This is a genomic window from Streptomyces sp. NPDC002104 (assembly GCF_053593795.1).
Genome location: NZ_JBSFDF010000016.1, coordinates 32294 through 89964 on the forward strand (window position 1 = coordinate 32294; position 57671 = coordinate 89964).

The following is a 57671-nucleotide window of genomic DNA, read 5'->3' on the forward strand; positions in this document are numbered from 1 at the left end:
CCAGGTCGGGGCCGGAGCCCAGCCGGAACCCGGAGCCCGGGCCGGAGGCCAGAAGGTCGGCCAGAGGCCAGGTCGGGGCCGGAGCCCAGCCGGAAGCCGGAGCCCGGACCGGAGGCCAGAAGGTGGGCCAGAAGCCAGGTCGGGGCCGGAGCCCAGCCGGAACCCGGAGCCCGGGCCGGAGGCCAGAAGGTCGGCCAGAGGCCAGGTCGGGGCCGGAGCCCAGCCGGAACCCGGAGCCCGGGCCGGAGGCCAGAAGGTGGGCCGGGGGCCCGGCCATGGGCGAGATCGGGTCGGGGATCCGGGGGCCGGGTCGCGGTTGGGGCTCGGGGCCGGGCCCTGGGGATCAGGGGTGGTCGGGGTGGTGGCTCAGGACGGGACGCGCCACGTGCTCAGGCGGCGTTCGATCGTGACGAGGATCTGGTTGAAGGCGAGGCCGATCGCGGAGATCGTGACGATGCCCGCGTACATCTGCGGGATCGCGAAGTTGAACTGCGAGGCGTTGATCAGGTAGCCGAGTCCCGCCTTCGCACCGATCATCTCGGCCGCGACCAGGACCAGGATGGAGACCGCCCCCGCCAGCCGGATGCCGGTGAAGATGACCGGCACGGACGCGGGCAGGATCACCTTCTGGAACAGCTTCGGCGTGGACAGGTCCATCGAGCGCGCCAGTTTCACCAGCGTGGGATCGGCGTTGCCCACGGCGCTGATGGTGTTCAGCAGGATCGGCCAGACGCACGCGTACACGACGATCGAGACCTTCGAGGTCTCCCCGATGCCCAGCAGCAGGACGAACACCGGCAGCAGCGCGAGCGCCGCCGTGTTGCGGAACACCTCCAGCAGCGGCCCGAGCAGCGCCGCCACCGGCCGGTACCAGCCGATCAGCAGCCCGAGCGGGACCGCGACCGCCACCGCGATGCCGAATCCGCCGAAGGAGCGCGCCAGGCTCGCCTTGCTGTGCTCGGCGAGCTGCCCGTTGCCCAGCAGCTCCCACCAGGCCTTGGCGACCTCGCTCACCGGCGGCAGGAACGTCGCGTCGACCAGCCCGAGCCGCGGCGCCGTCTCCCACAGGGCCAGCAGTGCGATGATCGCCGCCGAGCGCAGGGCCACCGCCCGCACGACGCGCAAGGCGCGCAGGGCCGCGGCTGTGAACGGTTTCCCGGGGGGCCGCGCGGGGGACGGTTGCGCCGCGGGCGCGAGGGCCCGTACCGCCGGCGGTCCGGCCTCTGCCTCCCTGTCCGCGTCCGTCTGCGCGTCCGTCTGCGCGTCCGTCTCCGCGTCCGCGTCCGTCTTGATCTCGACCGTGGTGCTCATACGGCCACCTCCTCCTTCTCCAGTTGCTGGGCGCGGGCCACCTCGTCGTGGAGCAGGGTCCAGATCTCGTGGCGGTAGCGGGCGAACTCCGGGCTGGAGCGCAGGTCCTCACCCGTGGCGCCGGTGGCCCGGTCGCCGAACGACACCGGTACGACCTGCTTGACCCGGCCGGGGCGGGAGGTGATGACGGCCACCCGCTGCCCGAGGTAGACGGCCTCTTCGATGCCGTGCGTGATGAACACGATCGTCTTGCCCGTGCTCTGCCAGATCCGCCGCAGCTCGTCCTGGAGGGACTCGCGGGTCTGCGCGTCGAGCGCCGCGAACGGCTCGTCCATCAGCAGCACGTCCGGGTCGTACGCGAGCGAGCGCGCGATGGCGACCCGCTGGCGCATGCCGCCGGACAGTTCGTGCGGATGCCGGTCCTCGAAGCCGGTGAGTCCGACGAGGTCCAGGAACTCCCGCGCCTTCGCCGCGCGTTGGCGGCGCGGAACACCGGTGGCCTCCAGGCCGAACTCGATGTTGCCCAGCGCGGTGCGCCACGGCAGCAGCGCGTACTGCTGGAAGACGATGCCCCGGTCGAGCCCCGGCCCGGTGACCGGCTTGCCGTCGAGCAGGATGCGGCCGGAGGTGGGCGGGGTCAGCCCGCCGAGCAGGTCCAGGAGCGTGGACTTGCCGCAGCCGCTGGGGCCCACGACGACCACGAACTCCCCCGACCCGATCTCCAGGTCGATCCCGTCGAGGGCGGTGAACTCCTCCTTGGCCCCGTTCCTGCTCCTGCTCCTGCTCTTCGTCGGGAAGGTCTTCGTCACGGACTCGAACACGATTTTCGCCATGGCGCCGGTCAGCCCTTCCCTTGTCCGTTGAACTCGTTGGTGTAGAGGTCGGTCGCCTTGAGCTGGCCCTTCTTGATCTCCCCGCGCTCGCCCAGCCAGTCGATCCACAGCTGGAACTCCTTGTCGGCGATCCGGCCGCCGGTCTCGCCGACCCCGTAGGAGTGCCAGTACTTGAGCGTCGAGGTGTCCTCGTTGCGGCCGCGCTTCTTGACGATCTCCGTCATCCGCGCGATGACCTCCTCGCGGGGGGTGGTGCGGGACCATTCGATGGCCTTGGCCACGCCGGTGGTGAAGGCGCGGACGGTGTCCGGGTTCTCCTTGATGAACTTCCGCGTCATCACGTACGAGCCGGCGCTGAACGGGCCGAGCAGCTCGAAGTCCTTGAACAGCGGCCGGATGCCGCCCGTGGCCAGGGCCTTGTCGCGGAGCACGCCGCTGAGGACGCCGACCTCGATCTGCTTCTGCCGCAGCGCCTGCTCGGTGTTGACGGGGGGCACCACGAGCGCTTCGACCTTCGCCGAGTCCGCCTTGGACACGCCGTTGCGCTCCAGGTAGATGTCGAGCAGGGCCTGGGCGTGCGCGCCCAGGGTGTTCATGCCGACCTTCTTGCCGATCAGGTCGCGGGGGGACCGGATCGGGCTGTCCTCCAGGACGTAGTAGCCGAGGTACGTGTCCTTGTCGGAGCCGTAGTAGGAGATCACGGACTGGATCTGGGCCTTGCTCGCCGCCAGTTTGACGATCGCGCCGTTGAAGGCGCCGCCGAAGTGGGTCTGGCCGGTGGCCGCGGACTGGATGTCCTGGGGGCCGCTGATGGTGTTGCCGACCCAGTCCAGGGTCACGTCGCCGAGGTAACCGAGGTCGGCGGCGAGCTCGGGGAGCGTGACCGCGCCGACGGCTCCCTGGTACTTCAGGGAAGTGACCTGGCCGCCGCTGCGGGAGCCGGTGGCGGTCGCCGTCCCGCAGCTCACCGCGGCCGCCGAGATGCCGAGCAGGGTGAGGAACTGGCGTCGGGAGGTGCGGGTGGTGGTGAAAGCTGCGGACATCGCGATTCCTTGTCGATCCGGATCGGGCGGGTCGGGCGGGTCGGGCGGGTCGGGCAGGTAGGACGGGTCGGGCGGGTGGTTCCGTACGGAGGTCAGTGCGTGGGGGCGAGCGCGGCGGCCCGGGCGGCGCGCAGGGCCTCGGCGAACTCGTCGACGGCCTGGTACAGGTCCAGCTCCGCCTCGGGCCGCAGCCGGTCCGGGCCGGCCCCGCGCTCGACGGTGGAGTCCAGGACGAAGCGGCCGGCGGTGACGTGCCGGGCGCCGAGCGCGGCGAGGACCGGACGCAGGGCGTAGTCGATGGTCAGGACGTGGGCGAGGCTGCCGCCAGTGGCCAGCGGGAAGACCGTCTTCCCGGCGAGCCCGTCCTGCGGGAGCAGATCGAGGAAGGCCTTGAGGAGTCCGGTGTACGAGGCCTTGTAGACGGGCGTCGCGATGACGATCCCGTCGGCTTCGGCGACGGCTTCCAGGGCCCGGCGGATCTCCGGCTCGCCGCGGCGCGCGGCGAGCAGATCGGCGGCGGGGAGGTCCCGGACGGCGAGCTGCGCCGTCTCGTACCCGGCGTGGTGCAGGCGGCGCAGCACGTGGTCGGCGACCACGTCGGTACGGGAGTGGAGGGACGGGCTGCCGGTGAGGGCGAGCAGCTTGGGCACGGAGCGCTCCTTGGCTGACGGGGCTGGCGATGGGGTGGGGTGGGGTGGGACGACGGACCGGGGTGGGCCGGCGTTGGCCGTTCGGGGCCGGCCGGTGCCTCGCGGCACCGGCCGGTACCCGTTGAGGTCTCTCGGATCAGGCTTCGGTGGCGCCGGCGGTGGAGGTGGAGGCTCCGGACGCGATGCCGAAGGCCGGGTCCGGGACGTTCTCCGGGCTGATCAGCCGGGACGGGACCCCGTCGGGCCCGACCGGGACGTCACCGTCGACCGTCACGCGGCGCAGGGTGCGCTCGTGGTCGTCGGAGTCGTCGACGCCGTAGTGCTGGGTGGCGCGGTTGTCCCAGATCGCGACGTCACCGGCCTGCCACTGCCAGCGGACGGTGTTCTCGGGGAGCTCGATGTGGGCCTGGAAGAGGTCCTGGAGGAGGCGCGAGTCGCGGCCGGTGAGACCGTTGATCCGCTGGACGAAGTTGCCGAGCAGCAGGGTGCGTTCGCCGGTCTCGGGGTGGACCCGGACCACCGGGTGCTCGGTGAGGAACGTGGTGGAGGTGAACACCTCGCGGTACTGGGCGAGCGCCTCGGGCAGGGCATCGGGCCGCAGGGCCGCGTAGTCGTACTCGTTGGAGTGCACGGCGCGCAGGCTGTCGGCGAGGACGCGCAGCGGCTCGGGCAGGCCGGCGTAGGCGGTGGCCGTGTTGGCCCACAGCGTGTTGCCCCCGTACGGCGGGATGGTGACGGCGCGCAGGATGGAGAAGGCCGGGTAGGCGGGGACGAAGGTGACGTCCGTGTGCCACTGGTTGGCGCGGGCTCCGTGGTGGGAGTCGATGCCGAGCGCGTAACGCCCGTCGGCGGAGGGCACGGTGGGGTGGGCGACGGGCGCGCCGAGCAGCTCGGCGAAGGCCTCGTGGCCGTCTTCGTCGAGGTGGTCCTGACCGCGGAAGAAGACGACCTTGTGGGCGAGCAGCGCGGCCCGGATCCCGGCGACGGCCTCGGCTTCGAGCTCGCCGCCGAGCCGGACTCCACCGATCTCGGCGCCTATGCGGCCACCGATCCTGGTGACGGTGAGGTCGGTGCGGAGGGCAGTGGACATGAGAGGCTCCTTGTTTATTTCCGCAGGGGAAGAAATGAAGGGAAGCGAGGACGGGGATCCGGCCGGGGGAAGACGGCTACGGACGAAGGGAGCGGAACGGGACGGCGTTCGACGGGCGGGCGGACGACCGGGCTCGGTCGGCCGGCAACGGGATGCGGCGGGCAACGAGGTGCGGCGGGCAGCCGCCGGTCGGCGACGGGGGCGAGCGGGCGGCGCATGGAGACGATCGGCCGGAACCGCGAAGTCCCGCCCCTGCGCACACCCCGGACGACGGGGTACGACCGCCCGGCCACCGGGACTCCGCGAGGCGAGGTCTCAGGGACTCGAGGCCTCGAGGCCTCAGGGACTCAGGGACTCAGGGACTCGGCGTCAGCGGCACGAGCACGGGAACAGGCACGAGCGCGGGAACAGGCACTGGCACTCACGAGCCCCGGCGCTCAGGGCACTGACGCTCAGGTCACCGGCGCTCAGGGCACTGACGCTCAGGAACAGCGCGGGGCCGTACAACGGCGGCCCTGACACTCGCCCGGCGCGGTACAGAGGCCGGGGGTGCGGAGCCGCGGGGCGAGGAACTCGGTCGCGGACATGTCCCGGAGACTGCCAGCGCCCCCACCCCCGGTCAACCCCGCGGAGCACCGCCGGCCGCCCCCTCCGACCTCCCCCACACACCCCTCATGACCTGCTCTTTCACGGATTTCCGCCACCTCCCGAACGGCCGAAACCCATGGCCTGATTTCACGCCCTCGCAACGCACCCGCCACGTACTGGAAGGCGGCACCCGGCCCCGCTCGCCCCGGCGGGGTCCCGGCGTCCGGCGGGAGACCGGCCCCGCTCCCGCCGGGCGGGGCGACACGGCATGATCGGGGCCACACCCCACCCCCCGGAGGAGCCCGCCCGTGCCCCCCACCCCCGGTGACAGCCGGGCCGCCGCCAACGCCGCCAGCGTGCTCCGCGCCGTCCTGGCCCACGGCCCCCTCGCGCGCAGCGACATCCCGAAGCTCTGCGGTCTCAGCCCGGCCGCCGTGTCCCGGCAGACCACGGCCCTGCTCCGGGCCGGCCTCCTGCACGAGCGCCACGAGCCCGGGCCGACGGCCGCGACGACCGGCCCCGGCCGCCCCCGCATCCCCCTCGACCTGCACACCGGTGCACTCGGCGGCCCCCTCGTCGCCGGGCTGCACATCGGTGTGCCCGCCTCCACCTTCAGCCTGGTGGACCTCCGCGGCCGCGTCCTGGCCCGCCGGGCCTTCCCGCACGCGGGCCGCTCCCCCCTCCCCGCCGGCATCGCCGCCGAGCTCGCCCGGTTCCTCCGGGACTCCCACCCCGCCGGCCGCCCCCTGCTCGGCGTCGGCGCGGCCCTCGGCGGCTGGGTCCGCCCCGCCGACGGGACCGTCGTGCGCCACGACGCCCTCGGCTGGCACGGGCTCCCGCTCGCCGCCGAGCTCTCCGACCGCCTCGGCCTGCGCGTCCGCGTGGACAACCACGCCCGCGCCGTCGCCCACGCCGAGATCCTCTTCGGCCGTCCCGAAGCCCGCTCCAGCATCCTGCACCTGTTCATCGGCAACGTCGTCGACGCCGCCTTCGGCATCGAGGGCACCGTGCACCAGGGCCCCGGAGCCGCCGCCGGGGACGTCGCACACCTTCCGGTGCCCGGTTCGCGGACCCCCTGCGCGTGCGGCCGTACGGGCTGTCTCCAGGCGACCGTCTCCGACGGGGTCCTCGGCGCCGAGGCCGTGCGCCGCGGCGTCGTCCCGGATCCCGCCGACCACGCGGTGAACCTGCTGGTCGACGCCGCCGCCACCGGCGACCCCCGCGCCGACCGGCTGCTGCGCGAACGCGCCCGTACCGTCGGCCGGGCCGCGGCCCTGCTCCTCGACGTGTTCAACCCGGCCGTCATGGTGGTCGCCGAGCTGGCCAGCATCCTGCACGACGGCTACCTCGACGAGATCCGCGACGCGGCCGGCGACCACGACCGCTACGGCCGGCGGATCGTCGCCCCGCACGCGGGTCCCGCCGTACTCCCGGTGGCCTCCGCGACCGTCCTCCTCGACCCGCTCTTCCGTGACCCCTCCCGACTCACATGAGAGGGCGAGATCACATCCGGTGGTTATAGGTCGTTCACAAGGACCCCCCTAACATTCGAGCCATGACGGTCCTGCCTGATGACGGGCTCTCCTTGGCCGCCGAATTCCCTGACGCGACGCATGAGCAGTGGCAGCGCCTGGTAGAGGGCGTACTGCGCAAGTCGGGCAAGGAAGTTTCCGGCGAGGCAGCGGAAGACGCGTTGTCCACGAAGCTTGAAGACGGGCTCACCACCCGCCCGCTGTACACCGCGCCCGAAAGCGTGCCCGACACCGGTTTCCCCGGTTTCGCGCCCTTCGTGCGGGGCGGCCGGGCCGAGGGGAGTGCCGCCTCGGGCTGGGACGTACGCCAGCGGATCGCGGGCACCGACCCCGTACGGGTGAACGACGCGGCCCTGGCCGATCTGGAGAACGGCACCACCTCGCTGTGGCTGGCCGTCGGCGACGCCGGCCTGCCGGCGGACGGCCTGGGCCGTGCGCTGGAGGGGGTCTACCTCGACCTCGCGCCCGTCTCCCTGGACCCCGGCGCCCAATACGCCGAGGCCGGCCGCGCCCTGCTCGCGCTGTACGCCGAACGGGCCGTGGCCCCCGAGGCCGCGCACGCCTCGCTCGGCGCCGACCCGCTGGGCCACGAGGCCCGGACGGGTGAGGCGCTCGACCTGGCGGAGGCCGCCGCGCTCGCCGTGGAAACGGCCGCCTGGCCCCACGTCCGCGCCCTGACCGTGGACGCCCTGCCGTACCACGAGGCGGGCGGCAGCGCCGCCGAGGAGCTGGGGCTGTCCCTGGCCACCGGGGTCGCCTACCTGCGCGCCCTCACCGAGGCGGGCCTGAGCACCGAAGCGGCCCTCGGCGAGCTGGAGTTCCGCTACGCCGCCACCGCCGACCAGTTCCTCACCATCGCCAAGCTGCGCGCCGCCCGCCGTCTGTGGGCCCGGGTCGCCGGGGCCTGCGGGGCTCCGGGGGCCGGCGCCCAGCGCCAGCACGCCGTGACCTCCCCGGTGATGATGACCCGCCGCGACCCGTGGGTGAACATGCTGCGCACCACCGTCGCCTGCATGGCGGCGGGCGTGGGCGGCGCCGACGCGGTCACCGTGCTCCCGTTCGACCAGGAACTCGGCCTGCCCGACGCGTTCGCGCGCCGCATCTCCCGCAACACCTCCACGATCCTGCTGGAGGAGTCCCACCTGGCCCGCGTGATCGACCCGGCGGGCGGCTCGTACTACGTCGAGCAGCTCACCGATGAACTGGCGCACTCCGCCTGGGAGTTCTTCCAGACCCTCGAAAAGGCGGGCGGCCAGGCCGCCGCCCTCCGCTCCGGGCTGGTCGCCGAGCGCCTCGCCGCCACCTGGGCCGCGCGCTCGAAGAAGCTGGCCACGCGCCGCGAACCCATCACCGGAGTCAGCGAGTTCCCGCACCTCTCCGAGAAGCCGGTCGTACGGGATCCCGCGCCGGCCCCGCTCACCGGCGGACTGCCGCGCGTGCGGCGGGACGATGCGTACGAGGCCCTGCGCGCGCGCAGCGACGTACACCTGGAGGCGACGGGGGCCCGGCCCACCGTGTTCCTGGCGGCCCTGGGCCCGGCGGCCGCGCACACCGCCCGCGCCACCTTCGCCTCGAACCTGTTCCAGGCGGGCGGCATCACCCCGGTCCACGACCCGGTGTCGGTGACCCCGCAGACGGCGGCCGCGGCCTACGCGGCGAGCGGCGCCGACGGCATGGCCGTGCTGTGCTCCAGCGACGCGCTGTACGAGGAGCAGGCCGAGGCGGTGGCCGCGGCCCTGCGCTCGGCGGGCGCGACGACCGTGTTCCTCGCGGGCAGGCCCGGCACCGCCGCGGCGGCCGTGGACGAGTACGTCTTCGCCGGCTGCGACGCGGTCGCCGTGCTGTCCTCCGTACTCGACCGGATGGGAGTCGCGCAGTGAGCACCCCCCGCATCCCCGATTTCTCCGAACTCCCGCTGGACGGCGGGGCCCCGGCCGCCGGGTCCGAGGACCAGTGGCGCACCGCGCTGAAGGAGTCCACCGGCTCGGGAGCCGCCGAGCTCCTGTGGGAGACCCCCGAGGGGATCGGCGTACAGCCCCTGTACACGGGCCGCGATCTGGAGGGTCTGGACTTCCTCCACACCTATCCGGGTGTGGCCCCGTACCTGCGCGGCCCGTACCCGACGATGTACGTCAACCAGCCCTGGACGATCCGGCAGTACGCGGGTTTCTCCACGGCCGAGGAGTCCAACGCCTTCTACCGGCGGAACCTCGCCTCCGGCCAGAAGGGCCTGTCGATCGCCTTCGACCTGCCCACGCACCGCGGGTACGACAGCGACCACCCGCGCGTGACGGGCGACGTCGGCATGGCGGGCGTGGCCATCGACTCGATCTACGACATGCGCCAGCTCTTCGACGGCATCCCGCTGGACAGGATGACGGTGTCGATGACGATGAACGGCGCGGTGCTGCCGGTCCTCGCCCTCTACATCGTGGCGGCGGAGGAGCAGGGAGTCTCCCCCGACAAGCTCGCCGGGACCATCCAGAACGACATCCTCAAAGAGTTCATGGTCCGCAACACCTACATCTATCCGCCGAAGCCCTCGATGCGGATCATCTCCGACATCTTCGCCTTCACCTCGCAGAAGATGCCCCGCTACAACTCCATCTCGATCTCCGGCTACCACATCCAGGAGGCCGGGGCCACGGCCGACCTGGAGCTGGCGTACACCCTGGCCGACGGCGTGGAGTACCTGCGGGCGGGCCAGGCGGTCGGCCTGGACGTGGACGCCTTCGCGCCGCGCCTGTCGTTCTTCTGGGCGATCGGCATGAACTTCTTCATGGAGGTGGCCAAGCTGCGCGCGGCCCGCCTCCTGTGGGCGAAGCTGGTCAAGCAGTTCGACCCGAAGAACGCCAAGTCCCTTTCCCTGCGCACCCATTCGCAGACCTCGGGCTGGTCCCTCACGGCGCAGGACGTCTTCAACAACGTCACCCGCACCTGCATCGAGGCGATGGCGGCCACCCAGGGCCACACCCAGTCGCTGCACACCAACGCGCTGGACGAGGCCCTCGCCCTGCCCACCGACTTCTCGGCGCGCATCGCCCGCAACACCCAGCTCCTGCTCCAGCAGGAGTCGGGCACCTGCCGCTCCATCGACCCCTGGGGCGGCAGCGCGTACGTGGAGAAGCTGACGTACGACCTCGCCCGGCGCGCCTGGCAGCACATCCAGGAGGTCGAGGCGGCCGGCGGCATGGCGCAGGCCATCGACGCGGGTATCCCCAAGCTCCGCGTGGAGGAGGCGGCGGCCCGCACGCAGGCCCGTATCGACTCGGGACGCCAGCCGGTGATCGGCGTCAACAAGTACCGGGTCGAGACCGACGAGCAGATCGACGTCCTCAAGGTCGACAACTCCTCCGTGCGCACCCAGCAGATCGAGAAGCTGCGGCGGCTGAGGGCGGAGCGGGACGAGGCGGTCACCCAGGACACCCTGCGGGCGCTGACGAACGCGGCCGAGCGCGGGGAGGGCAACCTCCTCGCCCTGGCGGTGGACGCGGCGCGCGCGAAGGCCACGGTCGGCGAGATCTCGGACGCCCTGGAGAAGGTGTACGGGCGCCACGCGAGCCAGATCCGTACGATCTCCGGTGTGTACCGCACCGAAGCAGGCGAGTCCCCGTCCCTGGAGCGCACCCGCGCGCTCGTCGACCGGTTCGAGGAGGCGGAGGGCCGCCGGCCGCGCATCCTGGTCTGCAAGATGGGCCAGGACGGGCACGACCGCGGCCAGAAGGTGATCGCCACCGCCTTCGCCGACCTCGGCTTCGACGTCGACGTCGGCCCGCTGTTCCAGACCCCGGAGGAGGTCGCCCGGCAGGCCGTCGAGGCGGACGTCCACGTGGTCGGGGTCTCCTCGCTGGCCGCCGGACACCTGACCCTCGTACCGGCGCTGCGGGAGGCCCTCGCCGAGGAGGGCCGCGAGGACATCATGATCGTGGTCGGCGGGGTCATCCCGCCGGCGGACGTCCCCACGCTCCTCGAGATGGGCGCGACGGCGGTGTTCCCGCCCGGCACGGTCATCCCGGACGCGGCGCACGACCTGGTGACGCGGCTCGCCGCGGACCTGGGCCACGAGCTGTAGGCGCCGCCGTGCCGCCCAGGATCGACATCACCGCCTACACGAAGGGCGTGCTCGACGGGAAGCGCGCGTTCATCGCGCGCGCGATCACCCTCGTGGAGTCCACCCTGCCCGCGCACCGGGCCCTCGCCCAGAGCCTGTTGACGGAGCTCCTGCCCCACGCGGGGCGGGCGCGCCGGATCGGCATCAGCGGGGTCCCGGGCGTGGGGAAGTCCACTTTCATCGACGCCTTCGGCACGATGCTGACGGGTCTGGGCCACCGGGTGGCGGTCTTGGCCGTCGACCCGTCCTCCACCCGGACGGGCGGCTCCATCCTGGGCGACAAGACCCGCATGGAACGGCTCTCCGTGGATCCCGCGGCCTTCGTCCGGCCGTCCCCCTCGGCGGGGACGCTCGGCGGGGTGGCGAAGGCCACCCGGGAGTCGATCATCGTGATGGAGGCGGCGGGCTACGACGTGGTCCTCGTCGAGACGGTGGGCGTGGGCCAGTCGGAGACCACGGTCGCCGGCATGGTCGACTCCTTCCTCCTGCTCTCCCTCGCCCGCACGGGCGACGGCCTCCAGGGCATCAAGAAGGGCGTCCTGGAACTGGCCGACGTCCTCGCCGTCAACAAGGCGGACGGCCCGCACGAGCGCGACGCGAAGTCCGCGGCGCGCGAACTGTCGAGCGCGCTGCGCCTGATGCACCCGGCCGACGCCGCGTGGACCCCGCCGGTCCTGACGTGCAGCGCCCGGGAGTCCACGGGCCTGGAGGAGGTCTGGAACCGCCTGGAACAGCACCGCCGGCTCCTGGAGGCGGGCGGCCGCCTGGCGTCGAAGCGCGCGGCCCAGCAGGTGGAGTGGACCTGGTCGATGGTCCGCGAGGAACTCCTGGAACGCCTCCGCTCGAACCCGGCGGTACGGGACCTGGCCCCGGCCCTGGAATCGGAGGTCCGGGCGGGCACCCTGACCCCCACCCTGGCGGCGGACCGCCTGCTGTCGGCGTTCACGGACTCCTGAGGGACGGCTCCCCTGGCCTGGCCTGGCCCGGTCGGGCCGGGCCAGGGGGCAGGCGACCAGGGCGCAGGCGTCCAGGGCGCAGGCCGTCAGGCCGTCAGGCGGGAACCAGTACGGACCCGCCGCTGGCGAGCACGCGCCGCAGCACCTGCAGCCGCTCCTCAGCGCTCCCCTCGGAGAGCAGCGCCGCGAGCACCGCGATCCGCGCCTGGGGCGCCCGCAGCGTGCCCGTCGGCACGGCCCCGGCCGCGACCAGGTCCACCGCACCCCCGTGGGTGTAGATCTCCGTCACCGGCCCGGCCGCGACCCGCGTGGTCAGCGCCACCAGCACACCGTCCGCGACGGCCGCCTTCACCGCGTCCACGACCTCCGGCGTCGCGTTCCCCGCGCCCGTCCCGACCAGCACGATCCCCCGCGCCCCCGCCGCCACCGCGGCGTTCAGCAGCACCGCGTCACCGCTCACGTGGTGCACGACGACATCCACCCGGGGCGGCCCTTCCGGGTCCTGCGGCATCGCCGGCAACGGCAGCGGTTCCGGCCGCACCGGCGTCCGCAGCACGGTGACCTTGCCGAAGCCGACCTTCCCCAGCAGCTCCTTCGACGGGTCGGCGAACGCGTCGAGCGCCACCGCCTGCGCCTTGACGGTCCCCCGGGCCGCGTGCACCCGCCCGGCGAACGTGATCAGGACACCGAGCCCGCGCGTCTTCGACGCGGTCAGCAGGGCGTCGTAGAGGTTCCCGGGACCGTCCCCGTCCGCCGCGCCCATGGGCCGCTGCGAGCCGGTGAACACCACGGACCGCGCATCGTGGTGATGGAGATCGACCAGGAACGCCGACTCCTCCAGCGTGTCCGTGCCGTGCGTGACCACGACCCCGTCCACACCCGGGTCGGCGAGCACCTCGTGCACGGTCCGCAGCAGGGTCAGCTGGTGCGCGGTGGTCAGCCGGGGGCTGTTCACGCTGAACAGATCGACGACCTCGACGCTCACCCCCTCGGGCAGCGGCGCGGTGGCCATGACCTCGGCCCCGTCGGCATCGGCCGCGAAACCGGAACCCTGCCAGCGGCTGGCTATCGTCCCGCCCGTACTGATGACGACGATGCGCCCCATGGTCCCGACCCTTCCCTTACACAGCCCGAAACGGCCCGCACACATTTTCTACAAACGGCAATGGTAGGCCGATCTACGCGCAACACGATTGCGATTTCACCCCGCTCCGCAATAAAACCTGAGTGATAATTGCGCGATGGATGCGATCGACAAAGAAATCTTGCGCGAGCTTCAGGCGGACGGCCGGCTCAGCAACCAGGAGCTGGCCCAGCGCGTGGGCCTCACCCCCTCCCCCTGCATGCGCCGGGTCCGCCAGCTCGAAGAGGAAGGGATCATCCAGGGCTACCGCGCGGTGATCTCCCCCGAAGCGGTGGGCCGCGGCTTCGAGGTCCTGGTCTCCGTGGAGGTACGCCGCGACCGCGAGGCCGTCGAAGCCTTCGAGGCCGCCCTCCAGGACATCCCGGACGTGATCGAGGCCTACCGCCTCTTCGGCAGCCCCGGCTGCCTCCTGCGCATCGCGGTGGCGGACCTCCGCGCCTACGAACGCCTCTGGATCGAACAGCTCACGGCCCTCTCGGGCGTCACGGAGGTCAACTCCCAGATCATCATGAAACGCATCAAGGAACCGACGGGTCTCCCGGTCTGACGGCCCGCCGCCCGCATTGACCGGCCGGCGAATGTACGGTTAGGGTCACCTAAGTCGATGTGGTGCGGCCCTTGGCCCCCGTCCCGATTCTTTTGCACACGCGGTGCCGCCAGGGGGAGTCGTCCTACCCATGCTGTGTACGAGGCTGACGAACGCGAACATCCTCACCATGGACCCCGGCCGTCCCTTCGCCCGGGAGCTGGGGATCTGGCGGGGGCGGATCGTGGGGCTCGACGAGGACGTGGCTTCGCTGCCCGCCCGGGAGGTCGTGGATCTGCAGGGGGCGACCGTGCTGCCCGGGTTCATCGACAGCCATGTGCACCTGGCCTGGGCCGGTCTGAAGCAGAGCACCCCGAGCGTCGCCCCGTGCGAGCGGGTCGAGGACGTGCTGGCGGTGGTGGCCGGGGCCGTGGCGCGGTCGGCGGGCGGGGACGGGGCCTGGGTCGATGTCATGGGGTACGACCAGCGGGCCCTCGGGCGGCATCTGACCGCCGCCGAGCTGGACACGGTCAGCCGCGGGCGCAAGGTGTTCCTGATGCACGACTCCGGGCACGGGTGCGTCGTGAACAGCGCGGTGCTGCGCCTGCTGCCCGCCGGCGTTCCGCACCAGGACGGCTTTCTGGCCGAGGGCGCGATGACCGCCGCCCGGCGGCTCCGGCTGCCGTACGGGCAGGAGGAGATCGCCGATGCCGTCGAGCGTGCGGCCCGGACCTGCCTGGCCGAAGGCGTGACCGCCGTCGCCGAGGCGGGCATCGGGGGCGGGCTGCTCGGGCACAGCCCGGTGGAACTCGGCGCCTATCAACTGCTGCGGGACCGCGGAAGGCTGCCCCTGCGGGTCCAGCTGATGCCCGCGGGCGATACGTTGCGTCCGCGCGAGGCACACCGGGAGGACGGGATCCCCCGCGCCCTGGACCTGGGCATGCGCACCGGGTTCGGGGACGACTGGCTGTCGCTGGGCGCGCTCAAGATCTACACCGACGGCGGGATGATGGCCCGTACGGCCGCGCTCACGGCCCCGTACGCGGGCACGGACCACACCGGTCAGCTGCAGGACGACCCCGACGTCCTCACCCGGCTGATCGTGGACGGCCATCTCGGTGGCTGGCAGCTCGCCGTGCACGCCATCGGGGACCGCGCCGCCGACCTCGCGCTCGACGCGCTGGAGCGGGCGCAGCGGCTGCGGCCCCGGCCGGACGCGCGGCACCGGATCGAGCACGCCGGGCTGATCCGCCCCGACCAGCTCCCGCGCTTCGCGCGCCTGGGCGTCAGCGCGGTCGTCCAGCCCGCCTTCCTGCACTCCTTCGGCGACGACTACGCGGACGTGATGGGCGAGGAGCGGGCTCCCTGGATGTACCGGGGGCGCGGGTTCCTGGACCACGGGGTGACCCTCGTGGGGAGTTCGGACCGGCCCGTCACGGACGGGGCCCCGCTCCGGGCCATCCAGTTCATGGTCGAGCGTGCCTCCGCCTCCGGCCGGGCGATCGGGCCGGACGAGGCGGTCACCGTCGAGGAGGCGCTGCGCGCCTACACGGTCGCCGGTGCGTACGCCTGCCGGTGGGACGACGGCGCCGGCAGCCTCGCCCCGGGGAAGCGCGCCGATCTGGTGGTCCTGGGGGACGACCCGCGGTCCGTGGATCCCTCCCGGATCGCCGGCATCGAGGTCGTGTCGACATGGGTCGACGGAAACGAAGCGACGGACGAAGGAAAGCTGTGAGCAGTCAGGTGAACGTACTGGAACGGTTCTCCCCCCTGTGGGAGGTGCCCGAGATGCCGCCGCGCTGGGTGATCTGGCACGCGGGCGCGGGCGACTCCTTCGTCTTCGACCGGGAGTACAACATGCCCGTCGACGTGGACGACACTCTCCTGGGGGAGGTCCTGTGCCGGATGCGCGAAGCCGGGGCCCCGGAAGGCGCCGATTACCCCGGCCGCCCGTGCGGATGACGGCCCCGGAGCACCCCGACACCGGCAGCGGCAGCGGCACCGGCACCGGCGTCCCGGCCGGGCACTGGCTCTCCTCCCCCGGGCCGGGGCTGTGGGCCGTGCGCGTGAGCCTGTACGCGGACCGGGCGCGGGAGTCGGAGGGACTGCTCGACGGCGGCGAACGGGCCCGGCTCCAGGGGTTCAGGCGCGCCGCCGACCGTGACCAGTACCGGGTCGCCCACGTCGTGCTGCGGCAGTTGCTGGGCGAGCGGCTCGGCCTGGATCCGGCGCGGGTGCGGTTCTTCCGCGAGCCGTGCCCCGGCTGCGGCGGGCCGCACGGCCGGCCGGCGGTGGCCGGCACACCGCTGCACTTCTCGCTGTCCCACGCGGGGGACGCCGTCCTGGTGGCCTTCGCGGACAGCCCCGTCGGCGTCGACGTCGAGCGTCGGCCGGACCCGGCGCTGGCGGTCCAGGTCGCCTCCGAACTGTCGGAGGTGCTCCATCCCGCCGAGCGCGCCGAGGTGGCGGCGCTGCCGGCCGGTGAACGTCCCGCCGCGGTGGCCCGCTGCTGGTCCCGGAAGGAGGCCTACCTCAAGGGAGTCGGGATCGGCCTCGGCGGGAACCCGGCCCTGGCGTACGTGGGGACCGGCGCCGCCCCCTCGGCCCCGCCGGGATGGACCGTCGCCGATGTGCCCGCCTTTCCCGGATATGTGGCGGCACGCGCCGTGCGTACGGGGCGACTTGGCCCCAATGGCTAAGTAAGGCTAACCTTACTTAGATCGTTCCGCCGGGAGGCCCCGCCCCCGTACCCGCACACGGCGGAACCGAGGAAGGAACACCTTGACCACGGCCACGCTGCACCCTGCCGCCGCGCACGCCACTCCGAGGCCCCGCGACCACGCCCCGGCACCCGCCCCCGTCCCCGTCCCCGGGTTCACAGTGCGTCCGGCCCGCCGGGACGACGGGCCGGCGCTCGCCGCCCTCTCCCGGCCGTTCGTCCAGGCCGGGGCGCTCCGCGAACGCCCCCTCGCGCTCTACCTCTCCCGCGCGAGCGACTTCCTCGTCGCCCAGGCACCCGACGGAACCCTCGAAGGCTGCCTCGGCCTGCGCGAACACCCCGGCGCCGGCGTGCTGTACAACTTCTGCGTCGCGGCCCACCGGCAGGGCACGGGCACGGGCGCCCGCCTGCTGCACGCGGCGGTCGCCAGGGCCCGTACCCGCTCCCTGGCCACGCTGTTCACGGCGACGACCGGCAGCGGCCGCCTCTTCCTCGGCCACGGGTTCCGCCCCGCCTCACCGAGCCTGGCACCGGCCGACTGGGCGCGGTCCCTGGACCCCGCCCGGGGGGCGCGCGTCCTGGCCCGCGCCCTGTAGGGGGCCACGGCGGGGACGGCGGAGGGGCAGGGACGGCGACGGGGGCGGGCGTGGCGCCGGGGTTTGTGCGGGCTGCCGGGTCATGATGACGCCGTGCGACTTGATCATGTGTCCTATGCGGTGGCCCGCGACAGCTTCGTCTCCACCGTCCAGTGGATCGGATCGGCGCTCGGCGCCGGGTTCGTCGACGGGGGTGTGCACCCACGGTTCGGCACCCGCAATTTCATCCTCCCGCTGAGCGGCGGCACCTACGTCGAGGTGGTCACCACGCTCGACCACCCCGCCGCCGACCGCGCGCCCTTCGGCCAGGCGGTCGCCCGCCGCGCCGCCGAGGGCGGCGGCTGGCTCGGCTGGGTGGTCTCCGTCGATGACATCGCCCCGGTCGAGGCCCGCCTCGGCCGCACCTCGGACGAGGGGCACCGGGTCCGCCCCGACGGGTTCGACCTGAGGTGGAAGCAGATCGGCGTGCGGGAACTGATGGAGGACCCGCAACTGCCCTTCTTCCTGGAGTGGGCGGTCCCCCTCGAGGAGCGCCCGAGCGCCGACCCTCGGACCTCCACCACCATCCAGGGGGTCTCCATCGCCGGCGACGCCGCCTCCATCGCCGCGTTCCTCGGCGAACCGGCCGACCACCCCCTCGACCAGATCGACGTCACCTGGGTCGAGGAGGAGGAGCCGGGCCTGGTCTCGGTCGAGTTCGCCACCGCCCACGGCCCGGTCACCATCTGACCTCTGGCCCACGGGTCCTACGGGACCTGCGCGCTACGGACCTGCGCGCCACGCGGCCCGCCCGCGCTACGGGGCCCGCGCGCTAAGGAGCCCGCCCGCTACGCCGCGTCGAGGATCCCCGGCAGCGCCGCGAGCAGGGCGTCGGCCCGCTCCCGCGGCAGCGTCAGGGCGGGGGCCAGCCGTACGACGCCCGCGCCCGCCGCGTTGACGAGGAACCCGGCGTCCTGCGCGGCCCGCTGGACCCGCGCGGCGACCGGCTCGGCGAGGGCGATGCCCAGGAGCAGACCGGCGCCCCGGACGTCGCGGACCAGGGGGTGGTCCAGTGCCTCGATGCCGAGCCTCAGCCGCTCCCCCAACCTCGCGGCATGCGCGAGCAGCCCTTCCTTCCCGATGGTCTCCAGGACGGCGAGCCCGGCCGCGCACGCGACCGGATTGCCGCCGAAGGTGGAGCCGTGTTGACCGGGGGTCAGCAGCTCGGCGGCGGCGCCGAAGGCGACCGTGGCACCGATCGGCAGGCCGCCGCCCAGCCCCTTGGCGAGGGTGATCACGTCCGGCTCGGCTCCCGGCTCCGCCTGGTGCGCGAACCAGTGGCCGGTGCGGCCGATCCCGGTCTGCACTTCGTCCAGGACGAGCAGGGTGCCGGTGGCGCGGGTGATCTCGCGGGCCGCCCGCAGGTAGCCCGGCGGCGCCGGGACGACCCCGGCCTCGCCCTGCAGGGGTTCGAGCACGACCGCGGCCGTGTGCTCCGTGACGGCCGCGCGCAGCGCCCGCGCGTCCCCGTAGGGCACGTGCGTGACCTCCCCGGGCAGGGGCAGGAAGGGGGCGCGCTTGGGCGGCTGGCCGGTGAGGGCCAGGGCTCCCAGGGTGCGCCCGTGGAACCCGCCCTCCGTCGCGACGAGGTGCGGGCGGCCGGTCCGGCGGGCGATCTTGAAGGCGGCTTCGACCGCCTCCGCGCCCGAGTTGGCGAAGAACACCCGGCCCGGCCGCTCCAGCAGGTCCAGGAGCCGTTCCGCCAGCGCGACGGCCGGCTCCGAGACGAACAGGTTCGACACGTGGCCGAGCCGGGCGATCTGCTCCTGGACGGCCGCGACCAGGGCCGGGTGGGCGTGCCCGAGGGCGTTGACGGCGATCCCGCCGGTGAAGTCCGTGTACGCGCGGCCGTCCTCGTCCCAGACCGTGCTGCCCTCACCCCTGACGAGGGCCAGCGCGGGGGTTCCGTAGGTGTCCATCATCACCGTGCGCCAGCGGTCGGCGAGCGGTGGCATCGTGCTCCCGGCCGGCGGCGGCGCACTGCTCTCGGCGGTCACGCGCCGTCCCCCTCCTCGCCCGGGTCGCGCGGACCGGGCTCGTCGTCCGGCACCACCGTGGTGCCGGGTCCGTCCTCGGTGAGGACTCCGCGCAGCAGCGCGTGCGGCGCCCGGCCGTCGATGACCTGGGCCCGGGCGACTCCGGCCCGTACGGCGCGCAGGCAGCCCTCCATCTTGGGGAGCATGCCGCTCGCCAGCTCCGGCAGCAGGGCGTCCAGTTCGCGGGCCGTCAGGCGGCCGATCACCTCGGTGCTGTGCGGCCAGTCCGCGTACAGTCCCTCGACGTCGGTCATCACCACGAGCCGGTCCGCCCCGAGGGCCACGGCCAGGGCGGAGGCCGCGAGGTCGGCGTTGACGTTGTAGACCTGGCCGTCCTCGCCGCGGGCGACGGGGGAGACCACGGGGATGCGGCCCTGCTCCAGGAGCGCGGCGATCGCGCTGCCGTCCACGTCGACGATGTCGCCGACCTGGCCGATGTCCACCGGCCGGCCGTCCACCCAGGCCGGGCGGCGCACGGCGGTCATCGTGTGGGCGTCCTCGCCCGACAGGCCCACGGCGAAGGGCCCGTGGGCGTTGATGGCGCCGACCAGTTCGCGCTGGACCTGTCCGGTGAGCACCATGCGCACGACGTCCATCGTCTCCGGCGTGGTCACCCGCAGCCCGGCCTCGAAGCGGACCTCCAGGCCGAGCCGGTCGAGGAGCGCGCTGATCTGGGGCCCGCCGCCGTGGACGACGACGGGCCGCAGGCCCGCGTGCCACAGCTCCACGACGTCCTGGGCGAACGACCGCTGCGCGGACGGGTCCACCATGGCGTTGCCGCCGAACTTGACGACGACCGTCCGGCCCTGGAGCTGCTCCAGCCAGGGCAGGTCCCGGGGGGCCGGCCCGGCGGCCCGCGCCGGCGTGTGCGTCCGCGTCGTCCGCACGGTCTGCGCCGTCTGCACTGTCTGCACCGTCCGCATCGTCGTCCCGGTCCCGTTCACGAGCTGTAGGCGCTGTTCTCGTGCACGTACTCGGCCGTCAGGTCGTTGGTCCAGATCACGGCCGAGGCGTCACCGGAGCGCAGGTCCACGGTGAGGGCGATCCGGCGGCCGGACAGGTCGACCTTGTCCCGCGACTCCCCCGCGGCGCCGTCCCGGCACACCCGGACGCCGTTGATCGCCACGTCCAGCCGGTCCGCGTCGAAGACGGCCGAGGTGGTGCCGATCGCGGACAGCACCCGGCCCCAGTTGGGGTCCTCGCCGTGCAGGGCGCACTTGAGGAGGTTGTTGCGGGCCACCGAGCGGCCCACCTCCACGGCGTCCGCCTCCGAGGCGGCGCCGACGACGGCCACCTCGATCTCCTTGGACGCGCCTTCGGCGTCCGCCACCAGCTGGAGCGCCAGGTCCCGGCACACGGCGTGCACGGCCGCGGTGAGCTCCGCGGGTGCGGGCGTGATGCCCGAGCTGCCCGAGGCGAGCAGCAGCACGGTGTCGTTGGTGGACATGCAGCCGTCCGAGTCCACCCGGTCGAAGGTGGTGCGCACGGCCTCGCGCAGCGCCGCGTCGAGCACGTCGGCGCTCGCGTCGGCGTCGGTGGTCAGGACGACCAGCATGGTGGCGAGCCCCGGGGCGAGCATCCCGGCGCCCTTCGCCATGCCTCCCACCGTCCAGCCGGGGCCGGCGGCCACGGCCGTCTTGTGGACGGAGTCCGTGGTCTTGATCGCGACGGCGGCCTCCTCGCCGCCCTCGGGCGACAGCCGGTCCGCGGCGGCGGCGATGCCGGCCGTCACCCGGTCCATCGGGAGCCGGACCCCGATGAGGCCGGTGGAGCACACCGCGACCTCGTCGGCGGCGGTTTCCACGGCCAGCGCGGTGCGCTCCGCCATCACCCGGGTGTCCTCCGCGCCCGCGGGTCCCGTACAGGCGTTCGCGCCGCCGGAGTTGAGGACGACGGCGGAGATCCGCCCGTCGGCGAGCACGCGGCGGGACCAGCGTACGGGCGCGGCCTGCACGCGGTTCGAGGTGAAGACACCGGCGGCGGCGCGCGACGGCCCCCGGTTCACCACCAGGGCCAGGTCCGGGTCGCCGGACTCCTTGATGCCGGCGCGCACGGCGCCGGCAAGGAATCCGCGGGCGGCGGTCACACTCACGGAGCCACTCCATTCATGGGCAGGCCCTGCCGTTCCGGCAGGCCGAGGGCTATGTTCATGCTCTGCACCGCGCCACCGGCGGTGCCCTTCGTCAGGTTGTCGATGGCGCTCACGCAGATCAGCCTGCGGGCGTCCGGGTCCACGGCGATCTGCACCTGGGCGGCGTTCGAGCCGAGGACGGCCGCCGTGGTGGGCCACTGGCCGGGCGGCAGCAGCCGTACGAACGGCTGGTCGGCGTACGCGGCTTCGAACACGGCGCGCACCTCGTCCTCGGCGAGCGCCTGCGCGGCCGGGCGCAGCCGGGCCGAGCAGGTGGCGAGGATGCCCCGGGGCATGGGGGCCAGGGTGGGCGTGAAGGAGACGGTGACGTGTTCGCCGGCCGCGCGGGACAGGTTCTGGGCGATCTCCGGGGTGTGCCGGTGGCCGCCGCCGACTCCGTACGGGCTCATGGAGCCCATGACTTCGGCGCCGAGGAGGTGGGTCTTGAGCGCGCGTCCGGCGCCGGAGGTTCCGCTGGCGGCGACGATGACGGCCTCGGGCTCGACCAGGTGCGCCGCGTGGGCGGGGTACAGGGCCAGGGTGACCGCCGTGGGGTAGCAGCCGGGAACGGCGATCCGGGTGGCTCCCTTCAACTCGGCCCGTGCTCCCGGAAGTTCCGGCAGTCCGTACGGCCAGGTGCCGGCGTGGGCGCTGCCGTAGAACCGCCCCCAGGCCGACGGGTCCCGCAGCCGGAAGTCGGCTCCGCAGTCCACCACCAGCGTGCCGGGCTCCAACTCGGCTGCCAGTGCGCCCGATTGGCCGTGGGGCAGGGCGAGGAAGACCACGTCGTGGCCGCGCAGGGAGGCGGCGGAGGTGTCCAGGAGGATCCGGTCGGCGAACTCCGGAAGCTGGGGCTGTACGGAACCCAGCGGGCGCCCCGCGCTGCTGTGCGCGGTCAACGCGCCGATCTCCACGCCGGGATGCGAGCTCAGCAGGCGGAGCAGTTCCCCGCCCGCGTAGCCGCTGGCACCGGCCACCGCGACCCGTACGGTCATGTTCTCGCGCTCTCTCTCGGGCCGCGGAGGAAGCCCGTGCGGCCACTCCCCTGATGCCGTGCGTGCGGTCCCGCGCACCATCCACGACTACTTAGCTTAGCCTAACCTAATTCGACCGGCTCCATGCTCGCATCCGCCAACGACCGGCCGGCCAACCGGACATGAAACGGCCCTGAACACGACGCGGCCCCGGACACAGCACGGCCCCGGACGCGGCGCGAGCGCGGCGCGTCCGGGGCCGTTCCGGTCAGGCTTCGACGGCCGCCGCGAGGGACCGGGGGCGCAGGTCGGTCCAGTTCGACTCGATGAACTCCAGGCACGCGTCGCGCGTGGTCTCGGCGAGGGCGACGGTCCATCCGCCGGGAGCGTCGGCGAAGGACGGCCAGAGGGAGTGCTGACCCTCGTCGTTCACCAGGACCAGGAAACGGCCGTCGGCATCGTCGAACGGGTTGGTGCTCATACTGGGGTTCCTCCAGGAGCCCGATGGGACCGGCGGCGGCGTCGGCGTGCGGCGCGCGGTGCGCGCAGTCCGGCCGCGGGCGCCGTGCCCGTGGGGAAGGTCGATCGTGAACGAAGCGAGCCCATCACTTAGGTTAGGCTCGCCTAATTATAGAGCTTAACGTTTCCCCTTCCCCCTCACAAGGAGGCACCGATGCGTGCACGCGAACGGATTCTGGCCGAGGACGGCTCGGAGAGCCCCTTCGCCGCGTTCGGCCTGCCCGGCACGCCCGGCACCGATGAGTTCTGGGCGGCCGCGGCTCCCGCGTCCGCGCCTTCCGGCGACGGCGGTTGGGTCACCCTGTTCCTGTGGCGCGGCAGCCCGACGGTCATCGATTTCGAGAGCTGGTCGGATCCGGTGGCGCTGCTCCGCTGGCGCGACACGGACTGCTGGTACGCCGAAGTGCGCATGCCCGCGCGGCTCCGGGTGACCTACCGGTTCCTCGCCGACGACGGGTCCTCCTACCCCGATCCCCTCAACCCGCTCCGGGCCGGCGGCGAACGGTCCATCGCCGCCACCCCGGACGCACCGCCCCAGCCGTACTGGCCCGCCGTGGACGCGGACGACGTACTGCCCCTGCCGCGCACCCGGATCCGCTGGGCGAGCGACCGGCTCGGCGGCAAGCGCACCGTACGGGTCCACCCGGTGGGCGGCGGCGGCCCGGTGGTCCTGCTGCTCGACGGGGACGACTGGCTCTACCTCCACCCGGCCATGACGGCCTTCGACGCGGCCTTCGAGGCCGGCGACATGCCCGCGGCCACGCTGGTGTTCCTGCCCACCAAGGACCGGCAGGCGGAGTTCGGCTGCGGGCCCGGGCTGTGGGAGGCGGTACGGGACGAACTGCTGCCGCTGGTCGCGGAGTGCGGGGTCCCCGCGGACCTGGGCCGGCTGGTGGTCGCCGGGCAGAGCCTCGCCGGTCTGAGCGCGATGTACGCGGCGCTGGAGTTCCCGGAGCTGGTGTCCCGGGTCGCCTGTCAGTCGGGGTCGTTCTGGTGGACCCCCGGGGCCTCCGGCCTGCCGGACCCGCTGGGCGGTCCGCGCGGCGGCGCCATCGCCGCGCGTCTGCGCGAGCACCCCGCCCCGGCGGGACTGCGGATCGCCTTCGACCTGGGCGAGCACGAGACGCGCATGCGCCCCCACTGCGAGCTGGTCGAGGCCCTGACGGAACAGGCCGGTGCGACCGTACGGGTCTCCCGCTCGGCATCGGGCCACGACCGCGCGGGCTGGCGGCAGGCCCTGCTCAGGGACGTGGCCTGGGCACTGGCCTGACCGCCCGGCGCAAACGGCGCACAAGGCGAAGGGGGCCCGGCGGATCGCCGGGCCCCCTTCGCCGTTCACCGCTCACGCGGTCCCGCTCACGCGGTCCCGTTCACCGCTCACGCGGTCAGCGCGTGACCGCCGCGCAGTACGCCGGGTCACTGGCCAGCAGGTGCCGGTGCGTGCCCTCGGCCGTGACCACCCCGTCGTCCATGACCAGGACCCGGTCGGCCGCGTCCAGCAGGGCCGGGCTGCTGGTGAAGACCACGGTGGTGCGGCCCCGGCGCAGCTGCGCGACCTTGCGCGCCACGAGCTGCTCGGTGACCGCGTCCACCGCCGTGGTCGGGTCGCGCAGCACCAGCACGTCGGAGTCCGCGGCCAGCGCCCGCGCCAGCGAGAGCCGCTGGCGCTGCCCGCCGGAGAGGTTCGAACCGCGGTCGCGGACCTCGTAGTCGAGTCCCTCCCGGTGCAGGGCGACGACATCGGTCAGCATGGACGCCTCGACGGCCTCGGGGACCGTGCGGCTGGTGCCCGACGGGTCGATGTTCGTACGGAGGGTTCCCGCGAAGATCTCCCCGTCGTACGGGTTCACCAGCATGAGCTCGCGGACCGCCTCGACCGACAGGTCAGCGAGGTCCTGCCCGCCGAGCCGCACGGTGCCGCCGTACGAGGCCGGCGGCACGTTCACGGCCAGGATCGAGGCGAGTTCGGCCGCCGCCCGCGGCTGGTAGACCGCGATCGCCGTGAACTGGCCCGCCGGGACGTGGAACTTCAGGCCCTGGAGGGACTCGTAGCGGACGCAGTCGATCTCCAGGTCCCCGCCGGGTGCCGGGCGGGCCGTCCCCGTGGCCACCACCGGCGGGGCGGACAGCACCAGCGCCATCCGCTCCGCCGAGGCGCGGGCCATCATCACGTACTTGGGCATGTCCGAGAACAGCCGGAGCGGCTCCATGATGAACTGCGCCAGGCCCACGGCCATGACGAGCTCACCGATGCTGATCTGCCCCTCGAAGGCCAGCCAGCCGGCGGTCAGGGTGACCGAGGCGGCGAGGATCGCGTTCAGGCCCAGCGCGGTGCCCGTGTAGACGCCGTTCACCCGGGCGACGGTGATGGCCTGTTCCTTGGCCTCCGTACTGACCTTCCGGTAGGACCGGAACGCCGCGTGGTTGCCGCCGAAGCCGTGCAGCGGGCGCAGGCCGGTGATCAGGTCGGCGACCTTCGCACCCGCCCGCGCCACCCGGGCCTGCTGCTCCTGGGTGCTGCTGCCGATCCGCTTCGACATCACGCTGAGGGAGGTGAGGATCAGGGCCGTCCCCACCATGACCAGCAGGCCGAGGCGCAGGTCCGCCAGGCTCAGCGCGACCGCCGCGACCAGCACCGCGACCGAGGAGCTGATCAGCATCGGCACGACCTCGACGATGTCGGCGGTCTGGTCGGCGTCCTCGGTGGCGATGGTGAGCACCTCGCCGGACTTGAGGTCCACGTCCCGGGCCACCGGCTGGAGGCCGCAGGACGCGACCCGCACCCTCCAGTGGTGGGCCTCGGTCGTGTTGGCCTTCTGCAGGATGCGCATCCCGAACCGCCACGACAGCGACACGGTCGTGATGATCACGGCCAGCGCGGCGATCGAGAGGACGAGCGCCGTCAGGCTCCGCCCGCGCATCGTGTGGTCGACGATCAGGCCGAGCGCGATGGGGAAGGCCGTCTCGCCGGCCTGGTACAGGCCCATGAGGACGGTGCCCCAGACCATGGCGCCGCCGTTGCGCCGTGCGGCGGTCCGCAGGATGTCGGATCCCGCGCGGCGGGATCTCTGGACGTCAGGAGTTGTCATCGATGTGCCCGGCAATCGCTTCGGGGGTTCGCAGGGTGAGCAGGTCACGGATGGTGATCGTGGGGCCGAATTCACGGCGCAGCAGTCCCACCAGGCGTACGGCCAGCATGGAGTGTCCGCCGAGGGAGACGAAATCGCTCACGGCGCTCACCTCGTCCTCGTCCAGGTCCAGGGCTTCGGCGAAGAACTCGCAGACCAGGACCTCGGTCTCGGTCCGCGGGCCGCGCTCGCCCGAGGTGGTCAGCGCGCCCAGCGGCCTGGGCTCCGGCAGGGCCTTGGTGTCGGCCTTCCCGTTCACCGTGAGCGGGATGGCGCCGACCTGGGCGTAGTGGGTGGGGCGCATGTAGTCCGGCAGTCCGGTGCCCGCCTCGGCGGCGACCGCAGCCAGGTCGGAGCCGTCGGCCAGTACGAGGTACGCGGCCAGCCGGTACGCGCCGTCGACCTGCGGGTCGGGCTGGGCGACCGCGGCGGTGAACCGTACCGCCGGGTGCGCGGCGAACGCGGCCTCCACCTCGCCCAGTTCGACGCGGTGGCCGCGGATCTTGACCTGCTGGTCGGTGCGGCCGAGGTACATCAGGTTCCCGTCCGGCCGGCGGACCACCAGGTCCCCGGTGCGGTACATGCGCTCGCCGGGCGCCCCGAACGGGGAGGCGACGAACCGGTCCGCGGTCTGGCCCGGCCGGCCCAGGTACCCGCGGGCGATGCCGATGCCGGAGACGTAGAGCTCACCGGGGACCCCGTCCGGCAGGGGCCGCAGCCACGGGTCCAGGACGAACACCTCGGTGTTGTCGATGGCCACGCCCACCACCGGGTCCTGGCACTCGAAGGTGCCGACGCCCAGGGTGTTGATGGTGTATTCCGTGGGTCCGTACAGGTTGTAGCCGACGGTCCCCTCGGTCTCGGCGAGCCGCTGCCACAGGGTCGGGGTGACCGCCTCGCCGCCCAGGAGCACGAGCGCGGGGCGCCGGTCCGGGTTGTCGAGGAGGCCTTCGGCGGCCAGCTGCTGTGCGTAGGTCGGGGTCACGTTGACGACGTCGATCCCGTGCTCGCGGCAGTAGTCGACCAGGGCGGGTGCGTCGCGGCGCAGTTCCTCGTCGCAGATGTGCACCTCGTGGCCGTCGGCGAGCCACAGGAGCTCCTCCCACGACATGTCGAAGGCGAAGGACACGGTGTGCGCGATCTTGAAGATCCGGTTGCCGTGCTCGGCCAGCACCGGCGCGAAGATGCGGCGCTGGTGGTTGATCAGCATGTTGGTGAGTCCGGCGTACTCGGTCACCACGCCCTTGGGCTTGCCCGTGGAACCGGAGGTGTAGATCGTGTACGCGGGGTGCCGCAGCCGGTCCGGGTCGTCCGGTGCGAACGTCACGAGCGGCTCGGCCCGCGGAAGGGGCCGGTCCAGTTCGATGAGGTCACCGGGCTCGACCGGGCCGCCGGTCAGCCGGGGCGAGACGGCGCTGACGGTGAGGATCACCTCGGGCCGTGCGTCGGCGACGATCGTGGCGATCCGCTCGTCCGGGTGGTCCAGCTCCAGCGGTACGTACGCGGCTCCGGTGCGCAGGACGGCGAACAGCGCGACGATCCAGTCGAGCGTGCGCGGGATCGCCAGGCCCACGGTCTTCTCCGGGCCGATGCCGCGCCCGGCGAGGACGCCCGCCAGCAGGCGGCTGCGGTCCCGCAGTTCGGCGAAGGTCATGCTCCGGCCGTGCGCGACGAGCGCGACCCGTCCGGGTGCGGCGTCCGCCGCCCGGTCGAAGCGGTCGATCACCGTGTCCGTGCCGATGTCCGTACGGTCGGCCGGCGCGGGCACCGGGCCGAGGCCGGGCAGCGCGCCCACCGGTCCGGTGGCGCGGGCCAGGTCCTGGAGCAGGCCGACGTAGTCGTCGAGGAGGCGGCGGGCGCTCGCGGAGTCGCCGTGGCGGTGCTCCAGCTTGACCGTGAGCCGGTCGCCGGGGGTGACGACCCAGGTGAACGGGTAGTGGGTGGAATCGTCCGACTTCACCTCGGTGATGCCGTGGCGGGCGTTCATCTCGGCGAGCCCGTCCAGGTCCAGGAAGTTCTGGAGGACGAACAGGTTGTCGAAGAGGGTGTCGTGGCCGCTGGCCCGCTGGATCTCGCCGAGCCCCAGGTGCTCGTGCTCCATCGCCTCGACCCGGGCGGCCTGTACGGACGCCAGGTACTGGCCGACCGTGTCCTGCGGCCTGGCCCGCGTCCACAGGGGGACGGTGTTGAGCAGCACGCCGACGATGTCGGACAGGCCCTCGCCCTCGCGGCCGGAGACGGTGACGCCGAACACGGCATCGGCCCTGCCGGTGTGGGCGCCGAGGAGCAGGCCGAAGGCGCCGGTGAGGACCGAGTTGAGGGTGACTCCGTGCGCCTTGGCCGTCTCCCGCAGCAGTTGCGACTGTTCGGCGGTCAGGGTGTGCAGGAGCGCGGGCGGCAGGTCCTGCGAGAGGGACGGCGCGGGTCCGGCGAGCAGCGTCGGTCCGGTGAGTCCGGTCAGGTGCCCGGCCCAGAACCGCTCCGAGAGCGCCGGGTCCTTGGCGGCGAGCTGCCGGGCGTGGTCCTCGAAGGCCGGGACGGCCGGGGTGCTGTCCGGCTGTTCGCCGGCGAGCAGGGCCCGGTAGGCCTCGAACAGGTCCCGCAGCACGATCGCGCGGGACCAGCCGTCCCACAGCAGCAGGTGGTAGCTGAGGAGCAGGCCGTCGCGGCCGCCGGGCAGCCGGATCACGGTCAGCCGGACCAGCGGCGGCTCGGCCGGGTCGAAGCCGGTGGTGCGGTCCTGGACGCGCAGGGCCTCGACCTCCTCCTCGGTCGACAGCTCGACCGTGCGGACGCCGACCCGGCGGCCCGCCTTGAGGACCTGGACCGGGTTCCCGTCGTCGTCGGTGGTGAAGCCGGCGCCGACGACGGGGTGGCGGGCCATGACCGCGGCCATGGCCTCGGCCAGGGCGTCGGTGTCGAGGCGGTGGTCGAGGGCGAAGTAGCTCTGCGCGACGTAGTGGCCGGCCGTGCCCGCCATCTGGGCCTGGAAGAACAGGCCCCGCTGGAGGGCGGTGACCGGCGCGGTGCGCTCGGCCGTCACGGAGGCTTCCGCGAGGGTTTCCAGGGCGTGCAGCCAGTGCGCGGTGATCTCGTCGGGGATCTCCTCGGCGAGGGTGAAGGCCGCGTGCAGGCTGCCGGTGGCCGCGTCGGTCCAGGCGTTGACCTCGACCGCGTACGGGCTGCCCTGGTCGCCGCCGGTGAGGTGCAGCGCCTGGGACTCGTCGCCCCGGCCGAGGTAGTTGAAGAGCACCTGCGGGCGGGCGGTGAGCAGCGGGGCCGTCTGCGGGTTGAGGTAGCGCAGGCGGCCGTAGGCGAGGTGCCCGGCTTCGTCCGGCTGGCGCGCCGCGAGCTCGCGGGCCGCCGCGACCGGGTCGGTGTGCGCGGTGAGCCGCACGGGCGCGATGGCGGTGAACCAGCCGACCGTACGGGTGTAGTCGTGGTGCTCCAGGACGGAGACCCGGCCGTGCCGCTCCAGCTCGATCGCGAGATCGGTGGGCTCCGGCTGGATCCGCGTCAGTGCGGTGCGCAGGGCGCCGCACAGCAGCTCGGTGAGGGCGACGCCGAGCGCGCCGGGGGCGGTGCGCGTCACCCGGTCGCTGGCCTCGGGGCCCAGGACGACGGTGGTGTCGCGCAGCGCGCCGGGGGCGGGCAGCAGCGCGGGTGCCCGGAGGGTCTCCACCCAGGGTCCGAGGTCGTCGGCGCCGGCGGCGGAGCGCAGGGTCAGCGCGTCGGCGTACTCGGCGTAGGAGGTGGTCGCCGGGGCGAGGGTTTCCCCGCGCAGGGCGGCGGTCAGGTCGTCCGCGAGGATCAGCCAGGAGACGGCGTCGACCGCGAAGTGGTGCACGGTGACCACGAGGGTGCCGGTGGCCGCGAGCCAGCTGAAGGCGGCGATCTCCCCGGTCTCGGGGTCGAGCCGTCCGGCGGCCTCGTTCGCGGCGGCCGTGGCCTCGGCGGTGGCCGCGCGGACCACGGTGGCCCCGCGGGCGGGTTCGGTGCGCAGGGTCCACACGCCGTGCTCGGTGTCCAGGCGCATCCGCAGGGCCGGGTGGGCGGCCACGACGGCGCCGGCGGCGCGCTCGATGTCGGCGAAGGAGGTGCCTTCGGGGACGTCCACGGCCCGGGCCTGGGCGAACCGGGCGAGGGAACCGCCCAGTTCGCGCTGGCGCAGGATGATCGGCGTGGGCGCCAGCGGGCCGTCCTCGCGGCGCGCGGGGGACACGGCGGGTACGTCGGTCCGCGGTGCGCGCGTGCCTAGCAGTTCGGCGAGCGCGCGGGGCGTCTTCAGGAGGAACACGTCGCGCGGTGCGATCGCCAGACCGAGCGCCCTGGCCCGGTTGACCACGGTGATGGCGACGATGCTGTCGCCGCCCGCGCCGAAGAAGTCGGTGTCGGCGCCGGCGTCCGGGTGGGACAGGGTGGCGGCGAAGATGCCGATCAGGGAGGCCAGTACGGAGTCTGCGGCGGCGCCGGTGGTGGCGGAACCGGCGGCCACCGGGGCGCCGGCCCGCTCGTCCTGCTCCGCCTGCGCGGCCCGCTCGATCAGGGTCTTGCGGTCCAGCTTGCCGTTGACGGTCAGCGGCAGGGAGTCCACGGGCAGGACCCGGCCCGGCACCATGTGCGCGGGCAGCTTCTCCGCGAGGAGGGCGGGGAGGTCCCCGGGCACCCGGCCCACGACGTGCGCGACGAGGTGGTCGCCGCTGCCGGCCACGGTGACGGCCACGTCGACCACGCCGTCGAGCTCGCGCAGCGCGGACTCGACCTCGCCGAGCTCGATGCGGAAGCCCTTGAGCTGGACCTGGTCGTCGGCGCGGCCGGTGAACTCCAGTTCCCCGTCGAGGGTACGGACGGCCAGGTCGCCCGTGTGGTACATCCGGGAGCCGTCGTTCGCGAACGGGTTGGCGACGAACCGGCCCGCGGTCAGGCCCGGCCGCCCGAGGTATCCGAGGGACACCTGGTCGCCGGCCACGTAGATCGCGCCGACCCGGCCCGGCGGCACCGGCCGGAGCCGGTCGTCGAGCAGGTGGGTGACCAGGCCCGGGATGGGCCCGCCGATGGGGCTCACGTCGCTGCCGGGGGCGAAGTCCTCCCCGGTCAGCACCCGGTGGGTCACGTGGACCGTGGTCTCGGTGATCCCGTACATGTTGACGAGCTCGGGCGAGGCGGCGCCGTGCCGCTCGACCCAGCCGCGCAGCCGTCCGAGGTCGAGCGCCTCGCCGCCGAAGACGACGCGGCGCAGGGCGGGGAGCGGTTCGCCGGCGTGCCGGTCGGCCTCGGCGAACTGGTAGAAGGCCGAGGGCGTCTGGTTGAGCACGGTCACGCCGCGCTCGCGGACGAGCCGGTGGAAGTCGACCGGGGAACGGGTCAGCCCGTAGTCGGGGACGAGCAGCTCGCCTCCGTGCGCCAGGGCGCCCCACAGCTCCCAGACGGCGAAGTCGAAGGAGTAGGAGTGGAACTGGACCCAGACGTCGTCGGGGCCGAAGCCCATGGCGGGCTGGGTGTGGGCGAGGAGCGCCACCACGCTGGAGTGCGGGACGACGACGCCCTTGGGCTTGCCGGTCGACCCGGAGGTGTAGATCACGTAGGCGGGGTCGTGCCAGCTGACCTCGCCCGCGGCGGACTCGGCGGACGCGCCGGGCACGGCGGACGCGGCGGGCTCCTGCGGCAGTTCGTCACCCTGGACGAGGACCCGGGCGGCGACTCCCGCCCGCTCCAGCAGCGCGGTGAAGCGTGCGCGCTGACCGGGGTCGACGAGGACGGCCTGCGGGGCGGCGTCGCCCAGGACGTACTCCAGTCGGTCGTCCGGGTAGGCCATGTCGAGCGGTACGTAGGCACCGCCCGCGCTGACGATGGCGACCAGGGCGACGACCTGCTCGATGGTGCGCGGGACGGCCACGGCCACGCGCCGGCCCGGCCCGACCCCGGCCGCGCGCAGGGCGGCGGCCAGTTCGTTCTTCGCGGCGGCGAGTTCCCCGTAGGTCAGGGAGCGGGTGGCGCCGTCGAGCGCGCACTGGGTGACGGCGGTGGCCGCCGGGTCCCGGTCCGCGGCGGCGTCGAAGAGGGCGCCGAGGGTGGTCGGGGTGATCCGTGCGGGGCTCCCGCCTGTCTCCGGCGCCAGGTCGCCGACCGGGGCGTCGGGCCGGGTGAGCAGCCCGGTGAGGGTCTGCGCGAAGCGGTTCAGGATGTCCCGGGCGCTGCTCTCGCGCAGGAGTGCGCCGTCGTGGATCAGGTTGAAGCGCGGGCGTCCGTCGAGGGCCCGCTCCACGACCAGGGTCAGCGGGTAGTGCGGGGCTCCCTCGTTGACGAGGCCGGTCACGGACAGGGTGTCGCCGGGGCGGTGCAGGGCGGCCACTTCGGTGGCGACGTCGAACACGACGAGGGTGTCGAAGAGGGAGCCGACGCCGGCCAGCCGGCCGATCCGGGCCAGCGAGACGTGCTGGTGCGGCAGGACCGCGCCCTGGTGCTCGCGCACCGAGGCGAGCAGCTCGCGCGCCGTGGTGGCGGCGTCCCAGCGGGCGCGCAGCGGGACGGTGTTGATGAACAGGCCGACCATGTCCTCGATGCCGGGGACGTCGGCGTCGCGGCCGGAGACCGTGGAGCCGAAGACCACGTCGGCGGAGTGCAGGATCCCGCCCAGGGTCACCGCCCAGGCGCTGTGGACGGCCACGCTCAGCGGTACGCCGGCGGTGCGGGCGGCGGCGTCGATGTCCAGGGCGGGTTCGACGCAGGTGTCGGCGAACCGGTCGGACGGGGTGTGCTCCCTGGCCACGAGCGAGGGGCCGGGCAGCCCGGCGAGTTCGGCGCCCCACACGCGGTCGCTCTCGTCGGCGTCGCGCTCCGCGAGCCAGCCGACGTAGTCGGGGAAGCCGCTCAGCGGGTAGGTGCTCCCCGGCGCGTGGTACTCGGCGAGCAGGGCGCGCAGCATCGGGGGCACCGACCAGCCGTCGGCGATGATGTGGTGCACGGTCTGCACGAGGACGTCGCGGCCGGAGTGCGGGTCGCGGACCAGCGTGAACCGCATCAGCGGGCCGGTGGCCAGGTCGAATCCGGCGCGGCGGTCCCGCTCGGCGAGCTCGTGGAGCTGCGCGTCGGTGATGCCGGGCCGCTCCAGGGTGGTGAAGGGCGCCTCGGCGCCGCTCTCCAGTACGGAGACGACGCGGCCGTCGGCGAGGGCCGTGAACCGCGCGGCCAGGTTCGGGTACAGGGTGAGCAGGCGGGTGGCCGCGGCCGCGAGGCGGGCGGGGTCGAGCTCGCCCTCCAGCGTCAGCAGCTGCTGTTCGACGTAGCTGCCCGCGGAGTCGTCGTCGAAGACGGAGTGGAAGTACAGGCCTTCCTGGAGCGGGGTCAGCGGGAGTACGGCGCGCAGTTCGGGTCCGTCGAGGGCGTCGACGTCGGCCTGGGTGAGCCGCACCAGCGGGAAGTCGCTGGGCGAGTGCCCGCCCTCGTCGAGGGCGGCCAGGGCGGTGAGGGCCGCCAGGAAGTGTCCGCCGAGGGTCTCGATGTCCTCGTCGGTGAACATCCCGTCGGGCCAGGAGAGCGTGGTGACGAGTTCGTACGCGCCGGTGGCGGAGGGTTCGGCGATCGCGTTGAACTCCAGGGCGCGCGGCAGGCGCATCCTCGGGTCGCGCTTCTCGCCGAGCTGGCCGGTGGTGCCGGAGAGCTGCCAGTCGCCGGAGGCGCCCGCGTCGAAGCGGCCCAGGTAGTTGAAGAGGACCTGGGGCGCGGGGGCCGTGAAGGCGGCGTCGGCCAGGTAGCGCAGGGCGCCGTAGGAGACGCCGTTGCCCGGGACGCGGGCGAGGTCCTCCTTGACGGCCTTGAGCGCGGCGGCGAGGTACCGGGGGTCGGTGAGGTCGCGGGCCGTGCCGGGGTCCACGGTCACCGGGAACAGGGTGGTGAACCAGCCGACGGTCCGCGACAGTTCCGGCTCGACGCCGCCGGCGCCGGCCACGTGGCGGCCTTCGCGTCCGTGGCCCTCCAGCTCGATGTGGGCGAAGGTCTGCTCCTGGCCGCGGTCGCGGCGCCACCGGGCGAGGGTGACGGCGAGCGCGGTCAGCAGGACGTCGTTGACGCCGGCGTGGAACTTCGCGGGGATCTCGCCGAGCAGCGCCGCGGTGGCCTCGGAGCCGAGGGTGAGGATCCGGTGCCGCTCCCGCTCGACGGTGTCCGCGGCGGAGGGGGCGCGCCGGCCCAGCGGGGCGTCGGGGCCCGGCAGGGGACGCTCGTAGTGGGCGCGGTCGGCGTCGAAGTCGGCGCTGCCCAGGAGCTGGGTCCAGCGGCGGAACGAGGTGCCCACCGGGGGGAGTTCGATGGGCGTGCCGGCGGAGAACTGGCGCCATGCGGTGGCCAGGTCGTCCATCAGGACCCGCCAGGACACGCCGTCGACCACCACGTGATGGGCGACGAGGACCAGCTGGCGGGCCTCGGGGCGCCAGACGGCCCGCAGCATCACGCCGTGGTCGGGGTCCAGTCCTTCGGTGGCGAGGGCGACGCACGCGTCGAGCGGCCCGTCGCTCACCTGCCAGTCGGCGGTGGCTCCTTCGGCCTGCGGGATGTCGAAGCTCCAGCGGTCCCCGCGCACGAGGCGGGCGCGGAGCATGTCGTGCCGGGCGACGACGGAGTCGAGGACCGGGCCGAGGGCGTCGGTGGTGAGGTCCGCGGGGGTGTTCAGTACGACCGCCTGGACGAAGCCGTCGACGGCGTCCGTGGTCCGGCCGAGCCACTGGACGATGGGCGATCCCTCGACGGGACCGGTCGCCACGTCGGCGTGGTCCGCCCGGGTCAGGTCCTCGCGGCCGGCGACGGCCGCCAGGGCGCCCAGGACGCTGTGGGCGAAGATCTGCCCCGCGGTGACGTAGAGGCCCGCTTCGCGCAGGGCGCTCAGCAGCGAGATGGCGAGGATGCTGTCGCCGCCGAGCTGGAAGAAGTCCTGGTCGACGCCGACTTCCTCCAGCCGCAGCACCGAGGCGACGGCCGCGCAGACGGCGCGCTCCTCGTCGGTGGAGGGCCGGACGAAGGCGCCGGTGACGATCTCCGGTTCGGGCAGGGCGCGCCGGTCGAGCTTGCCGTTCGCGGTGAGCGGGAACTCGGTCATGACGACGACGTGGGCGGGCACCATGTACTCGACCATGTGCGTGGTGGCCCAGGCCTTGACCTCGTCGGCGCGCAGCTGCTCGTGGCCCGCGGCCGGGATCACGTAGCCGACGAGGTACGTGCCGCCCGCGCTGTTCTTCTTCGCGATGACGCAGGTGTGCCGTACCGCGGGGTGCTCCGCGAGGCCGACCTCCACGTCCTCCAGTTCGAGGCGCATGCCGCGGATCTTGATCTGGTTGTCGGCGCGGCCGAGGAAGTCCAGCGAGCCGTCGGGGGCGAACCGGGCGAGGTCACCGGTGCGGTAGAGGCGGGAGCCGTCGGTGGCGAAGGGGTTCGCCACGAACCGGGAGGCCGTCAGTCCGGGGGCGTTCACGTAGCCGCGGCCGAGCAGGAACCCGCCGACGTACAGCTCGCCGCCGACGCCGACCGGCACGGGGCGCAGTTCGTCGTCGAGCACGTAGAGCTGGGTGTTGGGGTTGGCCTTGCCGATGGAGGTCGACAGGCGTTCGGCCTCGCCGCGGTAGATGACGTGGGAGACGCCGATGGTCGTCTCGGCCGGGCCGTAGCCGTGGTACATGGGGATGTCGAGCCGGGTGCGGAACCGCTCGTACAGCTCCGGGGTGAGCACCTCGCCGCCGCACCACACGTGGCGCATGCTGTCGAGGCGGTCGGAGTCTCCGGCGATCTCCAGCAGGACGTCCAGCATGGAGGAGACGAGGTAGGTGAAGGTGACGCGGTGCTCGGCGATCACGCCGAGCAGGTGGTGCGGATCGCGTTCGCCGCCGGGGCGCAGGACGACGAGGCGGCCGCCGCACACCAGCGGGAGGAAGATCTCGTTGATGGATATGTCGAAGGACAGCGGCGCCTTGAACAGCGAGGCGTCGTCGTGGCCGAAGCCCAGGATCTCGTCGACCTGCCACAGCAGGCGCTCGCTGATGGCCTCGTGGCGGATCATCGCGCCCTTGGGGCGGCCGGTGGAGCCGGACGTGAAGATCACGTAGGCCAGGGAGTTTCCGTGCGCGGTGATGCCGGTGCCCTCGGCGGGCTGGTCGGCGTACCGCCAGTCGTCGAGGTCGACGGCGGCGGCGGCCGGTTCCGCGGGGTCGTGTTCGCCGGAGTCGTTGAGCTGGAGCACGACCCGCGCGTCCTCGATGACGACGGCGCGGCGCGCGGCGGGCCACTGCGGATCGAGCGGGACGAAGGCGCCGCCGGCCTGGAGCACGCCGAGCAGGGCGATCACCATGTCGGCGGAGCGGCCGAGCGAGATGCCCACGACCTGCTCGGCGCCGAGTCCGCGGCCGATCAGGTGGTGGGCCAGCTGCGCGGACAGCTCCGCCGCCTGGCGGTAGGTCAGCGAGCGGTCCTCGTCGATGATGGCGACCGCGTCCGGCCTCAGGCGCGCCTGTTCGCGGAACATCTCCACGATGGTGGGCCGGACCCGGTCCGCCGCGTTGTCGTTCCACTCGGCCAGGGTCGCCAGCCGCTGGGCCGCGCCGGACGGGCTGATGGTGCCGAGCGGCCGGTCGGGGAAGTCCGCCAGGTCGTCCAGCGCGAGCTGTGCGTCGGCCTGCGGGACTCCCCCGGGGACGGCGACGGCCCAGCCGTCGGGGGCGGCTTCGCCGGTCTCCCAGCCGCTGGGCGCGGTCCCGCCGTTGTCGGCCCATCCGAGGACGTCCGCGAAGAGCGTGCCGGGGTTCAGGTCGATTCCGTCGGGGCTCTCGCCCGTCGCCCAGTACGACAGTCCGATGGCACAGGCCTCGGCGATGGTCCGGTCGGAGTATCCGCCGGTACGCCGGCGCACGTCTGCCAGGCGCGTGGGAGAGATCAGCACGAGACGAGCGCTCGGTTCCATCATTTGAAGACTCAACACCCTTCCAAGGTACAAAGGCTAGCCTAACCTAAATTAGGGTGACCTAACTAGCGTCTCTCCAGGCCCGCCAGAGTCGCGCGTAGCGGCCGCCCAGGGCCACCAACTCCTCGTGCGTGCCCTGCTCCACGACGCGTCCCGCATCCAGCACGGCGATCCGGTCGGCGGCCACCGCCTGGGTCAGCCGGTGCGCCACGAACAGCGTGGTCCGCCCGGCGCACGCTGCCAGTACGGCCCGCTCCAGCTCGGCGGCGCCCTCGCTGCCCGCCTCCGCGGTGGACTCGTCGAGCACCACCACGGGAGCCCGGCCCAGCACCAGCCGGGCCAGCGCGACCTGGGCGACCTTCGTGCCGTCCAGCCGGGCACCGCCCTCACCGACGTCGGTGTGCAGCCCCTCGGGCAGCGCTTCGACCCACTCGGCCGCTCCTACGGTGCCCAGCGCGGCCAGCAGTTCGGCGTCGGTGGCCTCCGGCGCGGCCAGCCGCAGGTCGTCGGCGAGCGGCCCGGAGAACACGTGCGTCTCCTGGGTCAGGATGCTCACCAGGGCCCGCGCCGCGGCCTCGTCCAGATCGGCGAGGTCGGTCGGGCCGATCCGCACCGACCCGGACTCCGGGGTCCCGATGCCGGCGATCAGCGCGGCCAGGGTCGTCTTGCCGGCGCCCGTCGCACCCACCAGGGCCAGCGAGCCGCCCGCCGGGATCGTCAGGCCGACCTCCTTCAGCACCGGCTCCTCGGCCCCGGGGTAACGGAACGTCAGCCCCTCGACCGTCACCGGGTACGACTCCCGGTCGGCCGGCACGGCGGTCGCGTCCCCGACCAGCCGGTCCTGCGTGGACTCCGCCAGCACCCCGACGAGCCGGGTCAGGCTCGCGCCCGACTTCTGGGCCTCGTCGAAGGTGAACATGATCGCGCCCAGCGGGGTGAACAGCCGGTGGAACACCAGCGGGGCCGCCGCCACTTCACCGAGGCTGGCGGAGCCGGTCTCCAGCAGGACGTAGCCCACCACGAGGATCAGGCTGAGGCCGATGAACTCCGCGCGGTTCTCCCGGCCGACGAACCGGCCGAAGAAGTGGAACACCTCGATGCCGAGGTCCCGTACCCGCCGCGAATCGTCGGAGACCTTCTCGCGGAAGGCCTCCTCCAGCCGGTGCGCCCGTACCGTCTCGATGCCGTTGAGGCCGCTGATCAGCGCCTGCGCGCGCTCGGCCTGGGCCACCGCGCGCTTGCGGTAGAGCGGGGCGGAGCGGGGCAGGTACCAGCGCAGGGCCAGCGCGTAGGCCGGCAGCGCGCAGGCACCCGCCAGGCCGAGCCGCCAGTCGAGACCGAACATGCCGATCGTGGCGATGGTGACCAGGATCCCCGCGGAGAACACCGTGGGGATGGCCGAGCGGATGCCCTTGGACAGGACGGCGACGTCGTCGCCGACCCGGGAGAGCACGTCTCCGCGGCCCACTTGCTCGACCCGGGCGCTGGGCATGCCCAGGACGGCCCGTACGGCGCCCTCGCGCAGGCCGGCGAGCAGGTCGGCGCCGAGCCGCCCGATCAGGTAGGCGGACAGGGCGGTGGCCGCCGCGCCGAGCAGCGCGGCGGCCACCATCCAGGCCCCGATCGTGACCAGGATCGAACGCGGTTCGCCCCCGGTGACCCCGTCGACCACCCTGCCGAGCAGCAGGACGGGGAGCATCTGGAGAGCCGCCCCGGCGACCGTGCTGAGTACGGCTCCGGACGTCAGCCAGGGCATCGTGCGGCAGTTGGCCGCGACCCATCGGGCTGCTTCACGTCCGGTCGTCGTCCGCAGGGTTGCCGGGGCGACCCGGGTTTCCGTGGTGCTCACACCTAGCCGACCGACTTGACGAGCTCGTCGATGGCGAACGGCAGGGCGGGCAGGGTGGCCTGGGACATGGCCGCGCCGGCCGCGGGGCCCTCGCTGTCGAGCAGGTAGGACACCTTGTTGGCCTTGGTGACCTTCAGGTTGGCGAAGAGCTCGGACTTCTTCAGCGCGTCCGTGTCGGCCTTGTCGTTGATGACGAAGACGCGGTCGACGTCGATGAGGTTCATGCGCTCCGGGGAGAGGGCGAAGGAGAACTTGCCGTCCGAGATCTTGTCGAGCTCGGTCTGGGCCTTGAAGCCCATGCCGGTCAGGAGCTGGCCGCGCACGTCGGTGGCGGTGAAGGGGTTGACCGCGTCCTTGTACCAGGACACCGCGACGGCCGTCTGCGTGGCGAACTCGGGGTGCGCCTTCTTGACCGTGGCGAGCTTGTCCTGGATGCCCTGGATCATCGCCTTGCCCTCGGTCTCCTTGCCGACCGCCTTGGAGATCTGCAGGGCGTTGTCCTGCCACGGAGCGCTGAAGGGCTCCTTCTCCGCCTTGGTGCGGCCGACCGTCGGCGCGATCTTCGAGAGCTTGTCGTAGGCGGCCTGGTCGATCTCGGAGTAGACCGCGATGATCAGGTCGGGGCGCAGGGACGCGATCTTCTCGAAGTTGGGGCCGGCGTCACCGTTGTTCATGATGACCTCGGGCTTGGTCTCGCCCCACTTGTCCTTCACCCAGGGCCACTGGGTGTTGATGTCGGGGCTCTGACCGGCCGGGTTCGGGTACTGGTCGACCATGCCGACCGGCTTGATGCCGAACGCGAGGACGCTCTGGTCGTCGGTGTAGCCGACGGTGACGACCCGCTGGGGGGCCTTCTTGACCTCCGTGGTGCCGAAGAAGTGCTCGACGGAGACGGGGAAGGCGCCGGTGGCGGCCGGGGCGCCCGCGTTGTCGTCCTTCTTCTCGTCCTTGTCGGCCGCGTCGGAACCGCACCCTGCGAGGAGGCCTACACCGAGGGCCGCTGCGGACACGGTTGCCGCCAGCTGCCGCCAGGGCTTCATACGTGTCGTTCGGTCGAGGAGCATGCGGGATCCCTTGCTTTCGTGCTGTCCACTGCGGCCCCACTTAGGGCAGGCAAACCGTACCCCGGGGAAGTGAGGTAAGCCTAGCCTAAGTTATGAGTGGGTCGTTTCAGCTGCCCGCACTCCGGACGTGGGTCCGCCCGATCGGCACGACGAGCGGCCGGTCACCCACCGGGTCGTCAATCACCATGGCGCGCAGGCCGAATGCCTCCTGCAGCAGCTCGGCGGTCAGCACCTCGCGCGGATGACCCTGCGCCAGCACCGAACCGGCCTTCATCACGATCAGGTTGTCGCTGTAGCGCGCGGCCAGGTTGAGGTCGTGCAGCACCATGACCACGGTGCGCCCCGACTCGTGCAGGTCGTCCACGAGGTCGAGCACGTCGACGGCGTGCGCCAGGTCGAGATAGGTGGTGGGCTCGTCGAGCAGCAGCAGATCGGTGCCCTGAGCGAGGGTCATGGATATCCATACGCGTTGACGCTGCCCCCCGGAGAGCGCGTCGACGGGCCGGTCGGCCAGGTCGGCCACCCCCGTCATGGCCAGCGCCCGCTCCACGACGGAGGCGTCGTCCGAGGACCACTGGCGCAGCCAGCTCTGGTGCGGATGCCGGCCCCTGGCGACCAGGTCGGCCACGGTCAGCCCCTCCGGCGCGACGGGCGCCTGGGGCAGCAGGCCGAGCTTCTTCGCCACGTCCCGGGTCCGCAGCCGGGCGATGTCCTCGCCGTCCAGGACCACGGATCCGCTGGTCGGCTTGAGGAGCCGCGACAGGGTCCGCAACAGGGTCGACTTCCCGCATCCGTTGGGACCGATGATCGTGGTCACGACCCCCTGCGGGACCGCCACGTCGAGCGAGTCGATGACGGTCCGGTCGCCGTACCCGACCGTGACGCCCCTGGCCGCCAACCGCGGGACGCCCTCGGTCCCGGACTGGACCTCGGTGATGGACTGAGCGACCACGGCTCCCCCTCTATTTAGGCTTGCCTAACCTTTCTATCACCTAGCGGCGGTTCGCCCGCACCAGGAGGTAGATGAGGAAGGGGCCGCCGATCGCGGCGGTGACCACGCCGACCGGCAGGGTGACCGGCAGCGCCGTACGGGCGACCAGATCCGAGCCGAGCAGCAGCAGCGCCCCCGTCACGGCGGACGCCACCAACGGCGGCGTGGGGGACTTCGTCAGACGCAGCGCCACCTGCGGCGCCACCATGGCGACGAACGGGACCGGACCCGCCGCGCTCACGGCGAAGCCTGCCAGGAGCACCGCGCACAGCAGCAGGACGGCCCGTACCAGCCCGTACCGGACGCCGAGACCCGCCGCCACGTCGTCGCCGAAGTGCAGGGGCTTGAACTGGAATGCCACGCCCGCCACGGCCACCGCGAGGGCGAGCGTGCCCCACAGGGCCACCGACACCTCGTCCCACGACCGGTTGTCCAGGGAGCCGACCAGCCAGGCCTGGGCCCGCGCCACGTCCCTGATGTCGGCCGTGACCAGCAGCCAGGTGGTGATGGCCTCCATGACGGCGCTCACGGACAGGCCGATGAGGATGAGCCGGAAGCCGTCGACACCGCGCCGCCAGGCCATGAAGTACACCAGCAGGCCCGTGGCGAGGCCTCCCGCGAGCGCCGCTCCGGACAGCCCCACGGAACTGACGACCGCGGCCGTGGCTCCGCCCGACACCGTCACCAGGCACACCGCGACCGCGCTGGCGCCCCCGGTGATCCCCAGGATGTCCGGACTGGCCAGCGGATTGCGGGCGATGGACTGGGTGATCGCCCCGGACATCCCCAGCGCGATGCCCACGACGAGGCCGGCCAGGGCCCGCGGCAGCCGCAGGTCCATGATCACGAACTGGTCGACCTGCTCGCCGCCGCCGAAGAGGGTGGCCACCACCTGCGGCAGGCCGAGGGGGAAGTCCCCCACGGCGATGGACAGACAGAACATCAGGAAGGCCGCCGCCATCAGCAGCAGCGTGACCAGTACGATCCTGGGCCGCCAGACGAACGACAGGCCGCCGAGCCGCACTCCCGGCACCACCGAGGGCTTCCTGGCGGCCTGTGCGGCGGAGTTCTTGGCGGAGTTCTTGGCGGACTTGTCGGCGGGCTCCCCGGCGGGCTCCTGGCCGGACTTCACCACGGTCACGTTCATGCGCTCTTGAACTTTCCCCGCCACACCAGGACCGCGAAGAACGGGGCGCCGAGCAGAGCGACGAGGATGCCCGCGTCCAGCTCTCCCGGACGCACCACGACGCGTCCCACGATGTCGCAGACCAGAAGGACGACCGCGCCGAGCAGACCCGCGTACGGCACCAGCCAGCGGTAGTCGGGGCCGGCCAGATAACGGGCCACGTGCGCCACCATCAGCCCGAGGAAGGCGATGGGCCCGCACGCCGCCGTGGCCGCGCCCGCCAGCAGGGTGATGGCGACGATGCCGACGGTACGGATCAGCGCGATGTTCACGCCCAGCCCCCGGGCCACGTCGTCGCCCAGGTTCAGCAGGTTGACGGAGGGCAGGGTGGCCAGCGCCAGTACCAGCCCGACCACGATGAAGGCGGTCACCGGCCAGATGACGCCGAAGCCGACGCCGGCCACCGACCCCGCGTTCCAGAACCGCAGGGCGTTCAGCGCCACCTTGTCCGACAGTGCGACCGCCGTCGTCATCGCCATCAGGAACACCGTGACGCCCTGCCCGGCCAGGGCGAGCGTCAGCGGATTGCCCGCGCCCCGGCCGATGCTCGACAGACCGAACACGACGACACCGGCGAGCGCGGCCCCCAGGAAGGCGAACCAGACGTACTGGAAGGGGTCGGTGAACCCGAACAGGGCGATCGCCGACACCACGGCGAAGGAGGCCCCGGTGTTCACCCCGAGCAGGCCGGTGTCCGCGATGGGATTGCGCGTGTACCCCTGGATCAGCGCACCGCCGACGCCCAGGGCGATGCCCGCCACGATCGCGAGGACCGTACGGGGCACCCGTACGGTCCGCATGATGAGCCGGGCTTCGGAGAGCTTCTGGTCGGGGTCCGGATCCGCGAAGAGCCCGTGCCACGCCTCGGCGGGGCTCAGCGCCCGCGCGCCGACGGCGAGGGACACCAGTGCCGCGGCCACGAGGACCACGAGGAGGGCGGCGAGACCCGCGATCCGCCGCCGCCGGGCCCGGGCGACGACCCGGGAGGGGTCCGGGTGCCCGACCGCGGGCAGGCCGCCGGCGGGGCGGCTGGTGGCAGTGGGCACGGACGTTCCTTCTGTATCGGACGGCCCGTACGGGACAACCTGTACGGGACAACTGCGCGGCACAACATGTATGGGCCAACTGTTTGCACACTACTGCCGTGCCTCGGGCGCGATGACGCCCGGGAGGCACGGCAGTGGGTGGGTGAGCGGGTGGGTGAGCGGCTGGGCGGGGACCGGTCAGACGGCCGGCTGGCGGGCTGCGCCGCCCGCTCCCCCGGCGACCGGACGGGCCTGGTCGGGCAGGGCCTTGAGGTTCCGGTCGAGGATCGAGTCGAGTATCTCGCCGACCCGCACCGCGGTGTTGGACAGCAGGGAGGAGGTGATGCCGTGCGTGTGCTCGGTGCCGCCCTGGAGGTAGATGCCGCAGGCCAGTTCGAGATCGGTCGCGACGCGGTAGTCGCGCTCGACCCGGACCCGGCCCCGCTCGTCGCGGTGGCAGCGGTCCGCGACCTCGCCGAGCAGACCCAGGCCGTCGGCCTGCTGGTACCCGGTGGCGCACACCACGACGTCGGCGTCGAGCACGCTCTCCTCGCCGGTGACCAGGGACTTGACGGTGGCGCGGACCCCGTCGGCCGTCTCCTCCACGCCCGTCAGGCGCGAGACGTTCAGGAAGCGCAGCCGCTCGGTGCCGAGCACCTTCTCCTGGTACGACTGGCGGTAGAGGTCGTCGATGAGGTCGATGTCCACCACGGAGTAGTTGGTGTTGCCGTGGTAGCCCATCAGCCGCTGCTTCACGTCCTCCGGGGCGGTGAAGTACTCGTCCACCGCCTGGGGGTCGAAGATGCGGTTGGCGAAGCTGCTGTCGTCCGCCGGGCTGTAGCCGTAGCGCGAGAAGACCGCGCAGACCTCGGCCTGCGGGAAACGGCGGTGCAGGTAGGCCACGTTCTCGGCGGCGCTCTGGCCGGCGCCGACCACGACGAAGCGGGTGGGCTCGCCGCCCTCCAGGCCGTCGATCTTCTTCAGCAGGTCGGTGTTGTGCCAGACGTGCTCGGTCCGCTCGACGCCCTCCGGCATGACCGGGCGCAGCCCGGTGGAGATGACGAGGTTGCGGGCCCGGTGGACGACGACCTCGTCGCCGGAGCGGGCCGTCACGTCGAGGTACTCCACGACGCCGTCCCGCATCACGGGCTCGACGGAGACGACCTGGTGGCCGTACGAGACCATGTCGTCGACCTTGGCGGCGGCCCACTCCAGGTAGTCGTGGAACTCGACGCGCAGCGGGAACAGGTTCTTGTGGTTGACGAAGTCGATCAGGCGCCCCTTCTCCTGCAGGTAGCAGAGGAAGGAGTACTCGCTGGTCGGGTTCCGGAGCGTCACCAGGTCCTTCATGAAGGACACCTGCATGGTCGCGTCGTCGATGAGCATGCCGCGGTGCCACCCGAAGCGGGGCTGCTGCTCGAAGAAGTGGGCGGTGACCGCCTCCTGCCTTCCGACGCGCACGTTGTGCTCGCTGAGCGCGATCGCCATGGCGACGTTCGACGGCCCGAAGCCGATACCGATCAGGTCGTGGATCAGTGGTGCGTCGCCAGGAAGAGCCTGTGACATGTCACTCCCATTGGTGCGGGACAGCCGCCTGCCAGGCGTCGTGTCAGGGGTGGGGAAAGGGGGTGTCCAGGCGCACCGGTGACCGGCAGCCGAGTGGAACTTAGGTAAAGCTAACCTGATCCAGACGGCCTGTCGACCAGACAAACCGGACAACACGCCCCCACTCGGTTCAATCGAGCCCAGAATCGGGGTTGTTGCGTCGTTAGGTAAGCCTTGCTTTACTTGGCTTTGCTCATTCGCTCTTCTGAGGAGGAACCCCTATGCGGGTCGTCATGTTCGGTTATCAGACCTGGGGCCATCGCACCCTGAAGGCGCTCCTGGACTCCGAGCACGACGTCGTGATGGTTGTGACCCACCCCAAGAGCGAGCACGCCTACGAGAAGATCTGGAGCGACTCGGTCGCCGACCTCGCCGAGGAGCACGGCGTCCCGGTCGTCATCCGCAACCGCCCGGACGACGAGGAACTGTTCCAGCAGCTCAAGGAAGCCGACGCGGACATCCTCGTCGCGAACAACTGGCGCACCTGGATACCGCCGCGCATCTACACGCTGCCGCGCCACGGCACCCTGAACATCCACGACTCCCTCCTCCCGAAGTACGCGGGCTTCTCCCCCCTCATCTGGGCCCTCATCAACGGCGAGCCCGAAGTCGGCGTCACCGCCCACATGATGGACGAGGTGCTCGACGCCGGCGACATCGTCATGCAGCAGGCGGTCCCCGTCGGCCCGGCGGACACGACCACGGACCTGTTCCACAAGACGGTCGACCTCATCGCCCCGGTGACCATCGCCGCCCTCGACCTGATCGCCTCCGGCACGACCGAGTTCACCCAGCAGGACCGCTCCCAGGCCACCTTCTTCCACAAGAGGGCCGAGGAGGACATCCGCATCGACTGGTCCTGGCCCGCCGAAACCCTGGAGCGCCTGATCCGCGCCCAGTCGGCCCCGTACCCCGCGGCCTTCACCTTCCACAAGGGCAAGCGCCTGGAGATCCTCACGGCCGTCGTCTCCGAGGGCCGCTACGGCGGCACCCCCGGCCGCATCTTCTACCGCGAGGGCGAAGGCGTGGTCATCGTCGCCGGCGCGGACGCCCGCACGGGCCGCAACCACGGCCTGGCCATCACCTCCGTCCGCACCGAGGACGGCACGGAACTCCCGGCCACGCAGTACTTCAAGTCCATGGGCGGCTATCTCACGACCCGCCCGTAACCGGGCCCCCGCACCCCGGCCCGCCCAGGACGGTCCCCGGGCGGGCCGGCCGTACGTCCGGCGCCGTCGCGCCGGACCGTACCGCTCACCACCGCCCCGCGCTCCCGCCGTTTCTGACACTTATCTGTCGCGGGGTTTGCGGGGCGCCGACGTTTCCGTGGGAAGCGTCGGGAACCTCACCGAGTCCTGGAGCGGCGCGTCTTGAGGGGGCGGGCGGCGCCTGCCGATGCTGGAGGGGACGGTTCTTCGGTGTCGGGTGGGAGGGGGAGGGCGGATGGGCGTCGTGTCATCGCCGGTGTCGCCCGGGGTACGCCGGGTGACGCTCGGGTCCGGTCGGGAGGCGCCCGTGACGGGGCTGCTGGCCGGACCGGAACCCCAGGACGGGCCCGGGCCGGCCCGCGCGCTGATCGTCGCGCTGCACGGCGGCGGGATGAGCGCCGGGTACTACGACGGGCAGGCCCACCCGGACGTGTCCCTCCTCGCTCTCGGGGCGCGGCTCGGCTACGCGGTGCTCGCGCTGGACCGGCCGGGGTACGGGCCGTACGCCGGGCTGGAGCCCGACGGCCAGGGCGTCGCCGACCAGGCCGGGGCCGTCGGAGAGGCGCTGGAGGAGGTCGCCGGGGAGCTGCCGGTGCTGCTGCTCGGGCACTCCTTCGGCGGCAAGGTCGCCCTCTCGCTGGCGGCGGACCGGCCGCCGCCCGGGCTGGTGGGCGTGGACGTGTCGGGGGTGGGGCACCGGCTGGCCGTACCGGCCGGGCGGGCCGCGCGGGGGGCGGGGTTCGGTACCCGGCAGCTCGACTGGGGTCCGACCTTCGGGCTCTATCCGCCGGGCACCTTCCGTGCCAGCCGGTCGGTGGTGGCACCGATGCCGAGGCGGGAAGTGGAGTCGGTGGCCGGGTGGACCGGTGGCGGCGCGGACGTCCTCGGGCGCGTCACCGTGCCCGTGCGCTTCACGTTCGCCGAGCACGAGGCGTGGTGGCTGCACGGGCCCGACGACGTGGCGGATCTGACGGGCCGGCTGGCCCGGGCGCCACGGGTGGTGGTGGACCGGCTGGCCGGTGCGGGACACAACGTGAGTCTCGGCTGGGCGGCCCGCACCTACCACCTGCGGGTCTTCGCGTTCCTGGAGGAGTGCCTGGCGGCGGGCGGCGCGCCCGCGGGGCCGGAGTCGTGAGGGCCGGCTTCGGCGAGGTCTTCCGCGCCCTGCGCGTCCGGGACTTCCGGCTGTTCGTCCTCGGCCAGATCGTGTCGGTGGCCGGCACGTGGATGATGGTCGTCGCGCAGGACTGGCTCGTCCTCGCCCGCACCGGCGGGTCGGCGAGCGCCCTGGGCACGGTGACCGCCTTGCAGTTCGCTCCCCTGCTGCTCTTCACCCTCTACGGGGGCCGGCTCGCCGACCGGTACGACAAGCGGGCCCTGCTGACGGTCGCGAACGCGCTGTCGTGCGCCCTGGCCCTGGCACTCGCGGTGCTGGTCCTGGCGGACGAGGTCCGGCTGTGGCACGTGTACGTCTTCGCGTGCGCGCTCGGCGTGGTGAACTCGGTCGAGGTGCCCGCGCGGATGGCGTTCGTCGGGGAGCTCGTCGGATCGGAGCTGCTGCCCAACGCCTCGGCGCTCAGCGCCGCGTACTTCAATGTCGCCCGCGTCGTCGGCCCGGCCCTGTCGGGGCTGCTGATCTCGGTGGCCGGCGTCGGCTGGGTGATGCTGCTGAACGCGGCGAGTTACGCGGCCACCCTCCTCGCCCTGCGCCTGATGCGGGGCGGGACGGGGCGGGCGGGGCGGCGCGGCGACCGGGTGCGGGTGCTGGACGGGCTGAAGGCGGCCGGCCGCTTCGACCTGGCGGTGCCGCTGCTGCTGGTGGCGGTGGTGGGGCTGTTCGGTCTCAACTTCCAGCTGACGCTGCCGCTCCTGGCCGCGCAGGTGCATCACGCCGGCGCCTCGACCTTCGGTGTGGTGACCGCCGTCTTCGCGGCCGGGTCGCTGATGGCCGCGCTGGCCACGACCGTGCGGCGGGGCCGGCCCTCGGCCCGCCTGGTGGCCGGGGCGGCCGTCGGCTTCGGCGTGCTGGAGGCCGCCGTGGGCGTGGTGTCTTCGTACGGGCCGTCCATGGTGCTGCTCTTCCTCACCGGAGGGGCGTCGATCTTCTTCGTGCAGGCCGCCAACCACCGGATCCAGCTGGGTGTCCCGCCCGAGCTGCGCGGCCGGGTCCTGGCCCTGTACACGCTGATCCTCCAGGGGTCGACGCCTCTGGGCGCGCTGCTCGTCGGCGTGCTCGCCGACCGGTGGGGGGTGCGGTGGGGGTTCGTCGCCGGCGGGCTGGTGTCCCTGGCGGCGGGGCTCGGGGCGGTCGCGGCCGGGCGCCGGGGCGAGCGGGGAGACCGGGGCGAAGGCGGGGACGGGATCGGGGCCGGGGCCGCCGAGGCCGCCGTGCGGGGGCGGGAGCCGTCCGGGGAACGGGCCCGGCCGTGAGGGAGCTGCCCGGGGCGGGGGCCGTGGAGGTGTGGCTGCTGGGCCTTCCGGCCGGGGCCGCGGGCGCGGCCACGGGCGGGGCCTCGGAGGCGTACGGGCTGCTCGACGAGGAGGAGCGGCGCCGCGCCCGGGAGTTCCGGACGGCGGGCGGCCGTGACCGGTACGTGTGGGCCCACGCGATGCTGCGGCGGGTGCTGGCCCCGTACACGGGGGTGGCCGCGGCGGAGCTGCGGTTCGGCCGCGAAGGGCGGTACGGGCGGCCGGTGGTGCGGGGTGCCGGGGCGCCGGTCGGCTTCTCGCTGTCGCACAGTCACGCGCTGGTGGCCGTCGCCGTGGCGGCGGGCGCCGTCGGTGTGGACGTCCAGCGGGAGTGCCCGCCGGGGACGGTCGAGGCGTGCCTGCCGAGGCTGCACCCGCGCGAGCGGGCGGAGCTGGAGCGGCTGTCCCCGTCGCGGCGGACGGCGCAGTTCACCCGGCTGTGGGCGCGCAAGGAGGCGTACCTCAAGGGCCTGGGAACGGGGCTCGGGCGTCCGCCGCGCGCCGACTACCTGGGGGAAGGGGAGCCGGCGGCCCGGCCGGCGGGGTGGGGCGTGGGCGGGGTGGCCGCCCCGGCCGGATACGCGGCGGCGGTGGCCGTGCCCGTGCCCGCCGGGGGGACGTGGTCGGTACGGACCGTGGGCTCAGCCGGCCTCGTGGGGTGAGGCCTTCCGGGCGGGGTCGGATCGGGTGGCGGGGTCGGATCGGGTGCTGGGGTCGGTTCGGGTGGAGTCGGTCGGCGGCGTCCCGTGGAGTGCGCGCGTACGGCCGGGGATCGCGTCGAGCAGGGCGCGGGTCCAGGGGTCCCGGGGCTCGGTGAACACGGTCTCGACGGGGCCCGTCTCGACGATCCGGCCGTGCCGCATCACGGCGACGCGGTGGGCGATCTGGCGTACGACGGCCAGGTCGTGGGTGATGAAGAGGTAGCTCAGGCCGTCCTCCCGCTGGAGTTCCGTGAGCACGTCGAGGACGCGGGCCTGCGCCGAGACGTCGAGGGCGGAGACGGGTTCGTCGCAGACCACGAGGTCGGGGCGCAGGGCCAGGGCGCGGGCGATGGCGACCCGCTGGCGCTGCCCGCCGGAGAGCTCGGAGGGGCGCCGGCGGGCGACGGCCGCGGGCAGGTGGACGCGTTCGAGGAGTTCGGTCACCCGCCGGGAGCGTTCGGCGCGGTCGGCGACGCGGAACGCGCGGAGGGGTTCCGCGACGATCTCGGCGACGGGGAGCCGCGGGTCGAGCGAGGTGTAGGGGTTCTGGTAGACGATCTGGAGGCGGCGGCGCAGCGCGCGCAGGGCGGTCCCCCTCAGACGGGTGATGTCTTGGCCGTCGAAGGTGATCCGGCCCGCCGTCGGGGTGGTCAGGCGCAGCAGCAGCCGGGCCGTCGTGGACTTGCCGGAGCCGGACTCGCCGACCAGGGCGAGGGTTTCGCCGCGCGCGATGCGCAGGCTGACGCCGTCGACGGCGGGGGGCGTGGGGCCGTGGGGACCGGTGCGGTGGCGCGGGAACTCCTTGACGAGCCCCTCGGCGGTCAGCAGGTCGGGGACGGCGGCGCCGCGCCGGGCGGCGGGGAGGGTGACGCGGGCGGGGGCGAAGGCGGGGACGGCGGCCAGCAGGGACCGGGTGTAGGGGTGCTGGGGTGAGGTGAGGACCTCGTGGGTGGGGCCGGTCTCGACGATGCGGCCCCGTGCCATGACGGCGATCCGCTGGGCCCGGTCGGTGGCCACGCCGAGGTCGTGGGTGATCAGCAGGACGGCGGTGCCCGAGGTGCGGGTGAGCATGTCGAGGTGGTCGAGGATGGTGCGCTGGACGGTGACGTCGAGGGCGCTGGTGGGTTCGTCGGCGATGAGGAGGCGGGGGCGGGCGGCGAGGGCGATGGCGATGAGGGCGCGCTGCCGCATGCCGCCGGAGAGTTCGTGGGGGTACTGGCGGGCCCGCTCCCGCGGCCGGTCGAGGCCGGCTTCGCCGAGGAGTTCGGCGGCCCGGTCGAGGGCGCCGCCGCGGTCGGGTGCGAGCCCGTGCAGGAGGAGCACCTCGGCGACCTGGGCGCCGATGCGCTGCACGGGGTTGAGGGAGACGGCCGGGTCCTGCGGGACGAGGCCGATGGCCCGGCCCCGGTGCGCGCGCAGGACGGCCTCGTCGGCTCCCGCCAGGTCGGTCCCGGCGTACCGGATCGTGCCGGCGTCGATACGGGCACCGGGCGGGAGGAGACCGAGGACGGCGTGGGCGGTGGTGCTCTTGCCGGAGCCGGACTCGCCGACGAGGGCGAGGACGTCGCCGGGCCGGACGGTGAGGTCGACGCCCCGGACGGCGGGGACGGGGGCGGCGCGGCTGCCGTAGGTGATGGTCAGGTTCCGTACGGCGAGCAGCGGATCCGCACCGGTCCGCGCCGGTGCGTCCGCGTCCGCGTTCGCGTCCGGGCTGGTTTCCGCGCCTGCCGGCGAGGTGGTGGTCATGGTGTCTCCCTCGCCTCGCCGTCGAGGGCGCGGGCGATGCGGTTGGCGGCCAGGACGGTGGCCGCGAGGGTGAGTCCGGGCAGGGTGGTGAGCCACCAGCCGGCGGCGAGGTAGTCGCGTCCGGAGGCGACGAGGGCGCCCCACTCGGGCTGCGGCGGGCGGGCGCCGTACCCGAGGAAGGAGAGGGAGGACACCTGGAGGACGACGGCGCCGAAGTCGACGGCCGCGTAGACGAGGACGGGTGCGGCGGCGTTCGGCAGGACGTGGCGCAGCAGCACCGCGTACCAGCGGACGCCGCCCGCGCGCGCGGCCTCGACGTACGGGGTGCGGGCGACGCGCTGGACCTCGGTGCGCATGATGCGGGCGAACATGGCGACGCTGGTGACGCCGACCGCGACGGCGACCTCGACGGTGCCGAAGCCGAGGGCGGTCACCAGGGCGAGGGAGAGCAGCAGTCCGGGGACGGCGAGCAGGACGTCGGTGAGGCGCATCAGGGCGGCGTCGGCCCGCCCGCCGAGGTATCCGGCGAGGAGGCCGACGAGCGAGCCGGCGACGAGCCCCACGGCGACGGCGAGTCCGGTGGCGCGCAGGGTGAGGGCGCTGCCGTGCACGACGCGGGCGTACAGGTCGCGGCCGAGCTGGTCGGTGCCGAAGGGGTGGTCCGCGCCCGGGGGCACGAGCCGTTCGCCGGGGACGCCGGCGAGGGGGTCGCGGCCGGTGAGGAGGGAGGGGAAGAGCGCCGCGAGCAGGACGACGGCGAGGAGGGCGACGGACAGGAGGAGTCCCGGCCTGCTCAGCCAGAAGGCGAGCGCGCCGCGGGTCCGGGAGCGGGGGGCGGGCAGGGGGGAGGAGGACTGGGGGGCCGGGGCATCGACGGAGTGCACGGCGAGGTCGCTCACGCGGTCACCGCCGGGCGGTCGGTCGCCGCGATGCGGGGGTCGAGGAGCGGGTGGACGAGGTCGACGACGAGGTTCGCGGTGACGTACACGAGGGCTCCGAGGACCACGAGCCCCTGGACGACGGGGATGTCCTGGGTGGTGACCGCCGTCGCGGTGAGCCGGCCGACGCCGGTGCGGGCGAAGACGGTCTCGACCACGACGGAGCCGGCGAGGACACCGCCGGTGAGGAGTCCGGCGACGGTCAGCGGCGGGGCGAGGGCGTTGCGGGCGGCGTGCCGGAGGTGGACGCGGGCCCGGCCCGCGCCCTTGGCGCGCGCGGTGTCGGTGTACGGCTCCGCGAGCGCGGTCCGCAGGCTCTTGGCGAAGACCTGGGCGACGAGCCCGGAGGCGGGCAGGGCCAGGGTCACCGAGGGAAGGATCAGGGAGCTCCAGCCCTCGTTGCCGAAGGCGGGCAGCAGGCCCCAGCGGAACGAGACCAGTTGGACGAGGAGGAGCCCGGTCCAGAAGGTGGGCGCCGACACGCCGGCGGCCGGCAGCGACAGCAGGAGCTGCCGCAGCCAGCGCCGCCGGGTGTAGGTGCCGAGCAGGGCGATCGCGCCGCCGAGCGGGAGGGCCAGGAGGAGCGTGGCGCCGGCGAGCTGGAGGGTGGCGGGCAGGGCCTCGGTGATGAGTTCCGCCACCGGCCGCCCGCCGTGCACCGAGGTGCCCAGGTCGCCGCGTACGGCGTTCCGGAGCGCGGTCGCGTACTGCTCGGGCACCGGCCGGTCGAGGCCGTAGCGGGCGCGCAGTTCGGCGACCTGCTCCGGGCTGACCGAGCTGGCGTCGCCGCCGCCCGCGGCCATGATGGTCACCGGGTCGCCGGGCAGCAGGTAGAGCACGGCGAAGGAGACCGTGTACGCGGCCCACAGCACGAACAGGGCCTGGGCGAGGACGCGCGGGAGGCGGCGCTTCACCGGTGCGTCTCCGTTTCCGCTTCCGCAGCCGCTTCCGCAGCCGCTTTCGTTTCCGTTTCCGCTTCCGCTTCCGGGGGCCTTGCCGGCCGGTGGCGGGCGGTCACGACAGCCACGTGTCGTGGAACTGGAGGCGGGAGGAGGAGTCGAAGGTCAGGTCGCGCACCTTCTTGGAGACCGCAAAGACGCTCGTCATCTCGAACACCGGGATCTGGTAACCCTGTTCGAGTATGCGGCGCTGTGCGGCGGCGACCTGGGCGGCACGGCGGGCGGGGTCGGTCTCCGCGGCCTGGGCGTCGAGGTCGCGCTGGAGCGTGGCGTCGTCGATGCGGGAGAGGTTGAGCAGCTTCGAGGAGAACGCGGTCCGCAGGATGTCGGGATCGGTGCGGGTGCCGTTGCCCCACGCGAGGTCGTAGTCGCCGGCCCCCCTGGACTTCTGGTAGTCGGCGACGGACAGGACGCTCAGGGTGAGCTGGATGCCGGCCTTCTTGACCTGTTGCTGGATCAGTTCGAGCGCGGACTGGTTGGGGCCGAAGTTGGTGCCGAGGATGACCTTCAATTCGAGCCGGCGTCCGTCCTTGACGCGGATCCCGTCGTCGCCGGCGCGCCATCCGGCCTCCTCCAGCACGGACTTGGCGCGGTCGACGTCGTGGGTGAGGAGGTCCCGGTTGTCGTGGTAGGCGTCGGTGGTCGCGGCGAGTGAGCTGGTGGCCGGACGGTAACTGGGGCTGAGGACGGTGGCGACGACCTCGTCGCGGTCGACGGCGGCCTGGAGGGCGCGGCGGACGGCGAGGTCCTTGGCGACGGGGCTCGCGGTGTTGGCGCTGAGCGCCACGGGCACACCGGGGCTGGAGCGGCCGACGACGGAGACCTGCTGTCCCTTGAGGAGGGCCTCGTCCTGGGGTGCCACTCCGGCGAAGGCGTCGATCTGGCCCGAGGTGAGGCTGCCGGAGCGGACGCCGGACTCGGGGACGACGCGGAAGGTGATGCCGTCGAGGCGGGCCGCGCCGGGGCTCTTCCAGAGGGAGGAGCCCCAGGCGTAGTCGTCGCGGCGGCCGAGTTCGACGGAGGTGTCGGGGGTGTAGCTCTTCAGGGTGAAGGGGCCCGAGCCGACGAGGGGGCCGGTGCAGCGCTGCTCGGCGGTGCGGCCCAGGGAGGCGGGGCTGAGAAGGCCCAGGGTGGGCGTGGAAGTGGCTTGGAGGAACTGGGCGTTGGGGCCGTTGAAGCTGATCTCGACGGTGTGCGCGTCGACGACCCGGGTCGCCTTGTAGCCCTGAAGGAAGCCGGCCCCGAGGATCGAGCGGGCGCCGAGGGCGTGGATGGCGTCGAAGTTGGCCTTCACGGCCGCCGCGTCGAGCGGGGTCCTGTCGCTGAAGGTGGCGTCGGTGCGCAGCTTGAAGGTGAACCGGGAGGCGCCCTCGCCGACCTCCCAGGAGCTCGCGAGCCAGGGCACGATCTTCCCGGTCTTCGGGTCCTGGTCGGTGAGCGAGTCGACGATGCCCCGGGTCACGTACATCGCGTCGCTGGTGGCGGCCTGGTGCGGATCGACGCAGGTGGGGTCGGAGGAGAGCGCGAAGGTGAGGTTCCCTCCGGAGCGGGAGCCCGCGCCCTTCCCGGCGTCGGAGCCGGCGGCGGTGCAGGCCGTGAGCGGCAGTGCGAGGAGGAGTACGGAGGTGACGGTGGCGACGGAGGCCCGGCGTCTGGGCTCCGCGGGGGTGCGGGGAGGCGTCTGGGTACGGGTGGCGGGCATGGCGGGGTGACTCCTGTCGTGCGCGTGGTGACGTGCGTGCGATGACGTGCGTGCGGTGACGTGCGTGCGTGCGGTGAAGGCGGACGGAACGTCCGGGGTTCGAAGGGGGCCAAGGGCGCGAGTGGCGAAGGGGCGAAGGGGCGTTACGGAAGCGAGCGGCCTTCCGGGGGCACGGGCGTCAGGTGCGGCCGAAGCGGAACCCGACGCCGCGTACGGTGACGATCCAGTCCGGGGCCCCCAACTTGGTCCGGATGGCGCTGACATGGGTGTCGATGGTGCGGCTGGCCCGGGCGTCGGGCACGGATCCCTCGCGGTAGCCCCACAGGTCGGCCATGAGCCGGGCGCGGGAGTGCACGATGTACGGCTCGGCGGCCAGACGGTGCAGCAGGTCGAACTCCTTGCGGGTGAGCTTGATCAGGCGCCCGTTGAGCCGCGCCTCCCGGGTCGCGGGGTCGATGCACAGCGACCCGCGGGCCAGCACGGCCGACGTCCGGCGGGAGGCCGCCCGCGTGGGGCGGGTCCTGCGGAGCACCGCCTCGATGCGGGCGATGAGTTCGCGCGGCCCGTAGGGCTTGGCGAGGCAGTCGTCGGCGCCGGCCTGAAGGCAGAGGACGCGGTCGAGTCCGCGGTCGGCGGAGGCGAAGGCGATGAGCGGGATGTCGCTCGTGGCGCGCACGGCCCGGCACACCTCCAGACCGTCGATGTCGGGTAACCGCAGGTCCAGGAGGAGCAGGTCGAATTCTTCATGCATATCCAGGGCTTCGGCCCCGGTCACGCATTTCATCGCGTCAAATCCATGGCGTTTCAGCTCGTCGCTGATGAATGAACTCTCCGTCAGGTCGGAATCGACCACCAGTGCATGCATTCAAATCCCCCGGTTCCATGCCATGGCCGTACGAGTGCGCAGCCTGGCAGTGCCTTGCTTGTCGTCACAACCCCGGTCTCGAACAATTCACAAGCCTGTAAAGAGGGCGGGGAGCGGCGTCGACGGCGCTCCGAGACCTGTCGGGTGACAAGTGTCGAGGCTAGGCACACCTTGGGTTTCCGGCAGTGACCGGGGTCACAGGCCGGGTGGTGGGGTGCGCTCGGCCCGGTCCGGTCCGGCAGATTTGCAGTTCCCCTGACATTCGCTTGTCAATTTCTTTGCGGGGCCCGCCAGGTTGACTCTGGCTTCACAACTCCTTTTGCCGGTCCTGAGATTCGCGGGTTGAAAACGCCGGACGGCCGGGCCGACGATATTCATGGCCGTCACCGCCCCGAAAAAGCGGCGCACCGCGGGGAACAGCTGGAATTCCCGCGATCGGTCGCACGAAAGTCGTGAGACCCGGCCGTTGTGAGACCCGACCGTTGTGAGAGGAGAGCCGTATGGACGCGTCCGTCGTGGTCGTGGGGGCGGGACCGGCCGGTCTGGCCCTGGCCGGGGAGCTGCGGCTGGCCGGCGTCGGTGTCGTGGTGCTGGAGCGGCTGGCCGCGCCCACCGGCGAGTCGCGCGGGCTGGGACTGACGATCCGCACGATGGAGACGTTCGACCAGCGCGGGCTGCTGCCCCGCTTCGGCGGCCCCGTGACGAGCCCGCAGGGCCACTTCGGCGGCATCCCGCTGGACTTCGGCGTCCTGGACGGCGCGCACAAGGCGGCCAAGGCCGTCCCGCAGTCGCTCACCGAGAGCGTGCTGGAGTCCTGGGCCCGCGGGCTCGGCGCCGACGTCCGGCGCGGTCACCTCTTCCTCGGCTTCGAGGAGGACGCCGAGGGCGTCCGGGTGCGCGCCGAGGGCCCGGACGGGCCGCTGACCCTGGCGGCGCGGTACCTCGTCGGCGCGGACGGCGGCCGCAGCGCGGTGCGCAAGCAGGCCGGGTTCGACTTCCCCGGTACGGAGGCGACCACCGAGCTCCTGCTCGCCGACGTGCGCGGGGTGGAGGTGGCGCCGCGAGGCATCGGTGAACTGGTCCCCGGCGGCATGGTCATGTCCGCGCCGCTCGGCGACGGCGTCCATCGCCTGATCGTCGGGGAGCGCGGCACGCCGCCCCGCCGCCGTACCGCGCCGCCCCGCTTCGAGGAGGTCGCCGACACCTACAAGCGCCTGACCGGGGACGACATCGCGCACGGCGAACCGGTGTGGGTCAGCGCCTTCACGGACGCCGCCCGGCTCGTCACCGAGTACCGGCGGGGCCGCGTGATCCTGACCGGCGACGCCGCCCACATCCATCTGCCGGCCGGCGGGCAGGGCATGAACACCGGCATCCAGGACTCGGTCAACCTGGGCTGGAAACTGGCCGCCGTCCTCCAGGGACGGGCGCCCGCCACCCTCCTCGACACCTACCACTCCGAACGGCACGCCGTGGGCCGCCGGCTGCTCGCCAACACCCAGGCACAGAGCCTGCTGATCCTTGGCGGTGCCGAAGTGGGGCCGCTGCGCGAGGTGCTGGGCGAGCTCGTCTCGTACGAGGAGGTGGCCCGCCACCTCGCCGCGAAGGTGAGCGGCCTGGAGATCCGCTACGACGTCGGCGCCGGCACCCATCCGCTGCTCGGCGCCCGGCTGCCCGCGCTGCCCCTGACCGTGGCCGGCCGGACCACCGGCAGCGCCGAACTGCTGCACCGGGGCCGCGGCGTCCTGCTCGACCTCGACGACAACCCGTGGCTGCGCCGCCGGGCCGCCCCCTGGAGCGACCGTGTGGACGTGGTGACCGCCGCGCCCCTGGGACCCGTCCCGCACGGCAGTACGGCCGTGCTCCTGCGGCCCGACGGCTACGTGGCGTGGGCGGCGCCCGGCAGCCACGACGACCTGCCCACCGCCCTGGACCGCTGGTTCGGACCCCCGGCCACCGCGGCCCGGGGGTCCCGCCCGGCACCCGCCTGACCACACACCCCGCCCGCGCGCCCACCCCCACCCACCTACACGCCCACGCCCACGCCCACGCCCACCCACACCCACACCCACACGTCAGACCTTACCCACCCCCACCGCACCGGCTCCTGAGAGAGGTATCGATGCACAGCACCCTGATCGTCGCCCGGCTCACCGGCTCGGACGACGAGGTCGCCCGGCTCTTCGGCGCGTTCGACGCGACCGAGATGCCCCACCTGATGGGCACCCGCAGGCGCCAGCTCTTCGCCTACCGCGGCCTGTACTTCCACCTCCAGGACTTCGACGACACCGACGGCGGCAGCCGCATCGAGGGCGCCAAGAGCGACCCGCGGTTCGTCTCCATCAGCGACGACCTGAAGCCGCACATCGAGGCGTACGACCCCGCCACCTGGCGCTCCCCCGCGGACGCCATGGCCCGGCGCTTCTACCATTGGAGCGCCCGGTGACCCGGCCCGACGACCGCCGGGTCGTGATCACCGGGATCGGGGTGACGGC

Annotated in this window: 42 protein-coding genes (1 of these 42 cut by a window edge); 18 read left to right on the top strand and 24 right to left on the bottom strand. The window is 73.3% G+C overall.

Annotation, left to right across the window (positions count from 1 at the left end):
• Window positions 1-366 precede the first annotated feature (366 nt).
• The 5 genes from ACWCP2_RS16375 to ACWCP2_RS16395 form a co-directional block, all read right to left on the bottom strand.
• Window positions 367-1311: an ABC transporter permease gene (locus ACWCP2_RS16375; protein ID WP_450909253.1), complete on the bottom strand. Its 945-nt coding sequence runs from the start codon at window positions 1309-1311 to the stop codon at window positions 367-369.
• A complete protein-coding gene (locus ACWCP2_RS16380) occupies window positions 1308-2144 on the bottom strand; it encodes an ABC transporter ATP-binding protein (RefSeq protein ID WP_450909254.1) in 837 nt (278 codons plus the stop codon). The genes ACWCP2_RS16375 and ACWCP2_RS16380 overlap by 4 nt, the downstream gene beginning before the upstream one ends.
• Window positions 2145-2152: 8 nt before the next feature.
• Window positions 2153-3187 (bottom strand): ABC transporter substrate-binding protein, encoded by a 1035-nt coding sequence (locus ACWCP2_RS16385; protein WP_450909255.1) that lies wholly within the window; start codon window positions 3185-3187, stop codon window positions 2153-2155.
• A gap of 92 nt (window positions 3188-3279) precedes the next feature.
• Window positions 3280-3837 carry an NADPH-dependent FMN reductase gene (gene ssuE / locus ACWCP2_RS16390; RefSeq protein WP_450909256.1) on the bottom strand — a complete coding sequence of 186 codons (558 nt, stop codon included), beginning with the start codon at window positions 3835-3837 and terminating at the stop codon, window positions 3280-3282.
• Window positions 3838-3973: 136 nt separating this feature from the next.
• Window positions 3974-4927, bottom strand: coding sequence for a TauD/TfdA dioxygenase family protein (locus tag ACWCP2_RS16395; protein WP_450909257.1), 954 nt, complete (start codon window positions 4925-4927; stop codon window positions 3974-3976).
• An 896-nt stretch (window positions 4928-5823) separates the two neighbouring features.
• Between ACWCP2_RS16395 and ACWCP2_RS16400 the strand changes: the two genes are divergently transcribed.
• The 4 genes from ACWCP2_RS16400 (at window position 5824) to meaB (ending at window position 12114) form a co-directional block, all read left to right on the top strand.
• Window positions 5824-7008, top strand: a complete 1185-nt coding sequence (locus tag ACWCP2_RS16400) for an ROK family protein (RefSeq protein ID WP_450909258.1) — start codon at window positions 5824-5826, stop codon at window positions 7006-7008.
• A gap of 62 nt (window positions 7009-7070) precedes the next feature.
• Window positions 7071-8927: a methylmalonyl-CoA mutase family protein gene (locus ACWCP2_RS16405; RefSeq protein ID WP_450909259.1), complete on the top strand. Its 1857-nt coding sequence runs from the start codon at window positions 7071-7073 to the stop codon at window positions 8925-8927.
• Complete coding sequence (scpA, locus tag ACWCP2_RS16410; protein WP_450909260.1) at window positions 8924-11119, top strand: methylmalonyl-CoA mutase; 2196 nt, start codon at window positions 8924-8926, stop codon at window positions 11117-11119. Before ACWCP2_RS16405 ends, scpA begins: the two co-directional genes overlap by 4 nt.
• A gap of 8 nt (window positions 11120-11127) precedes the next feature.
• Window positions 11128-12114, top strand: coding sequence for a methylmalonyl Co-A mutase-associated GTPase MeaB (gene meaB / locus ACWCP2_RS16415; RefSeq protein ID WP_450909261.1), 987 nt, complete (start codon window positions 11128-11130; stop codon window positions 12112-12114).
• A gap of 94 nt (window positions 12115-12208) precedes the next feature.
• Here the strand turns inward: meaB and ACWCP2_RS16420 are convergent, their stop codons facing one another.
• Entirely contained in the window at window positions 12209-13219 is a 1011-nt protein-coding gene (locus tag ACWCP2_RS16420) for an asparaginase (protein ID WP_450909262.1), read from the bottom strand.
• A gap of 136 nt (window positions 13220-13355) precedes the next feature.
• On the opposite strand from ACWCP2_RS16420, the gene ACWCP2_RS16425 reads away from it, so the two are divergent.
• The 6 genes from ACWCP2_RS16425 (at window position 13356) to ACWCP2_RS16450 (ending at window position 17828) form a co-directional block, all read left to right on the top strand.
• Window positions 13356-13805: an Lrp/AsnC family transcriptional regulator gene (locus ACWCP2_RS16425; RefSeq protein ID WP_250742902.1), complete on the top strand. Its 450-nt coding sequence runs from the start codon at window positions 13356-13358 to the stop codon at window positions 13803-13805.
• Window positions 13806-13935: 130 nt separating this feature from the next.
• Window positions 13936-15519, top strand: a complete 1584-nt coding sequence (locus ACWCP2_RS16430) for an amidohydrolase (RefSeq protein ID WP_450909263.1) — start codon at window positions 13936-13938, stop codon at window positions 15517-15519.
• Window positions 15516-15746 carry a hypothetical protein gene (locus ACWCP2_RS16435; RefSeq protein ID WP_450909264.1) on the top strand — a complete coding sequence of 77 codons (231 nt, stop codon included), beginning with the start codon at window positions 15516-15518 and terminating at the stop codon, window positions 15744-15746. The genes ACWCP2_RS16430 and ACWCP2_RS16435 overlap by 4 nt, the downstream gene beginning before the upstream one ends.
• Window positions 15743-16483 carry a 4'-phosphopantetheinyl transferase family protein gene (locus tag ACWCP2_RS16440; protein ID WP_450909323.1) on the top strand — a complete coding sequence of 247 codons (741 nt, stop codon included), beginning with the start codon at window positions 15743-15745 and terminating at the stop codon, window positions 16481-16483. The genes ACWCP2_RS16435 and ACWCP2_RS16440 overlap by 4 nt, the downstream gene beginning before the upstream one ends.
• A 181-nt stretch (window positions 16484-16664) precedes the next feature.
• Window positions 16665-17099, top strand: a complete 435-nt coding sequence (locus tag ACWCP2_RS16445; RefSeq protein ID WP_450909324.1) for a GNAT family N-acetyltransferase — start codon at window positions 16665-16667, stop codon at window positions 17097-17099.
• Between the two features lie 93 nt (window positions 17100-17192).
• A complete protein-coding gene (locus ACWCP2_RS16450) occupies window positions 17193-17828 on the top strand; it encodes a VOC family protein (RefSeq protein ID WP_450909265.1) in 636 nt (211 codons plus the stop codon).
• Window positions 17829-17926: 98 nt separating this feature from the next.
• Here ACWCP2_RS16450 and ACWCP2_RS16455 read toward each other — a convergent pair whose 3' ends face one another.
• From ACWCP2_RS16455 to ACWCP2_RS16475, 5 genes are all read right to left on the bottom strand, one after another.
• The gene (locus ACWCP2_RS16455; protein ID WP_450909325.1) at window positions 17927-19093 is read right to left on the bottom strand and encodes an acetylornithine transaminase; all 1167 of its coding nucleotides are present in this window, start codon (window positions 19091-19093) and stop codon (window positions 17927-17929) included.
• A gap of 38 nt (window positions 19094-19131) precedes the next feature.
• Window positions 19132-20097, bottom strand: a complete 966-nt coding sequence (argB, locus tag ACWCP2_RS16460; protein ID WP_450909326.1) for an acetylglutamate kinase — start codon at window positions 20095-20097, stop codon at window positions 19132-19134.
• Window positions 20098-20114: 17 nt separating this feature from the next.
• Window positions 20115-21266, bottom strand: coding sequence for a bifunctional glutamate N-acetyltransferase/amino-acid acetyltransferase ArgJ (gene argJ, locus ACWCP2_RS16465; RefSeq protein WP_450909266.1), 1152 nt, complete (start codon window positions 21264-21266; stop codon window positions 20115-20117).
• Window positions 21263-22300 (bottom strand): N-acetyl-gamma-glutamyl-phosphate reductase, encoded by a 1038-nt coding sequence (gene argC, locus ACWCP2_RS16470; RefSeq protein WP_450909267.1) that lies wholly within the window; start codon window positions 22298-22300, stop codon window positions 21263-21265. The genes argJ and argC overlap by 4 nt, the downstream gene beginning before the upstream one ends.
• A gap of 247 nt (window positions 22301-22547) precedes the next feature.
• Window positions 22548-22760 (bottom strand): MbtH family protein, encoded by a 213-nt coding sequence (locus tag ACWCP2_RS16475; protein WP_450909268.1) that lies wholly within the window; start codon window positions 22758-22760, stop codon window positions 22548-22550.
• A gap of 192 nt (window positions 22761-22952) precedes the next feature.
• On the opposite strand from ACWCP2_RS16475, the gene ACWCP2_RS16480 reads away from it, so the two are divergent.
• Window positions 22953-24068 carry an alpha/beta hydrolase-fold protein gene (locus ACWCP2_RS16480; RefSeq protein ID WP_450909269.1) on the top strand — a complete coding sequence of 372 codons (1116 nt, stop codon included), beginning with the start codon at window positions 22953-22955 and terminating at the stop codon, window positions 24066-24068.
• Between the two features lie 115 nt (window positions 24069-24183).
• On the opposite strand, the gene ACWCP2_RS16485 is transcribed toward ACWCP2_RS16480, so the two are convergent.
• The 8 genes from ACWCP2_RS16485 to ACWCP2_RS16520 form a co-directional block, all read right to left on the bottom strand.
• The gene (locus tag ACWCP2_RS16485) at window positions 24184-25887 is read right to left on the bottom strand and encodes an ABC transporter ATP-binding protein (RefSeq protein WP_450909270.1); all 1704 of its coding nucleotides are present in this window, start codon (window positions 25885-25887) and stop codon (window positions 24184-24186) included.
• Window positions 25874-36871 (bottom strand): amino acid adenylation domain-containing protein, encoded by a 10998-nt coding sequence (locus ACWCP2_RS16490; RefSeq protein ID WP_450909271.1) that lies wholly within the window; start codon window positions 36869-36871, stop codon window positions 25874-25876. The genes ACWCP2_RS16485 and ACWCP2_RS16490 overlap by 14 nt, the downstream gene beginning before the upstream one ends.
• A gap of 58 nt (window positions 36872-36929) precedes the next feature.
• The gene (locus ACWCP2_RS16495; protein ID WP_450909272.1) at window positions 36930-38717 is read right to left on the bottom strand and encodes an ABC transporter ATP-binding protein; all 1788 of its coding nucleotides are present in this window, start codon (window positions 38715-38717) and stop codon (window positions 36930-36932) included.
• A 2-nt stretch (window positions 38718-38719) separates the two neighbouring features.
• Window positions 38720-39781, bottom strand: a complete 1062-nt coding sequence (locus ACWCP2_RS16500) for an iron-siderophore ABC transporter substrate-binding protein (RefSeq protein ID WP_450909273.1) — start codon at window positions 39779-39781, stop codon at window positions 38720-38722.
• A gap of 106 nt (window positions 39782-39887) precedes the next feature.
• Complete coding sequence (locus ACWCP2_RS16505) at window positions 39888-40733, bottom strand: ABC transporter ATP-binding protein (RefSeq protein ID WP_450909274.1); 846 nt, start codon at window positions 40731-40733, stop codon at window positions 39888-39890.
• A gap of 40 nt (window positions 40734-40773) precedes the next feature.
• The gene (locus tag ACWCP2_RS16510) at window positions 40774-41919 is read right to left on the bottom strand and encodes a FecCD family ABC transporter permease (RefSeq protein ID WP_450909275.1); all 1146 of its coding nucleotides are present in this window, start codon (window positions 41917-41919) and stop codon (window positions 40774-40776) included.
• Window positions 41916-42971 carry a FecCD family ABC transporter permease gene (locus ACWCP2_RS16515; RefSeq protein WP_450909327.1) on the bottom strand — a complete coding sequence of 352 codons (1056 nt, stop codon included), beginning with the start codon at window positions 42969-42971 and terminating at the stop codon, window positions 41916-41918. Before ACWCP2_RS16515 ends, ACWCP2_RS16510 begins: the two co-directional genes overlap by 4 nt.
• A gap of 210 nt (window positions 42972-43181) precedes the next feature.
• The gene (locus ACWCP2_RS16520) at window positions 43182-44549 is read right to left on the bottom strand and encodes a lysine N(6)-hydroxylase/L-ornithine N(5)-oxygenase family protein (RefSeq protein ID WP_450909276.1); all 1368 of its coding nucleotides are present in this window, start codon (window positions 44547-44549) and stop codon (window positions 43182-43184) included.
• Between the two features lie 260 nt (window positions 44550-44809).
• Between ACWCP2_RS16520 and ACWCP2_RS16525 the strand changes: the two genes are divergently transcribed.
• The 4 genes from ACWCP2_RS16525 to ACWCP2_RS16540 all read left to right on the top strand — a co-directional run bounded on the left by ACWCP2_RS16525 (window position 44810) and on the right by ACWCP2_RS16540 (window position 48927).
• Window positions 44810-45757: a methionyl-tRNA formyltransferase gene (locus ACWCP2_RS16525; RefSeq protein ID WP_450909277.1), complete on the top strand. Its 948-nt coding sequence runs from the start codon at window positions 44810-44812 to the stop codon at window positions 45755-45757.
• Between the two features lie 274 nt (window positions 45758-46031).
• Complete coding sequence (locus ACWCP2_RS16530) at window positions 46032-46931, top strand: alpha/beta hydrolase (RefSeq protein WP_450909278.1); 900 nt, start codon at window positions 46032-46034, stop codon at window positions 46929-46931.
• Entirely contained in the window at window positions 46928-48226 is a 1299-nt protein-coding gene (locus ACWCP2_RS16535; protein ID WP_450909279.1) for an MFS transporter, read from the top strand. The genes ACWCP2_RS16530 and ACWCP2_RS16535 overlap by 4 nt, the downstream gene beginning before the upstream one ends.
• Window positions 48223-48927 carry a 4'-phosphopantetheinyl transferase family protein gene (locus tag ACWCP2_RS16540; RefSeq protein WP_450909280.1) on the top strand — a complete coding sequence of 235 codons (705 nt, stop codon included), beginning with the start codon at window positions 48223-48225 and terminating at the stop codon, window positions 48925-48927. The genes ACWCP2_RS16535 and ACWCP2_RS16540 overlap by 4 nt, the downstream gene beginning before the upstream one ends.
• Here ACWCP2_RS16540 and ACWCP2_RS16545 read toward each other — a convergent pair.
• The 5 genes from ACWCP2_RS16545 to ACWCP2_RS16565 form a co-directional block, all read right to left on the bottom strand.
• On the bottom strand, window positions 48907-50712 hold the full coding sequence (locus ACWCP2_RS16545; protein WP_450909281.1) for a dipeptide ABC transporter ATP-binding protein: 1806 nt from the start codon (window positions 50710-50712) through the stop codon (window positions 48907-48909). The two genes, ACWCP2_RS16540 and ACWCP2_RS16545, sit on opposite strands and share 21 nt — an antisense overlap.
• Window positions 50709-51611: an ABC transporter permease gene (locus tag ACWCP2_RS16550; protein WP_450909282.1), complete on the bottom strand. Its 903-nt coding sequence runs from the start codon at window positions 51609-51611 to the stop codon at window positions 50709-50711. Before ACWCP2_RS16550 ends, ACWCP2_RS16545 begins: the two co-directional genes overlap by 4 nt.
• Entirely contained in the window at window positions 51608-52564 is a 957-nt protein-coding gene (locus ACWCP2_RS16555; protein ID WP_450909283.1) for an ABC transporter permease, read from the bottom strand. The genes ACWCP2_RS16550 and ACWCP2_RS16555 overlap by 4 nt, the downstream gene beginning before the upstream one ends.
• A 100-nt stretch (window positions 52565-52664) precedes the next feature.
• Complete coding sequence (locus tag ACWCP2_RS16560; RefSeq protein ID WP_450909284.1) at window positions 52665-54311, bottom strand: ABC transporter substrate-binding protein; 1647 nt, start codon at window positions 54309-54311, stop codon at window positions 52665-52667.
• A gap of 178 nt (window positions 54312-54489) precedes the next feature.
• On the bottom strand, window positions 54490-55176 hold the full coding sequence (locus ACWCP2_RS16565; RefSeq protein WP_450909285.1) for a response regulator transcription factor: 687 nt from the start codon (window positions 55174-55176) through the stop codon (window positions 54490-54492).
• A gap of 500 nt (window positions 55177-55676) precedes the next feature.
• Here ACWCP2_RS16565 and ACWCP2_RS16570 point away from each other — a divergent pair, with 500 nt between their 5' ends.
• From ACWCP2_RS16570 to ACWCP2_RS16580, 3 genes are all read left to right on the top strand, one after another.
• Window positions 55677-57167 carry an FAD-dependent monooxygenase gene (locus tag ACWCP2_RS16570; protein WP_450909286.1) on the top strand — a complete coding sequence of 497 codons (1491 nt, stop codon included), beginning with the start codon at window positions 55677-55679 and terminating at the stop codon, window positions 57165-57167.
• 131 nt (window positions 57168-57298) lie between these two features.
• Entirely contained in the window at window positions 57299-57622 is a 324-nt protein-coding gene (locus tag ACWCP2_RS16575; protein WP_450909287.1) for a TcmI family type II polyketide cyclase, read from the top strand.
• Window positions 57619-57671 carry the 5' end (the start) of a beta-ketoacyl-[acyl-carrier-protein] synthase family protein gene (locus ACWCP2_RS16580; RefSeq protein ID WP_450909288.1) on the top strand. The gene runs 1228 nt beyond the window's last position, so 53 of the gene's 1281 nt are visible here — the first part of the coding sequence; its start codon is at window positions 57619-57621; the stop codon falls past the right edge of the window. The genes ACWCP2_RS16575 and ACWCP2_RS16580 overlap by 4 nt, the downstream gene beginning before the upstream one ends.

Excerpts from the sequence above, each read along its gene's own strand:
- ACWCP2_RS16375 (WP_450909253.1), bottom strand. The coding sequence starts at position 1,311 with ATGAGCACCACGGTCGAGATCAAGACGGACGCGGACGCGGAGACGGAC.
- ACWCP2_RS16380 (WP_450909254.1), bottom strand. The coding sequence starts at position 2,144 with ATGGCGAAAATCGTGTTCGAGTCCGTGACGAAGACCTTCCCGACGAAG.
- ACWCP2_RS16385 (WP_450909255.1), bottom strand. The coding sequence starts at position 3,187 with ATGTCCGCAGCTTTCACCACCACCCGCACCTCCCGACGCCAGTTCCTC.
- ACWCP2_RS16395 (WP_450909257.1), bottom strand. The coding sequence starts at position 4,927 with ATGTCCACTGCCCTCCGCACCGACCTCACCGTCACCAGGATCGGTGGC.
- ACWCP2_RS16405 (WP_450909259.1), top strand. The coding sequence starts at position 7,071 with ATGACGGTCCTGCCTGATGACGGGCTCTCCTTGGCCGCCGAATTCCCT.
- ACWCP2_RS16420 (WP_450909262.1), bottom strand. The coding sequence starts at position 13,219 with ATGGGGCGCATCGTCGTCATCAGTACGGGCGGGACGATAGCCAGCCGC.
- ACWCP2_RS16425 (WP_250742902.1), top strand. The coding sequence starts at position 13,356 with ATGGATGCGATCGACAAAGAAATCTTGCGCGAGCTTCAGGCGGACGGC.
- ACWCP2_RS16430 (WP_450909263.1), top strand. The coding sequence starts at position 13,936 with ATGCTGTGTACGAGGCTGACGAACGCGAACATCCTCACCATGGACCCC.
- ACWCP2_RS16440 (WP_450909323.1), top strand. The coding sequence starts at position 15,743 with ATGACGGCCCCGGAGCACCCCGACACCGGCAGCGGCAGCGGCACCGGC.
- ACWCP2_RS16455 (WP_450909325.1), bottom strand. The coding sequence starts at position 19,093 with ATGCCACCGCTCGCCGACCGCTGGCGCACGGTGATGATGGACACCTAC.
- argB (WP_450909326.1), bottom strand. The coding sequence starts at position 20,097 with ATGCGGACGGTGCAGACAGTGCAGACGGCGCAGACCGTGCGGACGACG.
- argC (WP_450909267.1), bottom strand. The coding sequence starts at position 22,300 with ATGACCGTACGGGTCGCGGTGGCCGGTGCCAGCGGCTACGCGGGCGGG.
- ACWCP2_RS16475 (WP_450909268.1), bottom strand. The coding sequence starts at position 22,760 with ATGAGCACCAACCCGTTCGACGATGCCGACGGCCGTTTCCTGGTCCTG.
- ACWCP2_RS16480 (WP_450909269.1), top strand. The coding sequence starts at position 22,953 with ATGCGTGCACGCGAACGGATTCTGGCCGAGGACGGCTCGGAGAGCCCC.
- ACWCP2_RS16485 (WP_450909270.1), bottom strand. The coding sequence starts at position 25,887 with ATGACAACTCCTGACGTCCAGAGATCCCGCCGCGCGGGATCCGACATC.
- ACWCP2_RS16490 (WP_450909271.1), bottom strand. The coding sequence starts at position 36,871 with ATGATGGAACCGAGCGCTCGTCTCGTGCTGATCTCTCCCACGCGCCTG.
- ACWCP2_RS16500 (WP_450909273.1), bottom strand. The coding sequence starts at position 39,781 with ATGCTCCTCGACCGAACGACACGTATGAAGCCCTGGCGGCAGCTGGCG.
- ACWCP2_RS16510 (WP_450909275.1), bottom strand. The coding sequence starts at position 41,919 with ATGAACGTGACCGTGGTGAAGTCCGGCCAGGAGCCCGCCGGGGAGCCC.
- ACWCP2_RS16520 (WP_450909276.1), bottom strand. The coding sequence starts at position 44,549 with ATGTCACAGGCTCTTCCTGGCGACGCACCACTGATCCACGACCTGATC.
- ACWCP2_RS16525 (WP_450909277.1), top strand. The coding sequence starts at position 44,810 with ATGCGGGTCGTCATGTTCGGTTATCAGACCTGGGGCCATCGCACCCTG.
- ACWCP2_RS16530 (WP_450909278.1), top strand. The coding sequence starts at position 46,032 with ATGGGCGTCGTGTCATCGCCGGTGTCGCCCGGGGTACGCCGGGTGACG.
- ACWCP2_RS16545 (WP_450909281.1), bottom strand. The coding sequence starts at position 50,712 with ATGACCACCACCTCGCCGGCAGGCGCGGAAACCAGCCCGGACGCGAAC.
- ACWCP2_RS16560 (WP_450909284.1), bottom strand. The coding sequence starts at position 54,311 with ATGCCCGCCACCCGTACCCAGACGCCTCCCCGCACCCCCGCGGAGCCC.
- ACWCP2_RS16565 (WP_450909285.1), bottom strand. The coding sequence starts at position 55,176 with ATGCATGCACTGGTGGTCGATTCCGACCTGACGGAGAGTTCATTCATC.
- ACWCP2_RS16570 (WP_450909286.1), top strand. The coding sequence starts at position 55,677 with ATGGACGCGTCCGTCGTGGTCGTGGGGGCGGGACCGGCCGGTCTGGCC.
- ACWCP2_RS16575 (WP_450909287.1), top strand. The coding sequence starts at position 57,299 with ATGCACAGCACCCTGATCGTCGCCCGGCTCACCGGCTCGGACGACGAG.